The 55,259-nt window shown below is 71.0% G+C and carries 56 protein-coding genes (2 of these 56 only partly in view); 36 read left to right on the top strand and 20 right to left on the bottom strand.

From position 1 onward, the window contains the following. The 3 genes in view from hemC to hemB are tightly spaced (each overlapping or abutting the next) and all read left to right on the top strand, a layout consistent with a single transcriptional unit that may run on beyond the window. Positions 1–577, top strand: the 3' portion of a protein-coding gene (gene hemC, locus ABZ562_RS29075; protein ID WP_361485163.1) for a hydroxymethylbilane synthase. 389 nt of this gene lie to the left of the window's left edge; only the last 577 of its 966 coding nucleotides appear in the window; its start codon lies beyond the left edge, outside the window; it ends in the stop codon at positions 575–577. After that, a complete protein-coding gene (locus tag ABZ562_RS29070) occupies positions 574–2,235 on the top strand; it encodes a bifunctional uroporphyrinogen-III C-methyltransferase/uroporphyrinogen-III synthase (RefSeq protein ID WP_361485161.1) in 1,662 nt (553 codons plus the stop codon). Before hemC ends, ABZ562_RS29070 begins: the two co-directional genes overlap by 4 nt. Next, on the top strand, positions 2,232–3,236 hold the full coding sequence (hemB, locus tag ABZ562_RS29065; protein ID WP_361485159.1) for a porphobilinogen synthase: 1,005 nt from the start codon (positions 2,232–2,234) through the stop codon (positions 3,234–3,236). Before ABZ562_RS29070 ends, hemB begins: the two co-directional genes overlap by 4 nt. Positions 3,237–3,303: 67 nt before the next feature. On the opposite strand, the gene ABZ562_RS29060 is transcribed toward hemB, so the two are convergent. Next, positions 3,304–3,969 (bottom strand): nucleoside/nucleotide kinase family protein, encoded by a 666-nt coding sequence (locus ABZ562_RS29060; RefSeq protein WP_361485157.1) that lies wholly within the window; start codon positions 3,967–3,969, stop codon positions 3,304–3,306. A gap of 115 nt (positions 3,970–4,084) precedes the next feature. Continuing rightward, positions 4,085–4,672, bottom strand: coding sequence for a hypothetical protein (locus ABZ562_RS29055; RefSeq protein WP_361485155.1), 588 nt, complete (start codon positions 4,670–4,672; stop codon positions 4,085–4,087). Between the two features lie 211 nt (positions 4,673–4,883). Between ABZ562_RS29055 and ABZ562_RS29050 the strand changes: the two genes are divergently transcribed. Further along, positions 4,884–6,386, top strand: coding sequence for an alpha/beta fold hydrolase (locus ABZ562_RS29050; protein WP_361485153.1), 1,503 nt, complete (start codon positions 4,884–4,886; stop codon positions 6,384–6,386). Positions 6,387–6,449: 63 nt separating this feature from the next. On the opposite strand, the gene argS is transcribed toward ABZ562_RS29050, so the two are convergent. After that, positions 6,450–8,237 (bottom strand): arginine--tRNA ligase, encoded by a 1,788-nt coding sequence (argS, locus tag ABZ562_RS29045; protein WP_361485151.1) that lies wholly within the window; start codon positions 8,235–8,237, stop codon positions 6,450–6,452. A gap of 167 nt (positions 8,238–8,404) precedes the next feature. On the opposite strand from argS, the gene lysS reads away from it, so the two are divergent. After that, a complete protein-coding gene (gene lysS / locus ABZ562_RS29040; protein WP_055556155.1) occupies positions 8,405–10,156 on the top strand; it encodes a lysine--tRNA ligase in 1,752 nt (583 codons plus the stop codon). A gap of 64 nt (positions 10,157–10,220) precedes the next feature. Here the strand turns inward: lysS and ABZ562_RS29035 are convergent, their stop codons facing one another. The 3 genes from ABZ562_RS29035 to ABZ562_RS29025 form a co-directional block, all read right to left on the bottom strand. Further along, on the bottom strand, positions 10,221–11,627 hold the full coding sequence (locus ABZ562_RS29035) for a DUF2637 domain-containing protein (RefSeq protein WP_361485149.1): 1,407 nt from the start codon (positions 11,625–11,627) through the stop codon (positions 10,221–10,223). A 116-nt stretch (positions 11,628–11,743) separates the two neighbouring features. Beyond that, positions 11,744–12,526, bottom strand: coding sequence for a hypothetical protein (locus ABZ562_RS29030; protein WP_361485147.1), 783 nt, complete (start codon positions 12,524–12,526; stop codon positions 11,744–11,746). A 122-nt stretch (positions 12,527–12,648) separates the two neighbouring features. Continuing rightward, positions 12,649–13,590: a DUF3558 domain-containing protein gene (locus tag ABZ562_RS29025; RefSeq protein WP_361485145.1), complete on the bottom strand. Its 942-nt coding sequence runs from the start codon at positions 13,588–13,590 to the stop codon at positions 12,649–12,651. Between the two features lie 160 nt (positions 13,591–13,750). Here ABZ562_RS29025 and ABZ562_RS29020 point away from each other — a divergent pair, with 160 nt between their 5' ends. Beyond that, positions 13,751–14,944, top strand: a complete 1,194-nt coding sequence (locus ABZ562_RS29020) for an RtcB family protein (protein ID WP_361485143.1) — start codon at positions 13,751–13,753, stop codon at positions 14,942–14,944. Between the two features lie 42 nt (positions 14,945–14,986). Here the strand turns inward: ABZ562_RS29020 and ABZ562_RS29015 are convergent, their stop codons facing one another. Further along, positions 14,987–15,742 carry an SDR family oxidoreductase gene (locus ABZ562_RS29015; RefSeq protein ID WP_361485141.1) on the bottom strand — a complete coding sequence of 252 codons (756 nt, stop codon included), beginning with the start codon at positions 15,740–15,742 and terminating at the stop codon, positions 14,987–14,989. A gap of 208 nt (positions 15,743–15,950) precedes the next feature. On the opposite strand from ABZ562_RS29015, the gene ABZ562_RS29010 reads away from it, so the two are divergent. Further along, on the top strand, positions 15,951–17,285 hold the full coding sequence (locus ABZ562_RS29010; RefSeq protein ID WP_361485139.1) for a hypothetical protein: 1,335 nt from the start codon (positions 15,951–15,953) through the stop codon (positions 17,283–17,285). Here the strand turns inward: ABZ562_RS29010 and ABZ562_RS29005 are convergent. Together ABZ562_RS29005 and ABZ562_RS29000 are read right to left on the bottom strand one after the other, a co-directional pair. After that, positions 17,275–17,607: a YnfA family protein gene (locus tag ABZ562_RS29005; protein ID WP_361485137.1), complete on the bottom strand. Its 333-nt coding sequence runs from the start codon at positions 17,605–17,607 to the stop codon at positions 17,275–17,277. The genes ABZ562_RS29010 and ABZ562_RS29005 overlap by 11 nt on opposite strands. A 25-nt stretch (positions 17,608–17,632) precedes the next feature. Beyond that, the gene (locus ABZ562_RS29000) at positions 17,633–18,181 is read right to left on the bottom strand and encodes a hypothetical protein (RefSeq protein WP_078510346.1); all 549 of its coding nucleotides are present in this window, start codon (positions 18,179–18,181) and stop codon (positions 17,633–17,635) included. A 138-nt stretch (positions 18,182–18,319) separates the two neighbouring features. On the opposite strand from ABZ562_RS29000, the gene hemL reads away from it, so the two are divergent. From hemL to ccsB, 7 genes are all read left to right on the top strand, one after another. Beyond that, on the top strand, positions 18,320–19,636 hold the full coding sequence (hemL, locus tag ABZ562_RS28995) for a glutamate-1-semialdehyde 2,1-aminomutase (protein WP_361485135.1): 1,317 nt from the start codon (positions 18,320–18,322) through the stop codon (positions 19,634–19,636). An 8-nt stretch (positions 19,637–19,644) separates the two neighbouring features. Continuing rightward, complete coding sequence (locus ABZ562_RS28990) at positions 19,645–20,331, top strand: histidine phosphatase family protein (RefSeq protein WP_199831076.1); 687 nt, start codon at positions 19,645–19,647, stop codon at positions 20,329–20,331. A gap of 163 nt (positions 20,332–20,494) precedes the next feature. Then, positions 20,495–21,679 (top strand): hypothetical protein, encoded by a 1,185-nt coding sequence (locus tag ABZ562_RS28985; protein ID WP_361485133.1) that lies wholly within the window; start codon positions 20,495–20,497, stop codon positions 21,677–21,679. 114 nt (positions 21,680–21,793) lie between these two features. Continuing rightward, entirely contained in the window at positions 21,794–22,411 is a 618-nt protein-coding gene (locus tag ABZ562_RS28980; RefSeq protein WP_361485131.1) for a TlpA disulfide reductase family protein, read from the top strand. A 9-nt stretch (positions 22,412–22,420) separates the two neighbouring features. Continuing rightward, positions 22,421–23,179: a cytochrome c biogenesis protein CcdA gene (locus ABZ562_RS28975; RefSeq protein WP_361485129.1), complete on the top strand. Its 759-nt coding sequence runs from the start codon at positions 22,421–22,423 to the stop codon at positions 23,177–23,179. Positions 23,180–23,182: 3 nt separating this feature from the next. Next, on the top strand, positions 23,183–24,979 hold the full coding sequence (locus ABZ562_RS28970) for a cytochrome c biogenesis protein ResB (protein WP_361485127.1): 1,797 nt from the start codon (positions 23,183–23,185) through the stop codon (positions 24,977–24,979). Continuing rightward, positions 24,976–26,070 (top strand): c-type cytochrome biogenesis protein CcsB, encoded by a 1,095-nt coding sequence (gene ccsB, locus ABZ562_RS28965; protein WP_361485125.1) that lies wholly within the window; start codon positions 24,976–24,978, stop codon positions 26,068–26,070. The genes ABZ562_RS28970 and ccsB overlap by 4 nt, the downstream gene beginning before the upstream one ends. A 43-nt stretch (positions 26,071–26,113) precedes the next feature. Here the strand turns inward: ccsB and ABZ562_RS28960 are convergent, their stop codons facing one another. Further along, a complete protein-coding gene (locus tag ABZ562_RS28960; RefSeq protein ID WP_361485123.1) occupies positions 26,114–26,539 on the bottom strand; it encodes a PLD nuclease N-terminal domain-containing protein in 426 nt (141 codons plus the stop codon). Positions 26,540–26,628: 89 nt separating this feature from the next. Between ABZ562_RS28960 and ABZ562_RS28955 the strand changes: the two genes are divergently transcribed. The 3 genes from ABZ562_RS28955 (at position 26,629) to ABZ562_RS28945 (ending at position 29,719) form a co-directional block, all read left to right on the top strand. Then, entirely contained in the window at positions 26,629–28,080 is a 1,452-nt protein-coding gene (locus tag ABZ562_RS28955) for a menaquinone biosynthesis decarboxylase (protein WP_361485121.1), read from the top strand. Continuing rightward, positions 28,077–28,979: a menaquinone biosynthesis prenyltransferase MqnP gene (gene mqnP, locus ABZ562_RS28950; protein ID WP_361485119.1), complete on the top strand. Its 903-nt coding sequence runs from the start codon at positions 28,077–28,079 to the stop codon at positions 28,977–28,979. Before ABZ562_RS28955 ends, mqnP begins: the two co-directional genes overlap by 4 nt. Before the next feature lie 62 nt (positions 28,980–29,041). Next, positions 29,042–29,719 carry a UbiX family flavin prenyltransferase gene (locus tag ABZ562_RS28945; RefSeq protein WP_361485117.1) on the top strand — a complete coding sequence of 226 codons (678 nt, stop codon included), beginning with the start codon at positions 29,042–29,044 and terminating at the stop codon, positions 29,717–29,719. Here the strand turns inward: ABZ562_RS28945 and ABZ562_RS28940 are convergent. Further along, positions 29,716–29,883 (bottom strand): hypothetical protein, encoded by a 168-nt coding sequence (locus tag ABZ562_RS28940; protein ID WP_361485115.1) that lies wholly within the window; start codon positions 29,881–29,883, stop codon positions 29,716–29,718. The genes ABZ562_RS28945 and ABZ562_RS28940 overlap by 4 nt on opposite strands. 126 nt (positions 29,884–30,009) lie before the next feature. On the opposite strand from ABZ562_RS28940, the gene ABZ562_RS28935 reads away from it, so the two are divergent. The 6 genes from ABZ562_RS28935 to ABZ562_RS28910 all read left to right on the top strand — a co-directional run bounded on the left by ABZ562_RS28935 (position 30,010) and on the right by ABZ562_RS28910 (position 35,080). Further along, positions 30,010–30,471 carry an Lrp/AsnC family transcriptional regulator gene (locus ABZ562_RS28935; protein WP_055555933.1) on the top strand — a complete coding sequence of 154 codons (462 nt, stop codon included), beginning with the start codon at positions 30,010–30,012 and terminating at the stop codon, positions 30,469–30,471. Between the two features lie 64 nt (positions 30,472–30,535). After that, positions 30,536–31,717 carry an aminofutalosine synthase MqnE gene (gene mqnE, locus ABZ562_RS28930; RefSeq protein ID WP_361485113.1) on the top strand — a complete coding sequence of 394 codons (1,182 nt, stop codon included), beginning with the start codon at positions 30,536–30,538 and terminating at the stop codon, positions 31,715–31,717. A gap of 42 nt (positions 31,718–31,759) precedes the next feature. Beyond that, on the top strand, positions 31,760–32,410 hold the full coding sequence (locus ABZ562_RS28925; RefSeq protein ID WP_361485111.1) for a UdgX family uracil-DNA binding protein: 651 nt from the start codon (positions 31,760–31,762) through the stop codon (positions 32,408–32,410). Between the two features lie 34 nt (positions 32,411–32,444). Beyond that, positions 32,445–32,969, top strand: coding sequence for a GNAT family N-acetyltransferase (locus ABZ562_RS28920; RefSeq protein ID WP_361485109.1), 525 nt, complete (start codon positions 32,445–32,447; stop codon positions 32,967–32,969). Positions 32,970–33,099: 130 nt separating this feature from the next. Further along, entirely contained in the window at positions 33,100–33,384 is a 285-nt protein-coding gene (locus tag ABZ562_RS28915) for a DUF4229 domain-containing protein (RefSeq protein WP_055556158.1), read from the top strand. Between the two features lie 352 nt (positions 33,385–33,736). Then, complete coding sequence (locus ABZ562_RS28910; RefSeq protein WP_361485107.1) at positions 33,737–35,080, top strand: dicarboxylate/amino acid:cation symporter; 1,344 nt, start codon at positions 33,737–33,739, stop codon at positions 35,078–35,080. 454 nt (positions 35,081–35,534) lie between these two features. On the opposite strand, the gene ABZ562_RS28905 is transcribed toward ABZ562_RS28910, so the two are convergent. Further along, the gene (locus ABZ562_RS28905; RefSeq protein ID WP_361485106.1) at positions 35,535–36,173 is read right to left on the bottom strand and encodes a hypothetical protein; all 639 of its coding nucleotides are present in this window, start codon (positions 36,171–36,173) and stop codon (positions 35,535–35,537) included. A gap of 226 nt (positions 36,174–36,399) precedes the next feature. On the opposite strand from ABZ562_RS28905, the gene ABZ562_RS28900 reads away from it, so the two are divergent. From ABZ562_RS28900 to ABZ562_RS28885, 4 genes are read left to right on the top strand one after another with little or no spacing between them, the layout of a single operon-like run. Next, the gene (locus ABZ562_RS28900; RefSeq protein ID WP_361485104.1) at positions 36,400–36,981 is read left to right on the top strand and encodes a hypothetical protein; all 582 of its coding nucleotides are present in this window, start codon (positions 36,400–36,402) and stop codon (positions 36,979–36,981) included. A gap of 26 nt (positions 36,982–37,007) precedes the next feature. After that, positions 37,008–37,433, top strand: a complete 426-nt coding sequence (locus ABZ562_RS28895; RefSeq protein WP_361485102.1) for a hypothetical protein — start codon at positions 37,008–37,010, stop codon at positions 37,431–37,433. Positions 37,434–37,456: 23 nt separating this feature from the next. Then, positions 37,457–37,897: a hypothetical protein gene (locus tag ABZ562_RS28890; protein ID WP_361485100.1), complete on the top strand. Its 441-nt coding sequence runs from the start codon at positions 37,457–37,459 to the stop codon at positions 37,895–37,897. 25 nt (positions 37,898–37,922) lie between these two features. Next, the gene (locus tag ABZ562_RS28885) at positions 37,923–38,942 is read left to right on the top strand and encodes an ATP-binding protein (RefSeq protein ID WP_361485098.1); all 1,020 of its coding nucleotides are present in this window, start codon (positions 37,923–37,925) and stop codon (positions 38,940–38,942) included. Here ABZ562_RS28885 and ABZ562_RS28880 read toward each other — a convergent pair. Next, positions 38,907–39,902 carry an alpha/beta hydrolase family protein gene (locus ABZ562_RS28880; RefSeq protein ID WP_361485096.1) on the bottom strand — a complete coding sequence of 332 codons (996 nt, stop codon included), beginning with the start codon at positions 39,900–39,902 and terminating at the stop codon, positions 38,907–38,909. The genes ABZ562_RS28885 and ABZ562_RS28880 overlap by 36 nt on opposite strands. A 244-nt stretch (positions 39,903–40,146) precedes the next feature. On the opposite strand from ABZ562_RS28880, the gene ABZ562_RS28875 reads away from it, so the two are divergent. Further along, entirely contained in the window at positions 40,147–40,752 is a 606-nt protein-coding gene (locus ABZ562_RS28875; RefSeq protein WP_361485182.1) for a TetR/AcrR family transcriptional regulator, read from the top strand. Between the two features lie 15 nt (positions 40,753–40,767). Here ABZ562_RS28875 and ABZ562_RS28870 read toward each other — a convergent pair whose 3' ends face one another. From ABZ562_RS28870 to ABZ562_RS28850, 5 genes are all read right to left on the bottom strand, one after another. Next, complete coding sequence (locus tag ABZ562_RS28870) at positions 40,768–41,367, bottom strand: hypothetical protein (RefSeq protein ID WP_361485094.1); 600 nt, start codon at positions 41,365–41,367, stop codon at positions 40,768–40,770. Continuing rightward, the gene (locus ABZ562_RS28865) at positions 41,364–41,864 is read right to left on the bottom strand and encodes a hypothetical protein (RefSeq protein ID WP_361485092.1); all 501 of its coding nucleotides are present in this window, start codon (positions 41,862–41,864) and stop codon (positions 41,364–41,366) included. The genes ABZ562_RS28870 and ABZ562_RS28865 overlap by 4 nt, the downstream gene beginning before the upstream one ends. A gap of 168 nt (positions 41,865–42,032) precedes the next feature. After that, the gene (locus tag ABZ562_RS28860; RefSeq protein WP_361485090.1) at positions 42,033–43,211 is read right to left on the bottom strand and encodes a lipase family protein; all 1,179 of its coding nucleotides are present in this window, start codon (positions 43,209–43,211) and stop codon (positions 42,033–42,035) included. Between the two features lie 102 nt (positions 43,212–43,313). Next, a complete protein-coding gene (locus ABZ562_RS28855) occupies positions 43,314–44,402 on the bottom strand; it encodes an AraC family transcriptional regulator (protein ID WP_361485088.1) in 1,089 nt (362 codons plus the stop codon). 186 nt (positions 44,403–44,588) lie between these two features. Beyond that, a complete protein-coding gene (locus ABZ562_RS28850) occupies positions 44,589–44,792 on the bottom strand; it encodes a cold-shock protein (protein WP_009715975.1) in 204 nt (67 codons plus the stop codon). 373 nt (positions 44,793–45,165) lie between these two features. Between ABZ562_RS28850 and ABZ562_RS28845 the strand changes: the two genes are divergently transcribed. The 6 genes from ABZ562_RS28845 (at position 45,166) to ABZ562_RS28820 (ending at position 52,061) form a co-directional block, all read left to right on the top strand. Further along, complete coding sequence (locus tag ABZ562_RS28845; RefSeq protein WP_361485180.1) at positions 45,166–46,026, top strand: menaquinone biosynthesis protein; 861 nt, start codon at positions 45,166–45,168, stop codon at positions 46,024–46,026. 233 nt (positions 46,027–46,259) lie between these two features. Further along, positions 46,260–47,972: a protein kinase gene (locus tag ABZ562_RS28840; RefSeq protein ID WP_361485085.1), complete on the top strand. Its 1,713-nt coding sequence runs from the start codon at positions 46,260–46,262 to the stop codon at positions 47,970–47,972. A 57-nt stretch (positions 47,973–48,029) separates the two neighbouring features. Further along, a complete protein-coding gene (mqnC, locus tag ABZ562_RS28835; RefSeq protein WP_361485083.1) occupies positions 48,030–49,229 on the top strand; it encodes a cyclic dehypoxanthinyl futalosine synthase in 1,200 nt (399 codons plus the stop codon). Then, on the top strand, positions 49,229–49,684 hold the full coding sequence (locus ABZ562_RS28830; RefSeq protein ID WP_361485081.1) for a hypothetical protein: 456 nt from the start codon (positions 49,229–49,231) through the stop codon (positions 49,682–49,684). The genes mqnC and ABZ562_RS28830 overlap by 1 nt, the downstream gene beginning before the upstream one ends. A 204-nt stretch (positions 49,685–49,888) precedes the next feature. Then, complete coding sequence (locus ABZ562_RS28825; protein ID WP_361485079.1) at positions 49,889–50,581, top strand: demethylmenaquinone methyltransferase; 693 nt, start codon at positions 49,889–49,891, stop codon at positions 50,579–50,581. Positions 50,582–50,789: 208 nt separating this feature from the next. Then, a complete protein-coding gene (locus ABZ562_RS28820; RefSeq protein WP_361485178.1) occupies positions 50,790–52,061 on the top strand; it encodes a geranylgeranyl reductase family protein in 1,272 nt (423 codons plus the stop codon). 13 nt (positions 52,062–52,074) lie between these two features. On the opposite strand, the gene ABZ562_RS28815 is transcribed toward ABZ562_RS28820, so the two are convergent. Next, entirely contained in the window at positions 52,075–52,860 is a 786-nt protein-coding gene (locus tag ABZ562_RS28815) for a VOC family protein (protein WP_361485077.1), read from the bottom strand. Between the two features lie 204 nt (positions 52,861–53,064). On the opposite strand from ABZ562_RS28815, the gene ABZ562_RS28810 reads away from it, so the two are divergent. After that, a complete protein-coding gene (locus ABZ562_RS28810; RefSeq protein ID WP_361485075.1) occupies positions 53,065–53,484 on the top strand; it encodes a CBS domain-containing protein in 420 nt (139 codons plus the stop codon). A 93-nt stretch (positions 53,485–53,577) separates the two neighbouring features. Here ABZ562_RS28810 and ABZ562_RS28805 read toward each other — a convergent pair whose 3' ends face one another. Then, positions 53,578–54,375, bottom strand: coding sequence for a C40 family peptidase (locus tag ABZ562_RS28805; RefSeq protein ID WP_361485073.1), 798 nt, complete (start codon positions 54,373–54,375; stop codon positions 53,578–53,580). 733 nt (positions 54,376–55,108) lie between these two features. On the opposite strand from ABZ562_RS28805, the gene ABZ562_RS28800 reads away from it, so the two are divergent. After that, on the top strand, positions 55,109–55,259 hold the beginning of the coding sequence (locus ABZ562_RS28800) for an NADH-quinone oxidoreductase subunit A (protein WP_055555973.1). It continues 209 nt past the right edge of the window; the window shows 151 of its 360 coding nt (coding positions 1–151); the start codon lies at positions 55,109–55,111; the stop codon falls past the right edge of the window.

Below are 55,259 nucleotides of genomic sequence, written 5' to 3'. Positions count from 1 at the left end.
GCGCCGCGCCGCGCAGCTGAACGCCTGGGCGCGCTCGTTCGGGCTCGATGTCGAGACGGTGCCGATCCGCGGCAACGTCGGCACCCGGATCGGCTACGTCCGCTCCGGTGAACTGGACGCCGTGGTGCTCGCCGCCGCCGGGCTGATCCGCCTCGGGCGGATCGGCGAGGCGACCGAGCTCCTCGACGCCGACCATGTTTTGCCCGCCCCCGGCCAGGGGGCCCTGGCAGTCGAATGTGCCGCGGCCGACGCGGAGATGACTGCCCTGCTCGCCGGACTCGACGACCCGCACACGCGGGCCGCCGTGACCGCCGAGCGTTCCCTGCTCGCCGCCCTGGAGGCCGGCTGCAGCGCACCTGTGGGGGCGCTGGCCGACCTGTTGGGCGACGGTCAGGTTGTCACCGAAATGCGCCTGCGCGGCGTCGTCGGCACGACCGACGGCTCGACGCTGGTGCAGCTGTCCACCACCGGTCCCGTACCCGCGTCGCCCGACAAGGCCGCGGACCTCGGTCGCGAACTCGCCACCGAGATGCTTGCCAAGGGTGCGGCCGGTCTTATGGGGGAGCGAGCACTTTGAACCCCAACGCCCCTAATCACCCCGGCTGCGGGCACGTCACCTTCCTCGGTGCCGGCCCAGGAGATCCGGGCCTACTGACGCTGCGTGCCGTGGAGGCACTGGCCGCCGCGGACGTGCTGATCGCCGACCCGCAGGTGCTCGACGTGGTGCGTACGCACGTCAGGCCGGGCGTGGCCGCGGAGGCTCAAGGCACGCCGGGGCAGGCCCCTGATGCGTCGTCAGGAACCGCCGAGGTCCCGGTACTCCGGGACAGCACCAATCTTGTCATGGCGGCCGCGCGCGGCGGCAAGCGGGTCGTCCGCGCGGTCGCGGGCGATCCCGGCCTCGACGGGAACGCCGCCGACGAGATGCTCGCGTGCGCCGCCGAGGGCATCGTCTTCGAGGTGGTCCCCGGTGTCGCGTCCGCGGTGGGCGTGCCCGCCTACGCGGGTGTGCCGCTGCGGGACTCCCAGGGCGCCGACGTGCGCTTCGTGGACGCCCGCAGCGCCGATGAGCGCTGCTGGAGCGAGGTCGGCTCGTCCGACGCGACGGCCGTCGTCTCCGCCACCCTGGAGACGGTCGCGGCCGCCGCGGGCGAGCTGGTGTCCGCGGGCCGCAAGCCGGACACCCCGCTGACGGTCACCGTCGCCGGTACGACCACCCGGCAGCGCACCTGGACGGCGACGCTCGGCACGATCGCGCAGGTGCTGAAGTCCGCGAAGGTGCTGCCGTCGCCGCAGGGCTCGCAGCCCGTGATAGCGGTCGTCGGCGAGAGCGGCGCGGCCGAGCGGCGCGATCAGCTGTCCTGGTTCGAGTCCAAGCCGCTGTTCGGCTGGAAGGTCCTGGTGCCGCGCACCAAGGAGCAGGCCGCCTCGCTCTCGGACCAGCTGCGCAGCTACGGCGCGGTGCCCAGCGAGGTGCCGACGATCGCCGTCGAGCCGCCGCGTACTCCGCAGCAGATGGAGCGCGCGGTCAAGGGCCTGGTCACCGGTCGCTACGAGTGGATCGCCTTCACCTCGGTCAACGCGGTCAAGGCGGTGCGCGAGAAGTTCGAGGAGTACGGGCTCGACGCCCGCGCGTTCGCCGGGATCAAGGTCGCGGCGGTGGGCGAGCAGACCGCCAAGTCGCTGATCGAATTCGGTGTGAAGCCGGATCTGGTGCCCAGCGGTGAGCAGTCCGCGGCCGGGCTGCTGGAGGACTGGCCGCCGTACGACCCGGTCTTCGACCCGATCGACCGGGTGTTCCTGCCGCGTGCCGACATCGCCACCGAGACCCTGGTCGCCGGGCTGATCGAGCTGGGCTGGGAGGTCGACGACGTCACCGCGTACCGCACCGTGCGCGCCTCGCCGCCGCCGGCCGAGACCCGTGAGGCGATCAAGGGCGGCGGGTTCGACGCGGTGCTGTTCACCTCGTCGTCCACCGTGCGGAACCTCGTCGGCATCGCGGGCAAGCCGCACAACGTCACTGTCATCGCCTGTATCGGCCCGGCCACCGCGAAGACCGCGGAGGAGCACGGCCTGCGGGTGGACGTGCTGTCGCCCGAGCCCTCGGTGCTCAAGCTGGCCGAGGCGCTCGCGGACTTCGGCGCGGCGCGGCGCCAGGCCGCGGTCGAGGCCGGGGACCCGGTCACCCGCCCGAGTGAGCGACGGCCCGGATCGCGAAGGAGGGCACGCTCGTGAGCACGAGGTACGGCAGCTTCCCGGACGCCCGGCCGCGCCGGCTGCGCACCACGCCGGCGATGCGGCGCATGGTCGCCGAGACCCGGCTGCACCCGGCCGAGCTGATCCTGCCCGCGTTCGTGCGGGAGGGCGTGAGCGAGCCGGTGCCGCTGCAGTCGATGCCGGGCGTCCTCCAGCACACCCGGGACTCCCTGCGGAAGGCCGCGGCCGAGGCGGTCGCGGCGGGCATCGGCGGGATCATGCTGTTCGGGGTGCCGGAGGACGCCAAGAAGGACGCCGTCGGCACCCCCGGCACCGACCCGGACGGCATTCTCCAGGTCGCCATCCGGGACGTGCGCGCCGAGGTCGGCGACGACCTGGTGATCATGTCCGACCTGTGCCTGGACGAGCACACCGACCACGGCCACTGCGGCGTCCTGGACGCCGAGGGCCGGATCGACAACGACGCCACCCTGGAGCGCTACGCCGAGATGGCCCGCGCCCAGGCCGACGCGGGCGTCCACACGGTCGGCCCGAGCGGCATGATGGACGGCCAGGTCGGCGTGATCCGCGAGGCCCTGGACGGTGCCGGGTACCAGGACGTGTCGATCCTCGCCTACACCGCCAAGTACGCCTCCGCCTTCTACGGCCCGTTCCGCGAGGCGGTCGGCTCGTCGCTGAAGGGCGACCGCAAGACGTACCAGCAGGACCCGCCGAATGCCCGCGAGTCCCTGCGCGAGCTGGAGCTGGACCTGGCCGAGGGCGCCGACATGGTCATGGTGAAGCCCGCGCTGCCGTACCTGGACATCCTGCGGCGGATCGCGGACGCGGTGGACGTGCCGGTGGCCGCGTACCAGATCTCCGGCGAGTACGCGATGGTCGAGTCGGCCGCCGCCAACGGCTGGATCGACCGCGACCGCGCCATCATGGAGACCCTGACCTCCATCCGCCGCGCGGGCGCGGGGATGATCCTCACCTACTGGGCAACGGAGGTCGCGCAGCGGCTGAACCGCGGCGAGTAGTTCACCGAGCACAGCGGGACGGGCCGGATCCACGCGGATCCGGCCCGTCCGCGTGCGCGCATCCGGCTCATGCCGGTGAGCCCGGCCCGTCCGTGGGGCGCGGGGCGCGGCCTGCGGCGAAGGTGACGACGAGGTCGGCGGTGTCGCGGCCCGGGGTGACGCGGCGGGCGTTGGCCTCGTCGGAGGTGAGGACCCAGCGTTGGGCCTCGGCGGGGGCCTTGCCGAAGCGCTCGTGGCGGTCGATCAGCCGCCGTACCCGCTCCTCGCTGTCCAGCTCGACCCACCAGGTCTCGTCCAACAGGTCGCGGACCGGGCGCCAGGGCGCGTCGTCCAGCAGCAGGTAATTGCCCTCGGTGACGACGAGCGGGACCTCGGGAGCCACCGGGATGGAGCCCGCGATGGGCTGCTCCAGTTCGCGTTCGAAGCCCGGCGCGTACACCGGCTCGCCGGGGCGCGGGTCCGTGAGGCGCCGCAGCAGGGCGGTGTACCCGTACGGGTCGAACGTCTCCGGGGCGCCCTTGCGGTCCAGCAGGCCGAGGCGGCGCAGCTCGACGTCGGCGAGGTGGAAGCCGTCCATCGGGACCAGGACCGCGCGGTCGGGGCCGAGGGCGTCGACCAGGTACGCGGCGAGGGTGGTCTTGCCGGCCCCGGGCGGTCCGGCGATGCCGAGCAGCCGGCGGTGGCCTGAGTCGGCCAGGCGCCGGGCGCGCTCGAGGAGCTGCTCAGGAGTCATGGCGGGCGCTTTCGGGGAGTCCGGTCGGGGCGGGGTCGGTCCGCCGTGTGAGCGTACGCGGCCGTCGGCGGCGGTGGGCGAGCGGCCACCGCCGGACCGGGCTCCCCGCCGCCGCTCAGCGGGCGGCCGTCCAGGAGTGGGCCACGTCCAGGATCACCTTGCCGTCCGACTGGAAGACCCGGAACGGCAGCCGCGCCCGCACCCCGAGGCCGATCTGGGTGTCGCCCTCGAAGCTGGCGGCGTAGCGGGTGTCCCGGAAGGTCCGGTAGCCGGTGACGTCCACGCCCGGCAGCTGCTGCCGGGCCTTGCCCGGGTACGTGCTCCGGCCCGCCTCGTAGTCGTAGCTGGGCGCGCCCACCCGGATGTCGAGGATCGCCCCGCCGTTCACCGGGATCGGCTCCCCGGAGCCGTCCTGGTGCAGCGCGTCGACGTACCGCACGTCGAAGCGCACCCGGTCGGTGGCGGTGGCGCCCTTCACGTCGAAGACCATGCGGTCGAAGCACTCGTGCCGGCCGGTCCTGATGTTCTCCAGCGGCTTGTGGTTGCCGGAGGGCGCCGTCTTCTCGCCGCTGCCCCAGCCGGTCGCGCACGCCGCGGCCGTGCCCGCACCGGTGGCCCGCGCCGCTTCCGCCGTTCCGGCCGTCACCGCCAGTCCGGCGCCTGCCAGCACGAGCGCCGCGAGCGAGGTTCCCCACCGTCGCATGTCCTTACCCCCAAGGGTCTCGATTGACGGATGATGCATGAGGTTTGACGGGCCATGGGGGCCGGGGGTTGTCCCCAATCGGGGAATCTGTCGCAAAGGGGACGGTCGGGGCCTGACATCCCCTACGGGTGGGGATATCCGCAGCGCCCACCGGCCGGGTGACCGGATGGGCACGCGCGTCCCGTTCGGACAGGCTCCTCCCATGCCACTGATGACCGGCAAGACCGCCGCGCTGGCCGTCGCCACCGCCGCCACCGCCTCCGTCCTGGCCACCGTGTCCTCCGCCGACGCGAGCGAGGGCAAGGCCGCGTCGCCGCCCCTCGCCTGGGGGACGTGCGACGGCGAGGACCACGACGCCCGCCAGGAGTGCGCCACGCTCTCCGTGCCGCTGAACTACCACGACCCGGACGGGAAGCGGATCACGCTCGCCGTCTCCCGCGTCCGCAGCGAGCGGCCCGACGCCCGCCGCGGCACGCTGCTGCTGATCCCCGGCGGCCCCGGGGGGTCCGGCCTGAACCGGCCCACCACCTACGGCGAGCGGCTTCCCCAGCCGGTCCGGGACGCCTACGACCTGGTCAGCTTCGATCCGCGCGGATTGGGCGGGTCCACCCACGCGGACTGCGGTCTGGCGGACGAGGACCTGTCCCTGGCCCGCGCCCGCCCCTGGCCCGCGGCCGACGGGGAGATCACGGAGAACGTCGCCACCGCCCGCCGCATCGCCGACGCCTGCGCCCGCAACGGCGGCGATCTGGTGCGCAGCCTCTCCACCGTCAACGAGGCGCGCGACATCGACAGCATCCGCCGGGCGCTCGGCGAGCGGAAACTGTCGGCCTGGGGCACCTCGTACGGGACGTACGTGGGATCCGTGTACGCGCAGCTGTACCCGGAGCGCACCGACCGCTGGGTGCTGGACAGCAACGACGACCCGGACCCGACACGGGTGGAGCGCGGCTGGCTGGCGAACCTCGCGGTCGGGGTCGAGGACAGCTTCCCCGCCTTCGCGACGTTCGCGTCCTCCCTTCCCGAGGCAGAGCGCCTTGCCGACACCCCGGCCGGGGTGCGCCGCGTCGTCCTGGACCTCGCCGCCCGCCTGGACGCCGAGCCGCTGCCCCGGGACGGGGCCGACCAGCCCGCGCTGGACGGCACCATGTTCCGTCAGAGCGTGCTGACAGCCCTGTACTCCCAGAACAACTTCAAGGACCTCGCCCCCTTCATCAAGAGCGTGCGGGACGGCCACGCGCCTGCCGAGACGCCGGGGCGGATGACGCAGGACGCCGCGGCGGTGTCGTACGCGACCCTCTGCAACGACGTGGAGTGGCCGAGGTCGGTCTCGGCTTACGCCCGCGATGTCGCCGCCGGCCGCGCCTCCCACCCGCTCACCGCGGGCATGCCGGTGAACATCACGCCGTGTGCCTTCTGGCCGGACAAGCCCCAGGACAAGCCGGTCCGCATCACCGACCGGGGCCCGTCCAATGTGCTGCTCGTCCAGAACCGCCACGACGTGGCCACCCCCTACAGCGGGGCGCTCAATCTGCGCCGCGCCTTCGGTGACCGGGCGCGGATGGTCGGCGTCGACTCCACGGGGCACGGCGCGGCCTACGTCCCCGCCCCGTACACCAGCTCCTGCGCGGACCGCGCGGTGACGGACTACCTGGTGCGCGGCGAGCGGCCCGCGGGCGATGTGTCCTGTCCGGCGCCGGAGGAAGCGCCGTAAACGGCCGCGCGGCGGTCCCGGTCATGACGACCGGGACCGCCGCGCAGGGCTGTGCGGGGGCACTCAGAGGCGCTCGGGGGTGCGGATGCCCAGCAGGGACATGCCCTGCCGCAGGGTGCGGGCGGTCAGGTCGCACAGGAAGAGCCGGTTCTCGACCTCGGCCGGGCCGCCCTCCGCCTTCAGGACCGGGCACTGGTCGTAGAAGGTGGTGAAGTGCGAGGCCAGCTGGTAGAGATACGCGGCCAGCTTGTGCGGCTCGTACGACGCGGACACCTCGGCCAGCGTCTCCGCGAACTGGTCCGCGTGCAGCCCGAGGGCCCGCTCGGCGGGGGCGAGGGGCAGCTCCGGGTGCGGGACCGGGGCCTGCGTCTCGTCGGCGCGGCGCAGGATGGACTGGATGCGGGCGTACGCGTACTGCAGGTAGACGGAGGTGTCGCCGTTGAGCGAGACCATCTGGTCGAGGTCGAACTTGTAGTCGCGGGAGGCGGAGGTGGACAGGTCGGCGTACTTCACGGCGCCGATGCCCACCTGGCCGCCGCGCTCCAGGATCTCCGCTTCCGTGAGGCCGAGCTTCTCGCTCTTCTCCCGGACCACGGCCGCGGCCCGCTCGGTCGCCTCGTCGAGCAGGTCCTCCAGCCGGACCGTCTCGCCCTCACGGGTCTTGAACGGCTTGCCGTCCTTGCCGAGGACCGTGCCGAAGGCGAGCTGGACGGCGTGCGTCCTCTCGTTGAGCCAGCCGATCCGGCGGGCGGTCTCGAAGACCATCTTGAAGTGCAGCGACTGCCGGGCGTCCACCACGTACAGCAGGGTGTCGGCCTGGAGGTTCTGCACCCGGTCGCGGATCGCGGACAGGTCGGTGGCGGCGTAGCCGAAGCCGCCGTCGGACTTCTGGACGATCAGCGGCACCGGGTTTCCGTCCGGGCCCTTGACGTCGTCGAAGAAGACGCACAGCGCGCCCTCGGAGCGGACCGCGACGCCGGACTCCTCCAGCAGGCGGCAGGTCTCGGCCAGCATGTCGTTGTAACCGGACTCGCCGACCACGTCGGGGTCGTGGATCTCGATGTCGAGCTTGTCGAAGACCGAGTAGAAGTAGATCTTCGACTCGTCCACGAACTTCCGCCACAGGGCGATCGTCTCCTCGTCCCCGGCCTGCAGGTCCACCACCCGCCGCCGGGACCGCTCCTTGAACTCCGGGTCGGAGTCGAAGAGGCCGCGCGCCGCCTTGTAGAGCCGGTTCAGATTGGACATCGCCTCTTCGCCGGAGGCGGCGTCCCGGTGGTCCAGCTCGTGGGGGTGCTCGATCAGGTACTGGATGAGCATGCCGAACTGGGTGCCCCAGTCGCCGATGTGATGGCGCCGGACCACCTTCTCGCCGGTGAACTCCAGGATCCTGACCACCGCGTCGCCGATCACCGCCGAGCGCAGATGGCCGACGTGCATCTCCTTCGCCACGTTCGGCTGGGCGTAGTCGATCACGGTCGTGCCCGCGTCCGCCGCGAACGGGACGCCGAGCCGGTCGTCGGCGGCGCGCGCGGCGAGGGTCGCGGTGATGGCGGAGTCCGCGACGGTGATGTTGAGGAAGCCGGGGCCGGAGACCTTGATGTCGGCGATCACCGGGTCGGGGTCGGCGGAGGACGGGGCGACCGGAAGGCGCTCCACGACCTTGGCGGCCAGCTCGCGCGGATTGCCCTTGAGCTGCTTCGCCAGCGCCAGCAGCCCGTTGGCCTGGAAGTCGGCCCGGTCGCTTCGTCGCAGCAGCGGATCCGCGGAAGCGGCCTCCGGCAGGGCAGCCGTGAGGGCGTTCGCGATGCGCTGGTGGACCGAAGCGGCAAGGGAGGGGACCGAGGCCATGGGTGAGGTGCCGTTCCTATAGAGGGCTGGGTTACCAATCTGGCCACCCCAGTATTTCATGGGCCGTCCAACCCTTTTCCCGAGCTGTGGACAACTTCGCCGTGGATTCCGACAGCCTGTGGGCAGCCCCGAAGGCGCCTCCTCCGTCTGGGACAATGGTCGGTGCCATGACCGCAAGGAAGGAAGTGCCGACCGTGGCTCAGAGCACCGAGACCGACTGGGTCTCCCGTTTCGCGGACGAGGTCATTGCCGAGGCGGAGCGACGCGCGCCCGGCAAACCGATCGTCTGCGCCTCGGGCCTCAGCCCGTCCGGCCCGATCCACCTCGGCAATCTGCGCGAGGTCATGACGCCGCACCTGGTCGCCGACGAGATCCGGCGCCGGGGATACGACTGCGTCCACATCCTGTCCTGGGACGACTACGACCGGTACCGGAAGGTCCCGGCCGGGATCGACCCGTCCTGGTCCGAGCACATCGGCAAGCCACTGACCTCCGTCCCGGCCCCGCCCGGCTCGGCGTACGCGAACTGGGCCGAGCACTTCAAGGCGCCGATGATCGAGGCGCTGCGTGCGATGGGCATCGAGTTCCACGGCATCAGCCAGACCGAGAAGTACACCTCGGGTGCCTACCGCGAGCAGATCCTGCACGCGATGCGCCACCGCGAGCAGATCGACGCCGTGCTCGACCGGTACCGCACGAAGGACAAGCCGGCCCCGAAGAAGCAGCAGCAGAAGCAGCAGAAGCCGGTCGACGAGGCCGAGCTGGAGGCCGCCGAGGGCTCGGGCGCGGCCGCCGAGGACGACGGCAGCGCGGGCGCCGCCGGGTACTACCCGTACAAGCCGTACTGCTCGGTCTGCGAGCGCGATCTGACGACCGTGACCTCGTACGACGACGAGACCACCGAGCTGGCCTACACCTGCGCCTGCGGCCACGGCGAGACCGTCCTGCTCAGCGAGCACGACCGCGGCAAGCTGGTCTGGAAGGTCGACTGGCCGATGCGCTGGGCCTACGAGGGCGTCGTCTTCGAGCCCTCCGGCGTCGACCACTCCTCGCCGGGCTCGTCCTACGTGGTCGGCGGGCAGATCGTGCGCGAGGTCTTCGGCGGCGACCAGCCGATCGGCCCGATGTACGCGTTCGTCGGCATCAGCGGCATGGCCAAGATGTCCTCCTCCAAGGGCGGCGTGCCGACCCCGGCCGACGCGCTGGAGATCATGGAGGCGCCGCTGCTGCGCTGGCTGTACGCGCGCCGCAGGCCGAACCAGTCCTTCAAGATCGCCTTCGATCAGGAGATCCAGCGCACCTACGACGAGTGGGACGCCCTGGAGCGCAAGATCAACGACGGTTCGGCGCAGCCCGCGGACGCCGCCGCGTACAGCCGCGCGACCGGCACCGCCACCGGTGAGCTGCCCCGCACCCCGCGCCCGCTGCCGTACCGGATGCTCGCCTCCGTGGTGGACATCACCACCGGGCACGACGAGCAGACGCTGCGCATCCTCAGCGAGCTGGACCCGGCGAACCCGGTGAAGTCCCTGGACGAGACGCGGCCGCGGCTCGACCGGGCCGAGCGCTGGATCACCACCCAGGTCCCGGCCGAGCAGCGCACCCGGGTCCGGGAGGAGCCGGACACCGAGCTGCTGGCCTCGCTCGGCGAGACCGAGCGCGCGTCGCTGCGGCTGCTGCTCGACGGGCTGGACGAGCACTGGTCGCTCGACGGGCTGACGACGCTGGTGTACGGCGTGCCGAAGCTCCAGGCCGGGCTGTCGGCGGACGCCAAGCCGACGCCGGAGCTGAAGGTCGCGCAGCGGGCGTTCTTCGCGCTGCTCTACCAGCTGCTGGTCGGGCGGGACACCGGGCCGCGGCTGCCCACCCTGCTGCTCGCGGTGGGGGCGGACCGGGTGCGCAAGCTGCTCGCGGCCTGAGCCGGGAGATCCCCGAGCCGGGCGGGCCGCACGCCCGCCCGGCCTCGTCCAGGGAGCGTGGGGCCTACGGGATGTGCTCCGCCTGCATCTCCGTGCGGTAGCGGTCCTTGTAGTCGTTCACGTAGCCGGACAGCTCGGCGTTGCTGAGGTCGGCCACGCCGTACGCCTCCCGCAGCCGCTGCCCGAACTGGTACGCGGAGGGGAAGCGCCCGTTGTCGGCGAGGTACTGGCGGTAGGTCGCGTAGAACACGTCGTCGCGCGGCACGTCGTCCGGCATCGCCGCGGCGGCGGGCGCCTCCGGCTGCTCGTGCTCGACGTACGGCTGCTCCTGGCCGCGCTGCTCCTGGCCGCGCTGCTCCGGGACGTACGCGCCCTGCGCGGTCCCCATGCCCTGCCCGCCGAGCTGGCGGACCCGGCCGGGCCCGACCGGGACGGTGACCTGCGGCTGACCGGGCTGACCGGGCTGCTGTTCCTGCTGCGCCGGATGGTGGGAGGCGGCGGGGTCGTACGGGACGGCGCCCCGGCCGTCGTGGTCCTGCGCCGTCGGCTGCTGGTAGACCGGCAGCGGCAGCGACAGGGGCAGCTCCTGCGGCTGCTGGGGCTGCTGCGGCTGTGCCTGCTGCGGGTGCTGCTGCCCGGGACCGGCGGCGAAGCCGGTGCCGTCGGGCGCGCCGTAGCCGCCCTGCGGCATCCCCGGGTACGCCATGTCCGGCGTCCGCCCGGCCCCGCTCCCCGGGGCGCCCGGCGTGCCCGAGGGCAGCGCGGCCGGGGAGAAGGCGCTCGCTTCCAGCCCGGCCGCCTCGAGGCCCGCCGGGGCGGTGTCGGACAGCGGCACCCCGTAGCGCGCCAGCCGCAGCGGCATCAGCGCCTCCACCGGGGCCTTGCGGCGCCACTGCCGCCCGTAGCGGGCCTGCAGCCGGGTCTGGTAGACCAGCCGGTCCTGCTCCAGCTGGATGACCTCGTCGTAGCTGCGCAGCTCCCACAGCTTCATCCGGCGCCACAGCCGGAAGGTCGGGAGCGGCGCCAGCAGCCAGCGGACGAGGCGGACCGACTCCATGTGCCGGTCGGCGGTGATGTCGGCGATCCGGCCGATCGCGTGCCGGGCGGCCTCGACGGAGACCACGAAGAGCACCGGGATGACGGCGTGCATGCCGACGCCGATCGGGTCCGGCCAGGCGGCGGCGCCGTTGAAGGCGATGGTGGCCGCGGTCAGCATCCACGCCGTCTGGCGCAGCAGGGGGAAGGGGATGCGGATCCAGGTCAGCAGCAGATCCAGGGCCAGCAGGACGCAGATCCCGGCGTCGATCCCGATGGGGAAGACGTTGGAGAAGGCGCCGAAGCCCTTCTTCTCGGCGAGGTCGCGGACCGCGGAGTAGGACCCCGCGAAACCGATCGCGGCGATCACCACCGCCCCGGCGACGACCACGCCGACGAGTATTCGATGCGTTCGTGTCAGTTGCATCGCGGCCACCCGCGATCCCTCCCCGTCCTTGGCGATAAGCCTTGGCATGCAGCGCGCCCAGGGTCGCATACACGTCAAGCGCCCCGGACGGGAAGGGTGCGGCGTGGACGGCTGGGCCCGCCGTCCTAGGAGTCCTTCGAGTCCTTCGAGTCCTTGGAATCCTTGGACGGCTCGGCGGACTTGGAACCGCCGGAAGCCGGGGACTCCTGGCCGCCGCCGGCGCCCTTGGTGCCCTTCTCGACGGAGTCGACGACCTCCTTGGCCGCGGACTTGGCGTCCTCCATCAGCTTGGTGGCGTCCGGCGTCTTCTCGGTCTCGTAGCCGGCGCCGTCGTACTCGATGGTGATCACGACGTTGGCGGTCCGGGCGACGACGGTCTGGTTCCGGAAGTCGTCGCCGTCCTTCTTCTCCTCGGTACGGACGGTGGTCGCCGCGTCACCGACGGCCGCCTGCTCGGTCTTGGGGTTCTTCACCCCGTCCGCGGAGGAGGCCTTGCTCGCCTGCTGGGTGGCGTACTCCTGGGCGCGCTTGTCACCGGCGCCGAGACCCGCGTCGGAGGAGAAGAGCTTCAGGGAGAGGGACAGTGAGCGGTACTTGAAGCCGTCGAGGCCGCTCCACAGACAGGTGGCGGACGTGTTGGTGTCGGACGAGGGGAGGGCCTTGCCCTTCTTGGTCTTCGCCTTGGGCACCAGCTTGTCGATGGTCTTGCCCGACAGGGCCGAGCACACATCGGGGAGCTTGCTGAACTTTGCCGCCGCGACGGACGGCGAGGCACTGGGTGAGGAGGGTCTCGACGAACCCTCCGCGTCCTTTTTGTCCTCGGAGCCGGAGGAGCAGCCGGCGACGAGCATGACCGGCACGGTCGCGCAGGCGAGTATTCGGGCGAGTCGCGGGGCTGAACGGTGCATGGTTCCTTCGCTCAATCTCTGTCGATGGGCGGTGGTACCGCCCGCGTCATTACCGGCACGGTACGCGGCCGATCGCGGGCGGCCCAATCCCCGAGGTCTCCCGCCGGGGGCGGCCCGGTCCGCTATTCGGTGAGACGCCCGGTGAGCTCCTGGGCCAAGTCTTCGGCGTTCGCCTGGAGTTCTTCGCTTTCGGGAATGTCCTTTTTGTTGGTCGACCACTCGTCGTACTCAATGGTGGCGATCACGTTCGAGGAGCGGAAGACGACCGTGATGTCGCGGTGGATTCCGGAGTCCTTGGTGATCAGCTGGTCGTCGAGGAACGCGTCGTCGGCGAGGTCGTCGAGGCGGCGCGGGGCGGTGGCGTCCGGGTTCTCCGACGCGCTTCCGTCGCTTGAGCTGCTCTCATCGTCGCCCGCGCCCGGGCTGCTTGTGCGGCCCTTGTCGCCGGTGTTGCCCTTCTCACTTCCGGCGCCGCTCCTGCCGCCGTCCGGGCTCGCGCCACCCTTGCCGCTCGACCCGCTCGATTCGGCCGACGCGCTCGCCCCGGCGTCGGGGGAGGAGGATGCGTCGTCGTCCGACGCGCCCGCGGAGGGCGAGGCCGGGGCGTCCGGAATATCCGCGGCGGCCGCCTTCTTCTCGTACAGCTCCAGCGCCCGGTCGTCGTCGCTCACGGACGGGTCGTACGAGACGACGCGCTCGAAGTCCAGCGTCAGATAGCGGGTGCCGCTCGGCGTCGCGAGCTTCCAGCGGCAGCCGTCGCGCCGGTCTATGTCGTACGTCACGGTCGCCTGGCCGTCGTACGCCTTGTCGTCCTGGGTGCCGCCGGGCAACAGCTTGCGCAGGGTCTTGGCGCTCACGGCACCGCACGCCTCGGGGAGGGAGTTGTACCGGCCGGGCTCGGCCGAGACCGACGTACCGGAGTCGTCGGAGGCGCTGTCGTCGCCCCCGGGCTTGGAGCCGGAGCCGGTGCACCCGCTGAGTCCCGCGGCGGCGAGCACGGCGATGAGCAGGGCGGCGGCCGGGGTGGCGCGCCGTCCACGGGCCGTTCGCTGCGCTGGCTGCACTATCCGTGTCCCTTCGAGCGAAAACTGCTTGCCGTCCGTAGGCGATGACTGAAGACAATGTGTACCGCACGGCCCGCCGCATCTGCCGGTCGGCCGTCGCGAATGGGGCCGTGGGCCCGGTTTTTGCGTTTTCAGTCTTTCGCGGGGGAATGAGTAAAACATGTCGTATGCAGAGGTGCCCGGGGCGAAAGTCCCGATCCGGATGTGGGCGGACCCCGCGACGGTCGAGGGCGTGGCCATGCAGCAGCTGCGGAACGTGGCCACGCTGCCGTGGATCAAGGGCCTGGCCGTGATGCCGGACGTGCACTACGGAAAGGGCGCCACCGTCGGCTCGGTGATCGCGATGCAGGGGGCCGTGTGCCCGGCCGCGGTCGGCGTGGACATCGGCTGCGGGATGTCGGCGGTCAAGTCGTCGCTCACCGCGGACGATCTGCCGGGCGATCTGTCGCGGCTGCGGTCCAGGATCGAGCAGGCGATTCCGGTGGGCCGGGGGATGCACGACGACCCGGTCGACCCGGGGCGGCTGCACGGGTTCGGGACCGCCGGGTGGGACGACTTCTGGGGGCGGTTCGGGGGAGTGGCCGAGGCGGTCAAGTTCCGTCAGGAGCGGGCCACGAAGCAGATGGGGTCGCTCGGTTCGGGCAACCACTTCATCGAGTTCTGTCTCGATGACGAGGGTTCGGTCTGGCTGATGCTGCACTCCGGTTCCCGGAACATCGGCAAGGAACTGGCCGAGTACCACATCGGCCAGGCCCGCGGACTGCCGCACAACCAGGATCTGGTCGACCGCGACCTGGCCGTCTTCATCGCCGGCACCCCGCAGATGGCCGCCTACCGGCACGATCTGTTCTGGGCGCAGGAGTACGCCAAGTACAACCGCGCGATCATGATGTCGCTCTTCCAGGACGTCGTGCGCAAGGAATTCGCCAAGGCCCGGCCGGTCTTCGAGACGGTCATCTCCTGTCACCACAACTACGTGGCCGAGGAGCGGTACGAGGACATGGACCTGCTGGTGACCCGCAAGGGCGCCATCCGCGCGGGCAGCGGGGACTACGGGATCATCCCCGGTTCCATGGGCACCGGTTCGTACATCGTCCGCGGCCTGGGCAACGAGGCGTCGTTCAACTCTGCCTCGCACGGCGCCGGCCGGAAGATGAGCCGGAATGCGGCGAAGAAGCGTTTCTCGACGCGGGACCTGGAGGAGCAGACGCGAGGCGTGGAGTGCCGTAAGGACTCCGGCGTCGTGGACGAGATCCCGGGGGCGTACAAGCCCATCGAGAAGGTCATCGACCAGCAGCGGGACCTCGTCGAGGTGGTGGCCCGGCTCAAGCAGGTCGTCTGCGTCAAGGGGTGATGCGCGCGGGGCCGGGGTCGTGCGTGACCGGCGGCCCCGGCCTCAGCGCTCCCGGTGGACCTTGTGCTGGGCGGCCTGGGCGCGGGGGCGGATCACCATCAGGTCGACGTTGACGTGGGAGGGCCGGGTGACGGTCCAGGCGACGGTGTCGGCGACGTCGTCCGCGGTCAGCGGCTCGGCCACGCCCTCGTAGACGGCGGCTGCCTTGCCCTCGTCTCCGCGGAACCGGTTCACCGCGAACTCGTCCGTCATGACCATGCCCGGCGCGATCTCGATCACCCGCACCGGCTCGCCGCACAGCTCCAGCCGCAGCGTGCCCGCGATCGCGTGCGCGCCGTGCTTGGCGGCCACGTAGCCGCCGCCGCCCTCGTACTGGATGTGGCCCGCCGTGGAGGACAGCACCACGATCGTGCCGTCGCCGGACGCGATGAGGGCGGGCAGCAGGGCCTGCGTCACATGGAGCACGCCCATCACGTTGACCTCGTACATCGCACGCCAGTCGGCCGGGTCGGAGGTCGCGACGCTCTCGGCCCCGATGGCCCCGCCCGCGTTGTTGACCAGCACGTCACAGCGGTCGAAGTGATCGGCGAAGGTGGCGACGGCATCCCGGTCGGTGACGTCCAGGACGTACGGCACGGCCTCGTGCCCCGCCTCCGCCAGCTCCGCCGCCAGCGCCTCGATGCGGTCCTTGCGGCGCGCGGCGAGGACGACGCGGAATCCGGCCGCGGCGAGCCTGCGGGCGGTGGCCGCCCCGATCCCACTGCTGGCCCCGGTGATGACTGCGGTACGGGTGGTCATCGGCCCTCCTGTGGCGACGTGGCGTGCGTGATCGCGGTACGGAAATCGCACGGTGATCCATACGCAGGATATGACCTTCTGATTTGCGGCCGATCGGGGGACTGAAGATCGCAAACCGCTATCCGGCCCTGGCCCCGGGGAAGGGTGCACTGCGTCCGGCGCGCCGCCGGTCTCGGAGTGACCCATGCCCAAGGAGTGAATTCAGGTCATGACCCATCAGAACAGAACGCTGTACCGGTCCCGTCGGTCCTTCCGCCGCTGGGGCGTCGCCTCCGCCGGAGCCCTCGCGGCGGCGGCGCTGGTGGCCGGCGCGCCGTCGGTCGCATGGGCCGCGGGCACTACGCCGAACTCGTCGTCGGCCTCCGTATGCCCCCAGGACCACGAGCGGCACGGGGACCGCGACCATGGGGATGGCCAGCAGCACGGCAACAACCACCAGCAGCACGACAACGGCCAGCACAACAACGGGCAGCAGCAGCAGGGCCACGGGCAGCAGCAGGGCAATGGCCAGCAGCAGCACAACAATGGCCAGCAGCAGGGCCACGGCCAGCAACACAACAACGGCCAGCAGCACGACAACGGCCAGCACAACAACGGGCAGCAGCAGCAGGGCCACGGGCAGCAGCAGGGCAATGGCCAGCAGCAGCACAACAACGGCCAGCAGCAGGGCCACGGGCAGCAGCAGGGCAATGGCCAGCAGCAGGGCAACGGGCAGCAGCAGGGCCATGGGCAGCAGCAGGGCAATGGCCAGCAGCAGGGCAACGGGCAGCAGCAGGGCCATGGGCAGCAGCAGGGCAATGGCCAGCAGCAGGGCCACGGCCAGGCGGCCCATGGCCAGCACGGCAACGGCCAGATGACCAACAGCCAGATGACCAACGGCCAGATGACCAACACCCAAGCGGCCAACGGCCAGGCCGCCCAGAACGGCCGCCAGGACGGCCGTCCGCAGCGCTGGCAGCGCGAGAACAGCGCCCCGCAGGGCCACGGCTACCAGCAGCGCGCCATGGGCCAGTACGGCGAGTCGGCCCAGACCGAGATGGCCCCGCAGGACCGGTTCGGCGCCCCGTCCGCCCACGGTGACCACCAGGACGACCACGCCCGCCAGGACCACCAGGCCCAGCAGAACCACCAGTCCGGCACCAACAACGCGCAGAGCACGAGCGGGCCGGTGACGCTGGAGCGGGCCGTGGAGATCGCCGAGTGCGAGGTCGGCGGCCACGCCATCAGCGCCGAGCTGGTGGACGACTGCCCCGAGGACGACCCGCAGCAGAACAACCACCGCAAGGACGACCACCGCAAGGACCAGCAGCACCGGGACTCGCGCCACAACGACGAGCAGCGCGGCGAGAAGCGGCACGGCGACCACAAGCAGCAGGAGCCGCGCCACAAGGACGACGACCACAAGGTGTGGGCCGTGGACGTCGAGTGCGGCGACACCGTCACCCGGGTGCTGATCGACCCGGACACCGGCTGCGTCCTCAGCTCAACTCAGCAGGAGGAGGACGAGGAGCACGGGCACCACGGGCGTCCGCTCACCTTCTAGGCGCGTACATGATCACGGCGACACCGGCCAGGCAGATGAGCGCACCGAGAACATCGAATCGGTCGGGCCGGTAGCCGTCGGCGACCATGCCCCAGGCGAGTGATCCGGCGACGAAGACGCCGCCGTACGCCGCGAGGATGCGGCCGAAGTTCGCGTCCGGCTGGAGCGTGGCGACGAAACCGTAGGCGCCGAGGGCGACGACCCCGGCGCCGATCCAGGCCCATCCCCTGTGCTCGCGCACACCCTGCCAGACCAGCCAGGCGCCTCCGATCTCCAGGAGGGCGGCCAGGACGAACAGGCTGACGGAGCGTGCGATGAGCATGGGGGAAGGCTAGATCACGGCCCGCTCAGGGCCAGACCAGGCAGTACGGCTGGTGGCCCGCCTCGTGCAGCCGGTGGCTGAAGTCCTGCCACTCGTGGAGCAGTTGGTAGACCAGGAACGCGTCGCGCGGACCGCCGCGGTCCGGGACCGTGGACCAGATGAAGGCGGCGGCTCCCACCGCCTCCTCACCGACGCCGCGCAGCGGGTCGACGGCGGTCATCGGCAGCTTGACGACGGCGTAGTCCGGGTGCAGGACGACCAGTTCGAGCGGGGGCACCTTGTGCAGGGGGACGCCCTCGATGCCGGTGAGGACCATCGCGGCCACCGTCTCCGGCTTGATCTTGGTGAACATGCCGTGGCCCAGCTCGTCGCCGCCGAGTTCCTCGGGGCGCATGGAAATGGGGACCCGGGCCGCGGTGGCCCCGTCGGGCGCGCCGAAGTACTTGTAGGTCACCCCCATGCGGCCCCCGCTCCTGCTTGCCCTGCCCGCGTCTTCTCGCCGATGGCGTCCGGGGCGGGCACGCTCGGGGCCTCGATCGTCAGTCCCTTCACCCAGTTCGCCACCGCGATGCATATCTCCACCCGACCACTCGCGGCCGCCGCCGCGCAACCCGAACATTGCGACTGATCAAACTGATCAATATGACTGAGACCTCCCCCGCGTCGGCGTTGTGAAACTCCCGGCGGCAGGACTCCGTCACCCTCTGACAACATGGCTTGCGTGAGCTATCCGTACGCAGCCCCAGTTTCGCAGACGCTTTTCGATCGTGCGGCCGTCGTGACGCCCGGCGGCGTGAACTCTCCGGTCCGGGCTTTCCGCGCCGTCGGAGGTACGCCCCGCTTTATGGTCTCCGGTGACGGTCCGTACCTCACCGATGCCGACGGCCGCGAGTACGTCGACCTCGTGTGTTCGTGGGGACCGATGATCCTCGGCCATTCGCACCCCGAGGTGATCGCGGCCGTGCAGGCCGCCGTCGCACGTGGTACGTCGTTCGGTACGCCGGGTGAGGGCGAGGTCGAACTCGCCGAGGAGATCGTGGCCCGGGTCGGCCCCGTCGAGCAGGTGCGCCTGGTGTCGTCCGGCACCGAGGCGACGATGTCGGCGATCCGGCTGGCCCGCGGGTTCACCGGCCGCCCCAAGGTGATCAAGTTCGCCGGTTGCTACCACGGCCATGTGGACGCCCTGCTGGCCGCGGCCGGGTCCGGGGTGGCGACCTTCGGGCTGCCGGACACCCCCGGGGTGACGGGCGCGCAGGCGGGGGAGACCCTCGTGCTGCCGTACAACGACCTGGAGGCGGTGCGGGCGGCGTTCGCCGCGCACCCGGGCGAGATCGCCTGTGTGATCACCGAGGCGGCGCCGGGCAACATGGGCGTGGTGCCGCCGCTGCCGGGGTTCAACGCGGGCCTGAAGCAGCTGTGCTCCGACAACGGCGCGCTCTACATCTCCGACGAGGTCATGACCGGCTTCCGGGTCTCCAGGGCCGGCTGGTTCGGGCTCGACGGGGTCGTACCCGATCTGATGACCTTCGGGAAGGTCATGGGCGGCGGCTTCCCGGCCGCGGCCTTCGGCGGGCGCAGCGACGTGATGGCGCAGCTCGCCCCGGCGGGCCCGGTCTACCAGGCGGGCACGCTGTCCGGGAATCCGGTCGCGACGGCGGCCGGTGTGGCGCAGCTGCGGCTGCTGGACGACGCGGCGTACGGACGAGTCGACGCGGCCTCCGCGCAGCTGCGGGCGCTGGCGACCGAGGCGCTGGAGAAGGCGGGCGTCGCGCACAGGGTGCAGAACGCGGGCAGCATGTTCACCGTCTTCTTCACCGACGAGGACGTCACGGACTACGCCAAGGCGAAGGCGCAGCAGGCGTTCCGCTTCACCCCCTTCTTCCACTCGATGCTGTCCCAGGGCGTCTATCTGCCGCCGTCGGCCTTCGAGTCGTGGTTCGTCTCGACGGCCCATGACGAGCGGGCGCTGGAGCGGGTGGCGGAGGCGTTGCCGGGGGCGGCGCGGGCCGCCGCCGAGGCGGCTGAATGATGGGTGACATGACACAGAGCGAGAACGACATCACCGTCGTCCATGTGATGCGCCACGGCGAGGTGGAGAACCCGGAGGGCGTGCTGTACGGGCGCCTGCCGGGCTACCACCTGTCCGAGCTGGGCCGCCGCATGGCCGACCGGGTCGCCGAGCACCTCGCTGAGCGCGACATCACCCATGTGGTCGCCTCCCCGCTGGAGCGGGCCCAGGAGACGGCCGCGCCGATCGGCAAGGCGCACGGTCTGGACGTGGCCGTCGACCAGCGGCTGATCGAGGCGGCGAACGCCTTCCAGGGGAAGACCTTCGGAGTCGGCGACGGGGCGCTGCGCAGGCCGTCCAACTGGCGTCATCTCACCAACCCCTTCCGTCCCTCCTGGGGCGAGCCGTACATCGACCAGGTGGTGCGGATGATGGGGGCGCTGGGCGCGGCGCGCGACGCCGCCCGTGGGCACGAGGCGGTCTGCGTCAGTCATCAGCTGCCGATCTGGATCGTGCGCAGCTTCGTGGAGCGGCGGCGGCTGTGGCACGACCCGCGCAAGCGGCAGTGCACCCTGGCCAGCCTCACCAGCTTCACGTACCGCGGCGACAAGATCGTGTCCGTCGGGTACAGCGAACCGGCCCGTGACCTGGTCCCGGCTCATCTCCTCGCGGGAGCGAAAAAGGTGAAGGGTGCCTCCAAGGGGGTCGGCGCGTGATCAGCACGCTGTAGGCGCCTCATCGCAGGGGGTCATCGATCCCGGGCTATTGTGCCGGGACTGTAATTGAGCGCGTCCGTTCGGAACCCCGCTATTCGTCTCGCCATCTCAAAGGTCGTCCGTGCCCGGACAACCAGTACGGCGAGTGCGAATTGAGGACGCTATGCGTGAGGTCAGCCGGAGGGGGATCCTCGGTCTCGGTATGGGGGCGGTCGCGTCGCTGACCGCTGTCGGCTGCTCGTCATCGGGGTCGGGCAAGGCGGCGCCGAAGAGGACGGCGCAGGCAAAGCCGATAGGTGATGGTTCCACTTCCCGTGGGGTGAGCCGGCCGAAGGATCCCGAGCCGGAGCGTCTTGAGCGGGGGCAGAAGCCGCCGCAGTTCGTGGTGTTCTCCTGGGACGGCGCGGGAGAGGTCGGCAACGGCCTCTTCCCGCGTTTCCGGAAGCTCGCCAAGGATCACGGCGCGACCATGACGTTCTTCCTCTCCGGCCTTTACTGCCTGCCGGAGTCGAAGAAGTCGCTCTACAAGCCGCCGAACAACCCGGTGGGCGCCTCCGACATCGGCTATCTCTCCGACGACCACATCAAGGCGACGCTGCGGAACGTGCGTCTGGCCTGGTTGGAGGGGCATGAGATAGGGACCCACTTCAACGGTCACTTCTGCTCCGGCCGCGGCACCGTCGCCGACTGGACGTCCGCCCAGTGGGAGTCCGAGGTCGAGCAGGCCGTGTCGTTCGTCACGCGGTGGCGTACGAACACCGGATTCACGGATGTCGATCCGCTGCCCTTCGATTACCGCGAGGAACTGGTCGGTGGGCGCACTCCCTGTCTGCTGGGGCAGCAGAATCTGCTGCCGACCGCCCGCAAGCTCGGCTGGCGCTATGACGCCAGTTCGCCCGGCGGCCGCCAGGTGTGGCCGTCGAAGAAGCAGGGGCTGTGGGACTATCCGCTGCAGCAGATTCCCTTCCCCGGGCATTCCTTCGAAGTGCTGTCGATGGATTACAACATCCTGGCCAATCAGTCGCGGAATTCCACGAACGCGCCGCCCGCCAACTACCCGGGCTGGCGCAAGCAGGCCACCGATGCCTACATCGCCGGTTTCCAGCGGGCCTATGAGACCAATCGCGCCCCGTTCTTCATCGGCAACCACTTCGAGAAGTGGAACGGCGGCATCTATATGGACGCCGTCGAGGAAGCGCTCAAGCACATGGCCGACGAGAAGCACAAGGACGTGCGGCTGGTGTCCTTCAAACAGCTCACGGACTGGATGGACGCGCAGGACCCGGCGGTCCTCGCGGAGCTTCAGGGGTTCGACGTGGGCGAGGCATGGCGCGTGAGCGGCCGCTGACCGCCCCGCCCCGGGCCGGCGGGGCCCGCGGCGCAGGGACTTGTGATGCCCGGGCCGGGGAGGCGCCGAGGGGGGTGGGGAAGATCCCCAAAAGGGCCATGCGAAACTTTTCACATGAGTGCCTGCCGCGCCCCTCGGCGCCTCGCGACCTTCCGTCGCGCAACCGTGCTGGCCACCGGGGCCGCGGTTGCCGCGCTGTCCCTCTCCGCCTGTGGTAGCGGCGGCACCTCGGGCGGCTCGGCCGATACCAAGTTCGTGCAGGGCAAGGGCGGTGTCGACACCGTGCCCAAGAAGGACCGCCAGGAGGCCCCCGAGCTGTCCGGCAAGACCCTCGAGGGCAAGCCGCTCGACGTGGCCGACTACAAGGGCAAGATCGTCGTCCTGAACGTATGGGGTTCGTGGTGCGCGCCCTGCCGGGCCGAGGCCCCGAACCTCGCGAAGGTCGCCAAGGACACCAAGGCCAAGGGCGTCCAGTTCATCGGGATCAACACGCGCGACGGCAATCGGGCCCCCGCGCTCAGGTTCGAGAAGGCGTTCAAGGTCGACTACCCGAGCCTGTACGACCCGATCGGCAAGCTGATGCTGCGCTTCCCCAAGGGAAGCCTCAACCCGCAGGCCATCCCGTCGACCATCGTGCTGGACCGGGACGGCAAGATCGCGGCCCGCGCGCTCACCCCGCTCAGCGAGGACAGCATGCGCAAGATGGTCGACCCGCTCATCGCGGAGAAGTGACCTCTTGTGATGACGCTCGCCGCCACAGGCGCGAATGAGACGGTGATGACCGGCGCGCTGCTGCTCGCGCTGCCGATCGCCGTCCTCGGCGGACTGGTCTCCTTCTTCTCCCCCTGCGTGCTGCCCCTGGTGCCGGGCTACATGTCGTACGTCACGGGGATCACCGGTACGGATCTGGCGGAGGCCAGACGCGGCCGGATGGTCGCGGGCGCCTCGCTCTTCGTGCTCGGCTTCACCGCCGTCTTCGTCTCCGGCGGAGCCCTCTTCGGCCACTTCGGCTGGACCCTCCAGGAGCACAAGGAGACCCTCTCCAAGATCCTCGGGGCCGTCACGATCCTGATGGGCCTGGCCTTCATGGGGCTGCTGAAGGGCTTCGGCCAGCGGGAGTTCCGCTTCCACATCACGCCCACGATGGGGCTGGCGGGCGCACCCGTGCTGGGCGCCCTGTTCGGCGTGGGCTGGACGCCGTGCCTGGGGCCCACCCTCACCGCCGTCCAGGCGCTGGCGTTCAATGAGGGGAGCGCCGGTCGCGGCGCTCTGCTGACCGTCGCGTACTGCGTCGGGCTCGGGCTGCCGTTCGTCGCCGTCGCGGTGGCCTACCGGCGCGCGCTGGGCGCCTTCGCTTGGGTCAAGCAGCACTACGTGTGGGTGATGCGGACCGGCGGCGGTCTGCTCATCGCACTGGGGGTGCTGCTGCTCACGGGCGTCTGGGACAGCATCATGAGCGACACGCAGAGCTGGGCTCAGGGCTTCAACGTTGGGATCTGATCCATGTCCACCACCGATACCGACTCCGCGGCCGGGAAGGCGGCCGAGAACGCGGCCGAGCAGACGGCCGACGGCGGCGCGGGCGCCGAGGAACGCGAGCTGGGCGCCGCGGGCTCGCAGCTTTCCACCGCCCCCGCCGAGGAGATCAGCGTCCCCTCGCTGGGGCCGCTCGGCTGGGCCAGGTGGTTCTGGCGGCAGCTGACCTCGATGCGGGTCGCGCTGCTGCTGCTCTTCCTGCTCTCGCTGGGCTCGATCCCGGGCTCGCTGATCCCGCAGACCAGCATCGACCAGCTCAAGGTCCAGGACTTCAAGGACAAGCACCCGACGCTCACCCCGGTCTACGAGAAGCTCCAGCTCTTCCACGTCTACAGCTCGGTGTGGTTCTCGGCGATCTACATCCTGCTGTTCATCTCGCTCATCGGCTGCATCGTGCCGCGCACCTGGCAGTTCGTGGGCCAGCTGCGCGGCCGCCCGCCGGCCGCCCCGCGCCGGCTCACCCGGCTTCCCGCGTACACCACCTGGCGCAGCGACGCCGAGCCGGAGAAGGTGCTGGAGGCCGCGCAGCGGATCATGAAGCGGAGGCGCTTCCGCAGCCGGATCACCGGGAACGCGGTCGCCGCCGAGAAGGGCTACCTGCGCGAGGTCGGCAATCTGCTGTTCCACACCGCGCTGATCGTGCTGCTGGTCTCCTTCGCCGCGGGCCAGCTGTGGAAGACCGAGGGCAGCAGCCTGATCACCGAGGGCGGCGGCTTCTCCAACAGCCTGACCCAGTACGACGACATCAAGACCGGGCAGCTGTTCAAGAGCGAGGACCTGGCGCCCTTCAGCTTCCAGCTGGACCGCTTCCACGCGACCTACGAGCGCAGCGGCCCCCAGATGCGCACGCCGCGCACCTTCCGCGCCGATGTCACCTACTGGGACGGGGCGGACGGGCCCGCCCGCAAGACCTCGATCAAGGTGAACGAGCCGCTGGAGATCCAGAACTACAAGGTCTTCCTCCTGAACCACGGCTACTCGCCGGTCGTCACGGTCCGGGACGGCCAGGGCAACGTGGTCCACAAGGGGCCGGTGGTCGGGCTGCCGATCGACGGGGCCAACCTCACCGAGAGCATGGTGATCAAGCTCGGTGACTACCGCGACAAGAACGGCAAGCGTGACCAGGTCGCGTACCAGGGGCAGTTCCTGCCGACCTGGGTGCGCAGCAAGGGCATGTTCTCCCAGTTCCCGGCGCTGGACAATCCGGCGCTGGTGCTGACGGCCTACCACGGCAGCCTCGGCATCGACGGCGGCACTCCGCAGAGCGTGTACCAGCTCGACAAGTCGCGGATGAAGCAGTACCGGGAGGCCGACGGGAAGACCAAGTTCGCCCGGGCGCTCGCGCCCGGCGACACGATGAAGCTGCCGGGCGGCGAGGGCTCGCTGACCTTCGACGGCGTCAAGAGCTGGGCCAGCTTCCAGATCTCGCACAAGCCGGGCGACCAGACCGCCCTGCTGGGCGCCGTGGGCGCCCTGGTGGGCCTGGTCGGCTCGCTGTTCATCCAGCGCCGCCGGATCTGGATCCGGGCGGTGAAGGGCTCGGACGGCGCGACCGTCGTCGAGATGGCCGGGCTCGGCCGCAGCGAATACGCCAAGCTCCCCGAGGAGCTGGGTGATCTGGCCGTCCGGCTGCAGACGGACGCGCCCCCCACAGCAGAACCGGAAGACGGCCCTGACGAGGACGGCCCGAAGGCCGCGTCGACCCCCGGAGACACCGAAGAGCCTGCACACCCCGCAGATCCCGCAGAAGGAGCGAGCGCGTGAACCTCGCGGCCGCAGTCAACGAGAATCTCGCCCATTACAGCAATGTGCTGATCTACACGGCGATGGCGATCTACACCCTCGCCTTCCTCGCCCATATCGCCGAGTGGGTCTTCGGCAGCCGCAGCGCCGTGGGCCGCACCGCCGCCGCGCTCACCACCGAGACCGGGGCCGCCAACCGCGCCTCGGTCACGGTGCGGACCGCCGAGAAGGGCGGCGGCACCGCCGTGCTGGAGCGCCCGAAGGTCATCACCCGGTCCGCCGCGGGCAGCCGCGACGTCCCGGACGGGCCGGGCGCCGCGGGCGGCACCGAGCAGGGCGATGTCTACGGCCGGATCGCGGTGGGCCTCACCGTGCTGGCGTTCCTCACTCATGCCGGTGGTGTCCTCACCCGCGCGCTGTCCGTGGAGCGCGCGCCCTGGGGCAACATGTACGAGTTCTCCACGACCTTCGCCATGGTCGCGGTCGCCACGTACCTCGTGCTGCTCGCGCTGAAGAAGAACGTGCGCTGGATCGGTCTGCCCCTGGTCACCACGGTCCTCCTCGACCTCGGACTCGCTGTCTCTGTCTTGTACACCGACAGCGACCAATTGGTTCCGGCCCTGCACTCGTACTGGCTGTGGATCCACGTCAGCTGCGCGATCATCTCCGGCGCCGCGCTGTACATGGGAGCCGTCTCCACGCTGCTCTACCTCTTCCGCGACCGGTACGAGGCGCAGCTGGAGAACCCGGAGGGCAAGCAGTTCCGCCAGGGCGTCAAGTCCGTGCTGGCGCGGGTGCCGTCGGCGGCGTCGCTGGACAAGTTCGCGTACCGCATCAACGCCACGGTCTTCCCGCTGTGGACCTTCACGATCATCGCGGGCGCGATCTGGGCCGAGGCGGCCTGGGGCCGTTACTGGGGCTGGGACCCCAAGGAGGTCTGGTCGTTCATCACCTGGGTCGCCTACGCCTGCTACCTGCACGCCCGGGCGACCGCGGGCTGGAAGGGCCGCAAGGCCGCGTACCTCGCGCTGATCGCCTTCGCCTGCTACCTGTTCAACTACTACGGCGTCAACATCTTCATCACCGGCAAGCACTCCTACGCCGGAGTCTGACCCCGGCGTATCGCCCCCGACGCCCGCGCCGCCCGCGCCGTCTTCAGGACGCCGCGGGCGGCGTGCTGTCGTCCGGGCCGCCCTCGCCGCCCTTGCGGCGCAGCTCCTCCTCGCGGCGGCGCAGATCCGCCTCCCAGCTCTTGAGCAGCTCCTCGTCGCGGCCCTCGGGCGCCTCCGCGCCGCGCGCCTCCGGCGCGTCCTCCGGGGACTTCGGCGCGTCCCCCAGGGACTTCAGGAACTCCGGGTTGTCGTCCGGGGCGACCCACTCGCGCCGCGCCGCGGCCGTCGTGGCCCGCTTGCCTCCCACCAGCAGCCAGGAGATCGAGCCCACCACCGGGAACAGCAGGACGAGGATCGCCCAGAGCGGCTTGGGGATATAGCGGACGTCCTGCTCTTCGGTGGTGATGCAGTCGATGAACGCGTAGATGCTGAGTGCCAGCGGCACCAGGATCATCAGCACCCGGAGCATGAGGCGATCCCCCTGCGTGTGGTGTTCGGGGCGGTTCCGGCGGGCCCCAGTTACGGGACCAGGGTAGTGCGTACCGGATACTGGGACGCATGGCTTATGACGATCTTCGTTCCTTTCTGCGGGCGCTCGACAGGGAAGGCGACCTCAAGCGCGTCAAGGCCGAAGTCGATCCGTATCTGGAGATCGGCGAGATCGTCGACCGCGTGAACAAGGCGGGCGGTCCCGCGCTGCTCTTCGAGAACGTCAAGGGCGCGGCGATGCCGCTGGCCATGAACGTGTTCGGCACGGATCGCCGGCTCCTCAAGGCCCTGGGTCTGCGCTCGTACGACGAGATCAGCGAGAAGATCGGCGGGCTGGTCAAGCCCGAGCTGCCGCAGGGCTTCGGCGGGCTGCGCGAGGCGTTCGGCAAGCTCGGCTCCATGGCGCACGTACCGCCGAAGAAGGTGAAGGAGGCGCCGGTCCAGGAGACCGTGCTGACCGGCGACGACGTCGATCTCGACGCGCTTCCGGCGCTGTTCACCTGGCCCGAGGACGGCGGCTCGTTCTTCAACCTCGGCCTCACCCACACCAAGCATCCGGAGACCGGGGTGCGCAACCTCGGCCTCTACCGCCTCCAGCGCCATGACCGCCGCACCATCGGCATGCACTGGCAGATCCACAAGGACAGCCGCAACCACTACCAGGTCGCGGCCCGGCGCGGGGAGAGGCTGCCGGTCGCGATCGCCTTCGGCGCGCCGCCCGCCGTGACGTACGCGTCGACCGCCCCGCTCCCCGGTGACATCGACGAGTACCTGTTCGCGGGGTTCGTGCAGGGCCGGCGGATCGAGATGGTCGACTGCAAGACGGTGCCGCTCCAGGTCCCGGCCGCCGCCGAGGTCGTCATCGAGGGCTGGCTGGAGCCCGGGGAGATGCTGCCGGAGGGGCCGTTCGGCGACCACACCGGCTTCTACACGCCCCAGGAGCCGTTCCCGGCGCTGACCATCGACTGTGTGACGATGCGGTCCCGTCCGCTGCTCCAGTCGATCGTGGTGGGCCGTCCGCCGACCGAGGACGGGCCGCTGGGGCGGGCGACCGAGCGGTTCTTCCTCCCGCTCCTTAAGATCATCATCCCGGACATCGTGGACTACCACCTGCCCGAGTCGGGCGGCTTCCACAACTGTGCGATCGTCTCGATCGACAAGAAGTACCCCAAGCACGCGCAGAAGGTCATGCACGCCATCTGGGGCGCCCACATGATGTCGCTGACCAAGCTGATCGTCGTCGTCGACGCGGACTGTGACGTACACGATCTGCACGAGGTGTCCTGGCGCGCGCTGGGGAACACCGACTACGCCCGCGATCTGACCGTGGTCGAGGGCCCGGTCGACCATCTCGACCACGCCTCGTACCAGCAGTTCTGGGGCGGCAAGGCGGGCATCGACGCGACCGCCAAGTGGCCCGAGGAGGGCTACACCCGCGACGGCGGCTGGCCGCACATGGTCGAGTCCGATCCGGAGGTGGCCGATCGGGTGACCCGACGCTGGAAGGAATTCGGACTGTGACCTCCGCCGCGGCCGCCGTGCCCCAACCCGGCCGGACCAGGTCGTTCCTGCGCCTGGTGATGATCGAGCATTCCGTCTTCGCGCTGCCCTTCGCGTACACCGCCGCGCTGACCGCGATGCAGCTGTGGGACGGCGGCGTCCACTGGATCAAGCTGCTGCTGATCACGGTCGCGATGGTGGGCCTGCGCACCTTCGCGATGGCCGCCAACCGGATCATCGACCGCGAGATCGACGCGCGGAACCCCCGGACCGCCTCCCGCGAGCTGGTCACCGGCGCGGTCTCGGTGCGCACCGCCTGGACCGGGGCGCTGGTCGCGCTCGTCGTCTTCCTGGGCGCCGCCGCGCTGCTCAACCCGCTGTGCCTGGCGCTGGCGCCGGTCGCGGTCGTCCCGATGGTGGTCTATCCGTACGGCAAGCGGTTCACCGACTTCCCGCACGCCATCCTGGGCCTCGCCCAGGCCATGGGCCCGATCGGGGCCTGGATCGGGGTCACCGGGGAGTGGTCGTGGGACGCGGTGATCCTCGGCCTCGCGATCGGCATCTGGATCGGCGGGTTCGACCTGATCTACGCCTGCCAGGACGTGGCCGCCGACCGGGCGCACGGGGTGCGGTCGGTACCGGCGCGTTTCGGCATCGCTGGGGCGCTCCACGGGGCGCGCGCCTGCCATGTGATCACCACGCTGCTGCTGGTCTGGTACGCGCTGGCCACCGGCGCCGGGGTCTTCTTCTGGCTGGGGCTGGTGATCGTGGCGGCGGCGTTCGCGTATGAGCACACGATCGTGCGCCCGGACGATCTCTCCCGCCTGAACCGCGCCTTCTTCACGGTGAACGGCTTCATCGGAATCGCCCTGTTCTGCTGCGCTCTGCTCGACCTGGTGGTGCGGGGCCTCGGCCCGTGAGAGCCGCCGGATAGGCTCGGTGTGTGGAGCCGCCGCACAGGCCGAACAGGCCGCACGAAGAAGTGAGCAGACGCCGGCCCTGGGTGGTCGGCGTGTCCGGCGCGTCCGGGACGCCGTACGCCGCCTCGGTGCTGCGCGCGCTGCTGCACGCGGGGGAGGCCGTCGACCTCGTCGTCAGCCGCTCCTCGCGGCTGACGCTGCTGGACGAGACGGGGATCGGCTTCCGGGACGCGCGCTGGCGGGAGGATCTGCGCCGCTGGCTGGCGCGCGGCGCGGACGGTACGCCCGACGCCTTCGACGTACCCGTGGACGCGGCGGATGTGCGGCACTGGGCGGCCGGGGACCTGGCCGCCGGGCCGTCATCGGGCAGTTACGCCGTCAAGGGGATGCTGATCGTCCCCGCGAGCACCGCGTGTGTGGCCGGGGTCGCGCTGGGGCTGTCGAAGGATCTGCTGCAGCGGGCCGCGAGCGTGACGCTCAAGGAGCGGCGCCCGCTCGTGGTGTCGGTGCGGGAGACCCCGCTGAACGGGCAGACCCTGCGGCATCTGGTGACGCTGGACGAGGCGGGCGCCGTGGTGCTGCCCGCCTCGCCGGCGTTCTACGCGGGGGCGACGCACATCCAGGACCTGGTGGACTTCGTCGCGGGGCGGGTGCTGGACGCGGCGGGGGTGCCGCACAAGCTGTACCGCCGGTGGGAGGGGGAGCTCGGTGGAGACCGGGGACCGGATGAGGCCCCCTAGCGCGTCCAGCGCTTCCTGGCGCGGGCGGCGCGGGCCGCGACGACGGCCGCGCGGCGGGCCGTGCGGGAGACGGGACGGTCGGGGGTGCGGATCACGGCACGCGAGCGGCCGGCCAGTTCCCGCAGCTCCAGCATGCGGGCTTCAAGACCTTCGATCGTGTACACGGTGAGTTCTCATCTCCTGAGGTAACAGGCCGAACGCCTAGAGGATTTGCAGGACTTGTGGTCCTGATGCCTTAGATTCTACATGTAATGACGCTCTAACCCTGAATAATGGAAGGCGCACGGCATATGGACGCGGTGGACAGGCAGCTCATCCAGGCCCTGCGGGAGAACGGCAGGGCCTCGTACGCGGAGCTGGGCAGGCTCGTCGGCCTCTCCGGGCCCAGCGTCACGGACCGGATCAACCGCCTGGAGGCGGCCGGGGTGATCACCGGCTATCGCGCGACCGTGGACGCGGCCTCCCTCGGGCTCGGCGTCACCGCCCTCATCGGCATCCAGCTCTCCGACGCCACCGACCACGAGGAGTTGGCGCACCGGCTGCGCGACCTCTCCGAGATCGAGGACTGCTGGTTCATCGCGGGCGACGACTCGTACATGCTCAAGGTGCGCGCCTCGGACGTGGACGGTCTGGAGCGCACGATCCGCAGACTGTCCGGCACCAAGGGCGTCTCCCGGACGCGTAGCACGATCGTGCTGTCCACGAAGTGGGAGAACCGGGTCGGCGAACTTCCCGAGGACACCGAGGCGTAGTCTCGGCTTCAGGCCGACACCGGCACGACGACGTAGGGCCAGACGTATGGGAGGCGGCCGTCGCATGAGCGCAGCGACACACGACGCGGGTTTCAAGCGCGAGTTGGAGCAGAAGGTTCTCGCGGGGGAGCGGCTCACCCGTGAGGACGGCCTCGCCCTGTACGAGTCCGACGACCTGGCCTGGCTGGGCGGGCTCGCCCACGAGGTGCGCACCCGCAAGAACGGCGACGTCGTCCACTTCAACGTCAACCGTCATCTCAACATGACGAACGTGTGCACCGCGTCCTGCGCCTACTGCTCCTTCCAGCGCAAGCCGGGGGAGAAGGACGCGTACACGATGCGCATCGAGGAGGCCGTCCGCCTCGCCAAGGCGATGGAGAACGACAAGCTCACCGAGCTGCACATCGTCAACGGGCTGCACCCCACCCTGCCGTGGCGCTACTACCCGCGGTCGCTGAAGGCGCTCAAGGAGGCGCTGCCCGCGGAGGTGTCGCTGAAGGCCTTCACCGCCACCGAGATCCACCACTTCGAGAAGATCTCCGGGATGTCCGCGTCCGAGATCCTGGACGAGCTGATCGACGCCGGTCTGGAGTCGCTGACCGGCGGCGGCGCGGAGATCTTCGACTGGGAGGTCCGGCAGCACATCGTCGACCACGACACCCACTGGGAGGACTGGTCGCGCATCCACCGGCTGGCGCACGAGAAGGGCCTCAAGACCCCGTGCACCATGCTGTACGGGCACATCGAGGAGCCCCGGCACCGGGTGGACCACGTGCTGCGGCTGCGTGAGCTGCAGGACGAGACCGGCGGCTTCCAGGTCTTCATCCCGCTGCGCTACCAGCACGACTTCGTGGACATGCAGGACGGCAAGATCCGCAACCGGCTGCAGGCGCGCACCTCCATGGCGACCGGCGCGGAGGCGCTGAAGACCTTCGCGGTCTCCCGGCTGCTGTTCGACAACGTCCCGCACGTCAAGGTCTTCTGGGTGATGCACGGGGTGCAGACCGCGCAGCTCGCCCTCAACCACGGCGCGGACGACATGGACGGCTCGGTCGTCGAGTACAAGATCACGCACGACGCGGACAACTACGGCACGCCGAACAAGCTGACCCGCGACGATCTGCTGGACCTGATCCGGGACGCGGGCTTCCGCCCGGTGGAGCGCAACACCCGGTACGAGACCATCCGCGAGTACGAGGGCCCGGACCCGGCCCGGCGCGAGTCGCCGCAGCCGATGCGGGTGTGAGGCCCACCGTCTGAGGGGCGGCGCGGCGGGTACCCGGGGGCCATGAGCGCCCGTACCGCCCCGGAGGACGCGTACACCGCCGAGCCCTTCGTGCCCGGCGGCGCCGGTCTGGACGCGCTCCGGGAGGCGGCCGCCGGATGCCACGGCTGTCCGCTGCACCGCGAGGCCACCCAGACCGTGTTCGGCGCGGGCGCCCCGGACGCCCGCGTCCTCCTCGTCGGCGAGCAGCCCGGCGACCAGGAGGACCGGCAGGGCAAGCCGTTCGTCGGGCCGGCGGGCAGGGTGCTGACCCGGGCGCTGGACGAGGCCGGGGTGGACCCGGACGAGACGTACATCACGAACGCCGTCAAGCACTTCAAGTTCACGGTCGTCCCCGAGCGCGGCAAGCGGCGCATCCACAAACCGCCCAGCCTGCGCGAGATGACCGCCTGCCGTCCCTGGCTGGTCGCGGAGGTGGCGGCGATCGACCCCGAGATGATCGTGGCGCTCGGCGCGACCGCAGGGAAGGCGCTGCTGGGGTCGTCGTTCCGGGTGACCGAGCAGCGCGGGATGCTGCTGCCGTGCCCGGCGCTGGACGACCACGAGATGGTCGCCACGATCCACCCGTCCGCCGTGCTGCGGGCCGACGACCGCGAGGCGGTCTACCAGGGGCTGGTGTCGGACCTGCTGGTCGTGGCCGAGGCACTGGGCTGAGGACTCCGACACCTGCTCGGATATCGTCGTCCGCATGCCGCTGACGTTCGACCTCGATCCCGAGACCACCCCTGAGCTGCTCGACTCGATCCGTACGCTCTGGGCCGACGTCTCGAACGCGGGCGGGGCGGTCGGCTTCGTACCCCCGGTGACCACGGAGGACGTACGGCCCGAGCTGATCAAGCACCTGACCGCGATGGCCGAGGGGCGCACCCGGCTGCTCGTCGGCCGGGACGAGACCGGCGCGGCGGCCGCGACCGCCTTCTTCACCCTCAACACCCACCGGCTGATGCGGCACTGGTGCTGGCTCTACAGCGTGATGGTGCACCCCTCCCACCAGGGCAAGGGCTACGGCCGCGACCTGATGGCCGCCGTCGAGGAGGCCGCGCGCGGGATGGACGGCATCCGGGGGATACGGCTCACCTGCCGGGGCGGCACCGGGGTGGACCGGTTCTACGCCGGGTGCGGCTACAAGGAGGTCGGCCGGGTGCCGGGGGCGATCAAGGTCGCGGACGACGACTTCCGCGACGACATCACCATGTGGCTGCCGCTGACCTGAGCGCCGCCGAACCGGCTACCGCTGAATTGATCAGAAACCGGACGTGATTCACTGGGAGGGCAGGAACTTCCAGCAGAAAGAGGACCCCGCCGTGTCCCTCAAGCCGAGCGCCACGTTCCGCTACACCAGCATGCGCCTGGGGATCTTCGCCGGTTGCTTTCTGATCATGTGGGGCCTGGTCTACTTCCGCGTGGTCCCCGCCGGCCTCGGCGCCTCCAACCTGTTCTGGGTCGTCCTGCTCGCGCTGGTCGTGTCCGCCCCGCTCAGCTTCGTCCTGCTGCGCAAGCAGCGCGAGGCCATGGCGGTGCAGGTCGCCGAGCGCGTGGACCGGGCCAAGGAGCGGCTGGCGGCGAGCCAGAGCCAGGAGGACGGCGCGCAGGACGGCGCACAGGCCGGCGCGCGCAACAGCGCGTAGGACGGCGTGTAAGGCTCCTCACACCCCGCACACGTTTCCGGCGCCCCCTGGGCCAGCAGCCGCTGGCTCAGGGGGCGTTGAGCTGTTTCCGGCCACCTCGGCGGGCCCCTGGCCCGTCCGATACGTCAAAGATTTTCTTTGGGTTCCCCAAAGACGCGGTGTTAATGTACTTGTCATGAAGACAGCAGCCGCGCCCCGTAACGCAGCGAGCGTTCCGCTCGTGGCGCGCCTGCACATCGATCTTTGCCGCTGCCGGTCCGCGGCCTGTCAACGCCGCTGACCCCTCTCGTACAGCGGCCGGAGATCCCGTACGGACTCCTGGCTTTCTCTCGCCCTTCTTACCTCCCCCGGAGTGTGTCCGTTGTCGTCCCTCCCCGAGACGTCCGGCCGGACGTCGTCCTTCCGCCTGCCCAAGGTGCCGTTCTGGGCGCAGATCCTGCTGGGTCTCGTCCTCGGCGTGGTGCTCGGCTGGGTCGCCCGCAGCGGCGACGTCGGCTGGCTGGTCACCACGCTCGACAAGATCGGCTCGATCTTCGTCCAGCTGCTGAAGCTCGCCGTCGCCCCGCTGGTCTTCTTCGCGATCCTGATATCGATCACGAACCTGCGGAACGTCAGCAACGCCGCCCGGCTGGCCACCCGCACGCTGCTGTGGTTCATGGCCACCTCGCTCATCGCGGTCGCCATCGGCCTGGCCATCGGCCTGCTCACCAACCCGGGCGCGGGCACCGGCCTGACCGCGAAGGACGGCGCCAAGCCGGACCACGCCGGGTCCTGGCTGGACTTCCTCACGGGCATCGTGCCGACGGACGTCATCACGCCGTTCACCGATCTGCAGGTGTTGCAGATCGTCTTCATGGCCGCCGTCGCGGGCGTCGCCGCCCTGCAGCTCGGCGAGAAGGCGCAGCCGATCCTCACCCTGAGCCAGTCGGTGCTGGAGCTGCTGCAGAAGGCCCTGTGGTGGGTCATCCGCCTCGCCCCGCTGGGCAGCCTGGGGCTCATCGGCTCCGCCATCGCCGAGTACGGCTGGAACCTCATCAGCAAGTACGCGACCTTCACCGCCGACGTCTACATCGGCTGCGCACTGGTGATGTTCGGCGTCTACCCGCTGCTGCTGGCGACCGTCGCGAAGGTCAACCCGCTGAGCTTCTTCAAGGGCGCCTGGCCCGCGATCCAGCTGGCCTTCGTCTCCCGCTCCTCGGTCGGCACCATGCCGCTCACCCAGAAGGTCACCGAACGCCTGGGCGTGCCCAAGGAGTACGCGTCCTTCGCGGTGCCCTTCGGCTCGACCACCAAGATGGACGGCTGCGCCTCCATCTACCCGGCCCTCGCGGCGATCTTCATCGCCGAGATCTTCGGTGTGCACCTCGGGGTCGGTGACTACCTGCTGATCGCCTTCGTCTCGGTCATCGGCTCCGCCGCCACGGCCGGTCTCACGGGCGCGACGGTCATGCTCACCCTGACCCTCTCCACCCTCGGCCTCCCGCTGGAGGGCGTCGGCCTGCTGATGGCGATCGACCCGGTCCTGGACATGATGCGGACGGCCACCAACGTCGCCGGACAGGCCCTGGTGCCGGTCGTGGTCTCGGCCCGCGAGAAGATCCTCGACCACGACGCCTACACCCACGCCACCTCCTCGCCCCTGGACAACCGCGACGAGGCGGCCGCCGAGCCGGAGCGCCAGCTGGCCACCGCGTAGCGATCGCCCCGTACTGCCTCGACATCGCCCCCGCTCTCGGCAGAGAGCGGGGGCGATGTGCCGCGGGTGGGCTGATCGTCCGTGGTGAGCCTCGGTGCCGGCCAGCCTCACCTCGGGGCAAGCATCATCGCTGCCCGCGCCGAGAACGAAGACGCGGTGAAGACCCACCTCGCAGAGGCCAAGGTTTACGCGGGTCGGGTGGGTGAGGCCACGGACGTGCACTGCGGCTGCACGCAGCCCTGTGCTACGCGCTCGGCGACGAGCCTGCACCGGCAAAGGCGCCGGAGGGTCGACAGCTGGTCCGTTATACCCGGGCGGGCGATAGCCCGTACGGCGGTCGGCGGCCCGACAGCCCGGCGCGTCGCAAGGCGCGCCTTTGGGCGTGAACCTCCGCTGCTCCAGCTCACGGCACTCGCCCGAGCCTCCCGGGCCACTGCGCTGTGCGGCCGGCCGTTCAGGAGTCGAGGCCGAGCTTCATGTAGATCGTTTCGTAGCCGTCGGCGAAGCTCAGCTCGGAGTTGAGGAACGCGGTGCGGGGCGGGACGTTGACGCGCACCGTGGCCTCCATGCGCTCGTCGTCGGCGAGGCGGTCGGGCAGGGCTCCGGGCTTCATGTCGTCGACCTTCCAGGTGCCGTACACGATGGAGCCATCGGGCAGGGACTGGCCTTCGTAGAGGCTTTCGTGGAGGTCGCTGCCGACGAGGTCGAGGACCTTGCCGCTGCCGTTGACGATCAAGAGGGTGTATGTGTACGTGAGGTCACCGGGCTGGTGGGTGTCGTCACCCGGGACCGGGCGGACTCGCCGAGGCGTGCCGAAGGTCACGTCCACCCCGTTCTCGTACGGCTGCAGAATCCCGTCACGCTCCGGGTTTTCGCCGGTGACATCGATGCTGCCGTCGTGGGCCTCGATGTCACGCTCCACCGACCAGCTCAGGTAGAGGACCGCGCACACGCCGCACAGGACCAGGACGAGCAGCACGACCAGGACCGATGTGACCGCGCCGCGAGCGCTGGCGACCTCGGATTCGGGCGTCGGGCCCAGCTCCGGCTGCGATGGGCCGGGCCGGGGGGCGTGCTGGCGGGATGTGGGCATGACCGGAAGCTATGGCGCCGGACCGGGCCGCCACATCCGTGCGGAGACGGAGGGCGCCTGAGTAGGGAGGCTCAGGTGACGTCCGGGTGCCTCAGTGATAGGAGAGGGTCCCCCTTCGATCAAAGGGTGCTGTATTTCTGTCAGTTCCTTTCACGGTATGTGTTATCCGGTGTTACGGCGCTAATATGTGCTTCGTGTACATGCGGTCGTAACGGGGGGAACACGCATGCCTGACACCACGGCGGGGAAATCCCTGCGCTCCGCACGCGACTTGATCGAAAAAGCGCTCAGGGAGATGGCGGACAAGGCCGTCCTGCCGAAACCGGGTGCCGATCGGGGCGTGGTCGGCAAAATCGCGCTCCGCCACATCCTGAAGATGATCGATGTCGTGATCGCGGCCCTGGAGGCCCCGCCGGAATCCGACTCGATCGTCGTGTACGGGATCCTCGCCGAGGAGTGCGAGCCCGTTCTGGGGCTGCCGTCGAGTGATGTCTTCAGCGCGCTGGTGGAGCTGTGCGGCGAGCCGCACGGGGCGGCCGTCCGGCCGGAACTGCCCCGGGCGAAGCGGTCGGTGATCGAGACGATCCGCCGGGAGATCGTCGCGGTGACCGTCGAATACCGGGCCCGGCCCGGGGACACGGGGGTGCGGATCATCGAGATGCTGTACGGCGCCGACCGGCGGAAGGTGCGGCGCAAGCGCATCAAGCAGGAGATCGACTGGGGCGACATTCCCGAGGAAGTGCGCGCGCGGATCATTCGTGACGGCGATGAGGGCGTCACCCTGAGCCTTCCGCTGGGGAGGGCCTGATGGCCTTCTTCATTCCGCTGATCATCATGGCCATCGGGCTGGCCATGTGGAACCGGATCATGGTCTGGGCCCGGGATCAGCTTTTTCCCTGGGTGGCCGAGCACATTCCCTGGATGTCCGACACGGTGAAGCTCGCGTTCACCGCGCTGGACAAGTACGCCACCGCGATGCGCGGAAATGTGAAGGCGGCCTGGAAACAGCTGCGGTCCTATCTGCTCGAACAGGTCATCGAGTTCGAGAAGGGGATGGCCCCGAACACCTATGTCCGGCGCATGACCGCGCTGATGAAGAACCAGCTGCGCGGTGACGCGCCGGTCAAGCGAATCGTGGTCGAGGAGGACGTCGCCTGGGACGACCTTCCCGAGAAATACCGTCAGTCGCTGCTGGCGGGCGACGGGCGCGGTTATCGCATGGACGTGACCAGGATGCGCGACCAGGAACTCGAAGAATGATCCGCACAGGAAGAAACAGGCAGATGTCGCTGTGGTGGTGGACGGGCGTCGGCGTCGTGGTGGTGGGTGCGGCCCTGGTCGTGTCGCGGCGGTGGCCGCGGCCCGCCGGGCGGGCGCGGGGCGGCCGGCTCACCGCCGTCGTGCTGGACGCCCTGGCCGAGGAGTGGGCGGCGCGCATGGACGCGCGCCCGGATGACATCCGGGCCGCCGTTCTCGGCGCCGGATCCGCCGGGCTGTACGCCCGGCTCGTATCGGAAGTGCGCGGGGTGGAGGTCGTGTTCATCAGGCCCGCGACCGGGCGGTCGGTCGCGCACACCATCGTCCGCTGCGCCTTCGGCAATCCCCAAAGCGCCCTGGTGACCGAGACCGTCACCGATTGGGACGACATTCCCGACGGTGTCCGCGCGGAGTTCATCCGCCAGGAAGTCGACGAGGTCAGCCGCCGCTGGACCGTGGCGGGCTGACATCCACTGATACGGGGGGCAGTGAATGGACGAGGGACGCAACTCGGTGCCGCCGCGCTGGACGTTCACCGATGTGCGTGGCGGCGCGGCCACGACGACGGCTGCGACGGTGACCGCGAAAGCCGGACCCGCCGAACGCGGCGGGGAATCGCCGGAGGCCGTCGAATTCCGGGTGGAACAGCCCGTGCGGACCTTCGGCGATCTCGTTCTCGCCGAGGTGGTGCGCCGGCGCGTCGACACCGCGCTGAACCTGGTCGCGCACCGGGACGTGCTGTTCAGGGAATGGAATCTGGCCGCGATCTCCCCGCACCGGGGCGGCGCGGTGGTGAGCCTGTACGGCCCGCCCGGTACGGGGAAGTCCGCGTGCGCGGAGGCCATCGCGCACCGGCTCGGCCGTCCGTATCTCAGGGTCGGCTACGCCCAGATCGAATCCCGGTACGTCGGGGAGACGCCGAAGAACATCGTGCGCTGTTTCGCCGAGGCCCGCCGGAGCGATGCCGTGCTCATCTTCGACGAGGCGGACTCCATTCTCGGGCGGCGGCTGAGCCGGGTCACCCAGAGCGCCGACCACAGCGTCAATGTGTCCCGCTCGGTGATGCTCACCGAACTGGACCATTTCGACGGTGTCGTGGTCTTCACGACGAACTTCCCCGAAAACTACGATGTGGCGTTCGTCCGGCGGATCCTGGCGCACATCCGGCTGGAACTCCCCGACCTCGCCGCACGGCGCGATCTGTGGACCAAACTCCTCCCGAAGGAACTCCCGCTGCACCCCGAGGTCACCGCCGACATCCTGGCGGCGGAATCCGAGGGCATGGCCGGCGGCGACATCGTCAACGTCGTCATGGCCGCCGCCGCGGCGGCCGTCGCCCGGCGCGGCGAGCGGCGCGTGGTCGAACTCGCCGATCTGCGCGGCGAACTGGCCGCCACGGCCCGGGCGCGGCGCGAGGTCGGGAACCCGCCCGCGTCGCCGCGCCTGGTGGCCTGGGAGGACGTGCCCCCATCCGGCTCAGGGGCGGGCGAGGGCGGTGGCCAGCAGGGGTAGCGCACGGCCCAGTTCGCGCTCCCAGTACGGCCAGGTGTGGGTGCCGGGGCCGTAGAGGCGGGCGGTGAGGGCCAGGCCGTGGGCCCGGGCGCGGCGTACGTAGTCCTGGGCCATCAGCCCGAGGCCCTGCTCGAGGGTGTCGACGGGACGGTCGGCGGGGTCCAGCGGCCCGGGGTTGCCGTCGCCGCAGGAGACGTACACCGGGTAGCCGCGCGGGAGCCGGGTGAGCTGGGTGTACGGGTCGTGGGCCGCCCACAGGGCGGACTGGGCCGTGGGGTCGCCCCACAGGTCGGTGGGGTCGGCCCCGTACCGCTGGACGATGCCCTGGACGCCGGCCGGGTCCCGCAGCGGGTGGACGACGCCGCTGAACGACGCGGCGGCGCGGAAGAGGCGGGGGTGGCGGGCCGCGTAGGACAGGGCACCGAAGCCGCCCATGGACAGGCCCGCGATCGCCCGGCGGCCGTTGCCGCGCAGCGCGCGCTCCAGCAGTGGGCGCAGCTCGGCGAGGTGGAAGGTCTCCCAGGCGGGCGGGCCGTAGGCACCGTCGTTCCACCAGTTCGAGTAGAACCCGGCGGGGCCGCCCTCCGGGGACACCACCAGGGCGGGGAGGGACGCGGTCAGACCCTCGACGTCGGTGTTGAGGGTCCAGGCCTGCCAGCCCGGGCCGGGGTCGCAGCAGCCGTGCAGGAGGTACAGGACCGGCCAGCGGTGGTGCGGCCTGCGGTCGTAGTCGCGGGGCAGCAGGACGCGGGCGTGGCCGTCGCGGGCGAGGGCGGGGGAGTCGATCGTCAGGTCGAGGACGCGCTCGCTGACGCGCTCGGCGGCGGTGATGCGCGCGCGGTCGGCGGCGGCGCCACGGGCGCGGTCGCCGGGCCGGGAGCGGGCCTCGGCGGGGGTGGGGAGCAGGGGCGCGGCGGCCAGTGCGGCGAGAGCGGCGGCGGCGCGGCGGCGGGAGGGCATCGTCCGTATCTCCTTCGCTTCGGTGCGTGCGGAGCTGAACGGGGCGTTGCGCAGGTGTTGTTGACACTGTGAAGGGACCGGCGTGCCGTGACAAGAGTGGGGCGCCGACCACGTGATCTTCGTCCCGGTCCGCCGTAGGCTGATGGTCGTAAGAGTGTGCGGGGGCACTGTCGTAAGGGGGGCGGTCCGCGTGGGCGGGGCGACGAGGAGCAAGCGCGTACCGCGGGTGGTGCGGGAGCAGCAGATGCTGGACGCGGCGGTGCGGGCCTTCGCGCGGCGCGGTTACAGCCACGCCTCGATGGACGACATCGCCGAGCTGGCCGGGGTGTCGAAGCCGCTGGTCTATCTGTACCTCAACTCCAAGGAAGAGCTGTTCGCCGCGTGTGTACGGCGCGAGGCGGCGGCGCTGGTGGCCGCGGTGCGGGGCGCGGTCGAGCGGGGTGCCCCGGCGGACCGTCAGCTGTGGAGCGGGCTGAGCGGCTTCTTCGCGCACACCGCCCGCCACCCCGACGGATGGGCGCTGCTGCACGTCCAGGCGCGGACGCACGGGCACCCTTACGCGCACGAAGTGTCGGCGATGCGGGCGGAGATCGTGACGTTCGTGACCCAGCTGATCGCGGCGGCGGCGCGGAAGGGCGCCCGGGAGCGGCGGCTGGCGGCCGCCGAGGTGTCCGGGCTCGCGCACGCGCTGGTCGGGGCGGCCGAGTCGCTGGCGGACTGGGCGGGCGAGGCGGCGGACCGGGACGGCCCCTCGGCCCAGGAGGCGGCGGCCACCCTCATGAACTTCGCCTGGGCCGGGCTCGGGAACCTGCTGCGCGGTCAGGGCTGGTCGCCCGCCCAGCGGCTCTGACGGCCCCGGCGCGGATCAGCCGATCCGCGCCCGCTCGTACAGCGCCGCCGGGTCCGCCGCGCGGGACACCGCCGAGGGGTGCAGATCCCGCTGGGACGATGGATGCCGGACGCCCTCACGCCAGGCCGCGGACGGGTCGGTTCCGCTGTCCGAGCCCGCCTTGTCCGGCGCCAGGTCCAGCGGCAGGAAGTTGGACGGGGCGGTGTGCCAGCCGTCCGGCGCCACCCGGGTGGCCAGCAGGTACGTCCGCCCGGGCAGCAGCGCCGGGGCGTCGCCCACGACGACCCGTTGCCGCCGCAGCGGGTCGTCGCCGCCCTCCTGGGCGACCCGTACGTTTCCGGACACCTTCCCCTTGAGGGTGGACTGGACCTCGACCCGGTACGTGGTCCACAGCAGCCGGTCGCCGTCGGTGTGCCGCACCCCCTCGCGGGCGGTGACCTTGCCGACGAAGACGTCGTCCGCCCAGCCCGCGGCCAGCCCCGGCGTGTCCAGCCGGACGGCGTAGGTGGGGTGGTAGTGCGTACTGCCGTAGGGGATCTCGAACCAGGCCAGTGCGGCGCCGCCCACCGCCGCCAGGGCCGTGGTCAGCGCGATCGTCCCGGTTCGGCGGCTCATGAGCCCCACACGGCCCGGTACGCGGCGATGTCGGCGGCGGCGGGGGCGAAGGCGGTGCGGGTGTCGCTGCAGTACATGACCGCGCCGCGGGCCGAGCGGTGGCCCAGCCGGAGGGCGTGGCCCAGCTCATGGGTGACGATGCCGCGCTTGACGTCGGCCGGGTACGAGCCGAGGAAGTGGTCGTTGAGGACGATGTCGTCGGAGCCCAGCTCATGGGATTCCCACAGCCCCGACCAGCCGATGTCGGCGCGGTCGACGTCGGTCGCGTCGACGTCCGCGTAGGCCGCTCCGGTGTGCGGCTTGATGTCGACCTTGCCCAGGGCGTTCCAGCTCTCCCGGGCCCGCGCCCACTCCGCGGTGTACTTGGTGTGCAGGCTGTACGTCAGCTCCGAACCGTCCACCGATCCGATCGTGTTCGGGTCGTCGGGGCAGGCGGCGGCGAGCGCCGGTGGCGCGGGCAGCCCCGCGAACAGCCCGGCGGTCAGGGACGCGCTCACCGCGACGCGTATACACCGCCGGGCGAAACGGGCGCCATGACATCGACCCACGTCCGCAAACCCCTCGTTCGTGTGAGGCCCGAGAGCTTCAACGTACGAGGGGCCGCGGGGCGCCGCATGCGCACGGGGGCCTCCCGGGGGATGCGGAGGCCCCGGGGCGCCGGTGGCTCAGGTGCCGCAGTTGCCGCCGGCCGGCTCGTCGGCGAGCCGCGCGCCGAGCCAGGCCAGGGCCGGGGGGATCCCGCTGATCGCGGTCGTCACGTGGTCGGTCGGATAGCTCTTCCACTCCACCGGCGTGCCCCGCTCGCACCACCGGGTGCGCAGGTCCGCACCGACCTGGTGCGGGATCAGCTCGTCCGTGAGGCCGTGGTAGAGGTAGACCGGATGGTCGGGGGCGTCGTCGCCCAGCTTGGAGGTGCGCAGCGCGAGCTGCCAGAGCGGCGAGGCCAGCGGATCGCGGACGGTCACGTCCGACAGGTTCTGGAAGAGCCCGGCGATGGTGCTGATCGAGACGCAGTTGTTCCGCATGAAGGCGACATCGTCCTTGCCCTTCTGGTTGAGGTAGGAGTCGAGCGCCAGTTCGGGGAAGGCGGCGTCCTGCCCGGCGAGCGCCATCAGGGCCAGCCCGGCGCCCACGCCGCCGTCGTTGTACTCCAAGGTGGCGGGCAGATCGGCGGGCACGCCCCCGGCGACCGTGCCCTTCACGCGCAGCTCGGGCGCGTACGAGGAGCGCAGCTGGGCGGCCCAGCCGGCCGCCTGGCCGCCCTGCGAGTACCCCATGATCCCGACCGGGCCGTCCGGTGAGAGGCCCGCCTCGGGGAGCCGCTGCGCGGCGCGCGCCGCGTCCAGCAGGGCGTGCCCCTCGGACCGGCCGACGGTGTAGGTGTGGTCCTCCGGGGTGCCCAGGCCCTCGTAGTCGGAGACGGCGACGGCCCAGCCGCGGCGCAGGGCCAGGTCGATCAGCTGGCCCTCGGAGCTGGTGCCCTGCGGGAAGCGGCCGGAGGCGGCGCAGTCGTCGGCGAGGCCGACGGCGCCCATGCCCCAGGTGACGAGCGGACGGGGGCCGGTCTTGCCGTCGTCGGGGACGATGACGGTGCCGGAGACGACGTTGCCCTCGCCCCGGGCGGTGGTCGAGCGGTAGGTGATGTGCCAGGAGCGGGTGGTGACCGGTGCGCCGGGCACGGCGCGGAACGAGGTGGGGGACGTGGTGACGAGGTCGCCGGGCCTGCCCTGGGTGGCGGCGGTCCGGTTGGTGTCGGTCGTGGCCATGGCCGGTGGTGCGGTGGGCAGCGCGGCCGCCAGGGTCAGGGCGGCGAGGGTGGCGAGCACGGTGGTGCGGGTGCGCATACGGCTCTCCCAACGGTGCGGATGGTGCTGCGGTGCTGTGTGGGGGACCGTAGAGACGTGTGGTTTGTCTGTTGCTGACCGGAGCGCTCAGATTCGCTGGCCTTATCTCTCACCCGGCCTCTCTCCTTCGCCGGTGCGGCCGTACGCCAGCCGGTAGGCGCCCGGTGTCATCCCCGTCCAGCGCCGGAACGCCCGGTGGAACGCGGCGCCTTCGGAGAAGCCCAGCCGCACCGCCAGCTCCTCGATCGGCTCACCGGTGGCGCGCAGGCTGCCGAGCGCCGCGTCCCGCCGCACCTGGTCCTTGAGCCGCTGGAAGGAGGTGCCCTCCTCGTCCAGCCGCCGGCGCAGCGTCGCGGGGCTGACCGCGAGCCGGGCCGCGACCTCCCGCAGGTCCGGCAGCCGCCCGGGGCGGTGCCCGCCCGGCCCGCCGCCGGTCCGCAGGCCCCCGGCGAGCGCGTGGCGCACCTGCTGGGCGACGGTCGTGCCGTACTCGGAGCGGCCGAGAAGCCCGTCGGGCGCGCGGCGCAGCAGCGCCTGGAGGGACGCCTCGTCCTGGATCACGGGCGCGGACAGCCAGCGGGGTTCGAATCCGGCCGCCGTGCGGTCCCCGCCGAAGTACGGCGTGCAGTCGAACAGTTGCTCGTACTCGTCCGCGTGCGGGGGCGCCGGGTGGGCGAACTGGGTCCACAGCAGCGGGATGCGGCGTCCGATCAGCCAGCCCGCGAACCGGTGCCAGATGAGCATCAGCCACTCGGCGGCGATCTGGCTCTCCTGGCGGGTGCGTAACCGCCCGTGGATGCCGAACACCGCCTCCTCTTCCCCGCCGCGCTCCAGGGCCAGGCGCGGCCCGCCGGGGAAGAGCCGGTAGAAGCGCGCGCCGCGCTCCAGGGCGGTGCCGAGGTCGGGGCAGCCGAGTGAGGCGTAGCACATCATGGCGAACGTGCCCGGTCTGCTGCGCGCGGATCCGAGCCCCAGGAACTCGTCCCCGGTGGCCCGGTGCAGGGCGCGCACCAGCCGGGCGAACTGCTCGGGGGAGAAGCGCGCGCGGTCGTCGCCGAGCAGCAGCGGCGGTATCCGGGCCCGCTGGAGCAGCGGTGCGGTGTCGACGCCGAGCCGCTGCGCGCCGTGCACCGCGGCTCGTACGTGGTGCACCGTGACCGTTCGCCGGCCCCGGCCCTTGGTCCTCCCCATGGTCGAAACGGTAGCCCGACCAGGTGTGCGATGTCGACGGTGCGTCGCTGCATCCTTACGCAGCGTGAGGCTTGGGGTTTCGCTTTCGAAAGAAAATGAACGGCCCGTGAATAGAAAATTCCGGAAAGGCAGGAGCCCTGCTCCCCCGCCGGTGCGGGGGAGCAGGGCTCCTTGGGTACTGCTAGATCAGACCGCGCTGACGTTCTCGGCCTGCGGGCCCTTCGGGCCCTGCGTGACGTCGAAGGTCACGGCCTGGTTCTCCTCCAGGGAGCGGAAGCCAGACGCGTTGATCGCGGAGTAGTGAACGAAGACATCGGGACCGCCGCCGTCCTGGGCGATGAAGCCGAAGCCCTTCTCGGCGTTGAACCACTTGACGGTTCCGGTAGCCATAAAGCCCTCCTTGGGCCAAAGGGTTGCCCTGCTCCAGAACCTGCAAGAAGTCTGAAAACTACAAAAGCCCGCGGTCACATGCTCCGCAGGCTCTGTACTGCAAGGGAAACCAAACTGCAACTTGCGGTGAGCTTAGCACGCTCCGTGTGCACGAGGAAAGAGCCGAAGATCACGGAAACGAGGGGTTTCCGGGGCGCGCGAGATGGATAGGACCGCAGGTCGAGCCCGCGTCGGCCGGTAATGGCGGGCCAAACGGCGCCACCCCGCCTCCGTTCTCCCCGAAGAGCGGCGCTAGCCTCCGGTTGTGGACAATTCACCGAGTTCCCCCTCGCGGAGTACACCGGACGCCGCCGAAAGCGTCATCCCCAGGTCCCTGGGCCGCCGCGACAGACCGAGGGTCGGCCACATCCAGTACCTCAATTGCGTACCGCTGTATTGGGGTCTCGCCAGGACCGGCTCGCTGCTCGACTTCGAGCTGACCAAGGCCTCCCCCGACACGCTCAACGACCTGCTGGTCGAGGGCGGCCTCGACATCGGCCCGATCAGCCTCGTCGAGTACCTGCGCAACGCCGACGACCTGGTGGCGCTGCCCGACATCGCGGTGGGCTGTGACGGGCCCGTCATGTCGTGCGTGATCGTCTCCAAGGTGCCGCTGGAGCAACTGGACGGGGCGCGCGTCGCGCTCGGCTCGGCCTCGCGCACCTCCGTACGCCTGGCCCAGCTGCTGCTCACCGAGCGGTACGGGATCGAGCCCGACTACTACACCTGCCCGCCCGACCTCAGCCTGATGATGCAGGAGGCCGACGCGGGGGTGCTGATCGGCGACGCCGCGCTGCGGGCCAACCTCCACCACGCCCCGAAGCTGGGCCTCCAGGTCCATGACCTGGGGCAGATGTGGAAGGAGTGGACCGGGCTGCCCTTCGTCTTCGCGGTCTGGGCCGCCCGCCGCGATTACCTGGAGCGCGAACCGGAGATCGTGCGCGAGGTGCACCGGGCGTTCCTGGAGTCCCGGAACCTGTCCCTGGAGGAGGCGGGCAAGGTCGCCGAGCACGCCGCGCGCTGGGAGGACCTGGACGGCGCGGTGCTGGAGCGCTACTTCACCACCCTCGACTTCTCCCTGGGCGCGAAGCAGCTGGCGGGCATCGCCGAGTTCGCCCGCCTGACCGGCCCGACGACCGGCTTCCCGGCGGACGTCCGGGTCGATCTGCTGGACACCCCCGCCGCGAACGGTTAGCCGACCGGGCTGGGCCGCCGCTGTCATGCCCGACTAGGTCCTGCCCGGCGGATCTTCGTGGATCAGGCCGCGGCGTCTGGTGCCGTGCATCGCAAGGCGGAGGATCGTCCTCGTACTGGGCGTACTCGGACGACTCCGACAACGCAGCGAGGTGCGGTGCCGGGCGTCGCGGCCCCGCGAAGATCCGCTGGGCAGGGCCTAAGCTGGTCCGGCGCAGGCGATGGGGGAGGCACATGCAGCCGCTGGGAGCGGAGGACCCGCAGGTCATCGGGGCGTACCGGCTGCTCGGACGGCTCGGCTCCGGCGGCATGGGCGTGGTGTACCTGGGCCGCAGCGCGGGCGGGCGCACGGTCGCGGTGAAGGTGGTGCACGCGCACTTCGCGCTCGACGAGGAGTTCCGCGCGCGCTTCCGGCGCGAGGTCGACGCCGCGCGCCGGGTCGGCGGCTCCTGGACCGCCCCGGTCCTCGACGCCGACCCGGAGGCGCGTGTTCCGTGGGTGGCCACCGGGTATGTGGCGGGCCCTTCGCTCAGCCAGGCTGTCAACGACGAGGGCCCGCTGCCCGAGTCCTCGGTACGGGCCCTGGGCGCGGGGCTGGCGGAGGCGCTGGGCGCCGTGCACGGGCTGGGCCTGGTCCACCGCGACGTCAAGCCGTCCAATGTGCTGCTCGCCCTCGACGGCCCACGGCTGATCGACTTCGGTATCGCCCGGGCCACCGAGGGCACCGTCTCCCTGACCTCCACCGGCGCCTCCATCGGCTCGCCCGGCTACATGTCGCCCGAGCAGATCCTCGGCCTGCCCGTGAGCGGTCCGGCCGACATCTTCTCGCTGGGCGCCGTGCTGACGTACGCGGCCACCGGCGAGCAGCCCTTCCCGGGCGACAGCTCGGCCTCGCTGCTCTACAAGGTGGTCCACGAGGAGCCGCAGCTCGGCCCGGAGCTGTCCGAGGAGCTGCGCGACCTGGTCGCCGCGTGCCTGGCCAAGGACCCGGCCGACCGCCCCACCCCCGAGCAGATCACGCGCCGCCTGGCCCCGGCGGACGGCGCCTCGGGGCTCGTACGGTCCGGCTGGCTGCCGGCGGCGCTGATCGAGCGGGTGAGCCGCCAGGCGGTCGAACTGCTCGACCTGGAGGCGGACACGGTCGCTCCGCCGCCGTCCGCGAGCCCGCACGCCGTGGCCGCCACGCCCGCGACCCCCGCGTCCGGCACGCCGGTGCCCGGCACCCCCGCGTCCGGCACGCCCGTACCCGGCACCCCCGCTCCGGCCGCACCCGTGCTGGGCGCGTTCGGCCCGCCGGACCCGTCGTACGCGAGCCGGCCGGGCCACCGGACCGGCGACCCCGCGACCCCGCCCCCCGGCCGGCCGCCCGAGGGCGGCCGCAGCTTCGCGCTCTCCGCCGCTCTCGGCGGCAAGAAGCGCCCCAAGGGCCTGAGCTGCTCCCTGGTGCTGTCCGTCGCGGGCGCGCTCGCGGTCGCCACGACCGCCGTGGTCCTCGTCCAGAACATGTCCGGGGGCTCGGGCGGTGACCCGGCGGCCGACGGCGGCGCCCAGACCGGTCCGGCCGCCCCGGGGGCGTCGGCCCCGACCGGCGGATCGGACGTGCCCAAGGCGTTCCTCGGCACCTGGCAGGGCGATCTGACCTCCCGGAACGGCATCCCCGTCGGCACCATGACCATCACCTTCCAGCGCGGCTCCACCGGTGAGCAGGTCGCGAGCGGCCGGGTGAAACTGTCGGTGGTGCGCTGCGACTTCACCTGGAAGCTGGTCTCCGCCACGGCCAAGGAGCTGCACCTCGACGCCCGCTTCCGGGGGGACGGGCCCCAGGCGGGGTGCAGCGACAGCTCGACGGACGAGCAGTACACCCTCGCCTCCGACGGCACGCTGAAGTACCGGGCGAAGGACCGGCAGGCGGGCGATCCGACCGGTACCCTGCGCCGCTTGCGCTGACGGGCGGGGGCGTACGCTGGGTCGGTCCGTCCGTAGAACTCCGAAAGGGACGCCCCGGTGACCGCACACGCCACGCTGCAGGCAGTCCTCGACCGCGCCGCCGCCGGGGGGCGCATCACCCCGGAGGAGGCGCTGGACCTCTACCGGTCCGCGCCGCTGCACGCCCTGGGGGCCGCCGCCGACGCCGTACGCCGCCGTCGCTACGCGGGCACCGAGCACATCGCGACGTACATCATCGAGCGGAACATCAACTACACCAACGTGTGCGTGACGGCCTGCCGGTTCTGCGCCTTCTACGCCGCGCCCAAGGACACCGCCAAGGGCTGGACCCGCGACCTCGACGACATCCTGCGGCGCTGCGCCGAGACCGTCGAACTGGGCGGCACCCAGATCATGTTCCAGGGCGGCCACCACCCGGACTACGGCGTCGAGTACTACGAGAAGCACTTCGCGGCCATCAAGGAGGCGTTCCCCCAGCTGGTGATCCACTCGCTGGGCGCCTCCGAGGTCGAGCACATGGCGCGCATCTCGGGCGTATCGGTGGAGGAGGCGATCCGCCGGATCCACGCCGCGGGTCTGGACTCGTTCGCGGGCGCGGGCGCCGAGCTGCTGCCCGAGCGGCCGCGCAAGGCCATCGCCCCGCTGAAGGAGTCCGGCGAGCGGTGGCTGGAGATCATGGAGATCGCCCACAACCTCGGGGTCGAGTCCACCTCCACGATGCTCATGGGCACCGGTGAGACCAACGCGGAGCGGATCGAGCACCTCCGCATGATCCGCGACGTACAGGACCGGACGGGCGGCTTCCGCGCCTTCATCCCGTACACCTACCAGCCCGAGAACAATCACCTGAAGGGTCAGACGCAGGCCACCGTCTTCGAGTACCTGCGGATGATCGCGATCGCCCGGCTCTTCCTCGACAACGTGGCCCACATCCAGGGCTCCTGGCTGACCGTCGGCAAGGAGGCCGGACAGCTCTCGCTGCACTACGGGGCGGACGACCTCGGCTCGGTGATGCTGGAGGAGAACGTGGTCTCCTCGGCCGGCGCCCGCCACCGGTCCAACCGGATGGAGCTGCTCCACCTCATCCGCACGGCCGGGCGGGTGCCCGCGCAGCGCGCGACCACGTACGAGCACCTGGTGGTGCACGACGACCCGGCGAACGACCCGGTCGACGATCACGTCGTGTCGCACCTGTCCTCGACGGCGATCGAATCCGGCACGGCCCACCCCGAGCTGAAGCTGATCGACGCCTCCTGATGCGCACGCTCCACGCCGCGCCGGTGGTCCGGTGCGCCCTCGGCGAGGGTCCGGTCCTGCACGACGGCGCGGTCCTGGTCGACGGCGGCCGCGTCGCCGCCATCGGCCCGCTGGAGGAGCTGCGGGCCGCGCATCCGCGGGCCCGGGTACGGGAGTGGCCCGGCACCCTCGGCCCGGCCCTCGTCCACGACGGGCCGGTGCCGGACGCGCCGACGCCCCGGGAGCGGATCCACGCCCTGCTGCGGCTGGGCGCGACGGCGGTCCTGGCGGAGCACGTCGCCGACCCCGGGCTGCGCGCCGCCGCCGAGCGCAACGAGGTCATCGTCCTGGACGAGGCCCGGCCGCGCCCGGCAGCGCTGACCGAGTCCGGACGCGCCGATCTGGCGGTCTTCGGCGCGGACGGGGCCTGCCTGGTCACCGTGCTCGCCGGGCGCCTGGTGCACCGCCGCCGCTGACCCTAGGGGGTATCTTGCCGATCATGCCGGGCTCCCGGCGCCCGGCACTGCACCTCGCGGCCCCGCGCTCGTCGCACGCAGCGCCGCTGCGCTCTCCTCACGCGGGTTGCGAGCTACCGCACCAGACGCCGCTCGCTGATCCGGCCTGATCGACAAGACACCCCCTGGCACGGTGCGGCGCGGGATGAGGTGAACAATGGGCGGGTGACCCGAGCATCCCTGGACAAGCAGCCGCATGAAGTCGCCGCCATGTTCGACGACGTGGCGGCCAACTACGACCTGACCAACGACGTGCTGTCGCTCGGCCAGGCCCGGCTGTGGCGCAAGGCGGTCGCCCGCGCCACAGGCGCCCGCCCCGGGGACCGGGTGCTCGACCTCGCCGCCGGTACGGGCACCTCCTCGCTGCCGTACGCGGCGGCCGGTGCGTACGTGGTGCCGTGCGACTTCTCGCTCGGCATGCTCCGCGAGGGCAAGCGCCGCCACCCGCGGCTGCCGCTGACCGCGGGCGACGCGACCCGGCTGCCCTTCGCCGACGGGGTCTTCGACGCCGTCACGATCTCCTTCGGGCTGCGCAACGTGCGGGACACCGACGGCGCGCTGCGCGAGATGCTGCGGGTGACCCGGCCGGGCGGGCGGCTGGTGGTCTGCGAGTTCAGCCACCCCACCTGGGCCCCGTTCCGCACGGTCTACACCGAGTACCTGATGCGCGCGCTGCCGCCGATCGCGACGGCGGTCAGCAGCAGCCCGGACGCGTACGTGTACCTGGCCGAGTCCATCCGCGCCTGGCCCGACCAGCCCGCCCTGGCCGCCCGTCTCCGCGAGGCCGGCTGGGCCCGCCCGGCCTGGCGCAACCTCACCGGCGGCATCGTGGCCCTGCACCGCGCCACCCGCCCCTGACGCCTGCGGCCGCGCGGCCGCAGGCGGCCGTATCACAGGCTGAGTCACGGTCAGGGGGGCTGCCCTTCGCGGGCGCCCGGGCACGCCCCCATAGACTGCACACGTCCAGTGCCCGGCGCGACCGGCACGCTGTTACCCAGGCCACGGGAGACCCTGCGTGAGCGAGACCGCACCCACCGCGAGCGCCACCGAGAGCGCATCCTCCGGGATCTCGGAGCGCAGCGCCGATGTGATCGTCGTCGGCGCCGGACCGGCCGGTTCCACTACGGCGTACCACCTGGCCAAGTCGGGACTCGACGTCCTGCTGCTGGAGAAGACGGCGTTCCCGCGCGAGAAGGTGTGCGGCGACGGGCTGACCCCGCGCGCGACCAAGCAGCTCGTCGCGATGGGCATCGACATCTCCGAGGAGGCGGGCTGGCTGCGCAACCGGGGCCTGCGGATCATGGCCGGCGGCCTGCGGCTGGAGCTGGACTGGCCGGACCTGGCCGCGTACCCCGACTACGGCCTGGTGCGTAAGCGCGACGACTTCGACGACCAGCTGGCGCGGCAGGCCCAGAAGGCCGGGGCGCGGCTGTACGAGCGCTGCAACGTGGGCGCCCCGATCGTCGACGACCGCACCGGCCGCATCACCGGCGTCGAGGCGAAGCTGGGCGAGGAGAAGACGCCCGTCACCTTCCACGCGCCGCTGGTCGTCGCCGCCGACGGCAACTCCACCCGGCTCTCCCTCGCCATGGGCCTGCACCGGCGTGAGGACCGCCCGATGGGCGTGGCGGTGCGCACGTACTTCACCTCGCCCCGGCACGAGGACGACTACCTCGAATCCTGGCTGGAGTTGTGGGACCGGCGCGGCGCGGAGGACCGGCTGCTGCCCGGCTACGGCTGGATCTTCGGCATGGGCGACGGCACGAGCAACGTCGGCCTCGGCGTGCTCAACACCTCGTCCTCCTTCAAGGAGCTGGACTGGCGCGAGATCCTCAAGGCGTGGTGCGCGTCCATGCCGGAGGAGTGGGGCTACACCCCGGACAACATGACCGGCCCGATCCGCGGCGCGGCCCTCCCCATGGCCTTCAACCGGCAGCCGCACTACACCCGCGGGCTGCTGCTGGTCGGTGACGCGGGCGGCATGGTCAACCCGTTCAACGGCGAGGGCATCGCCTATGCGATGGAATCCGGTCAGATCGCGGCGGACGTGATCGTCCAGGCCCAGTCCCGCGCCACGCCCGCCCAGCGGGAAATGGCCCTGCGGCGCTATCCGCAGGTCCTCAAGGACGTGTACGGCGGCTACTACACGCTGGGCCGCGCGTTCGTGAAGCTGATCGGCAACCCGAAGGTGATGAAGCTGGCGACGGAGCGCGGGCTCACGCATCCGATGCTGATGCGCTTCACGCTGAAGCTGCTGGCCAACCTGACGGATCCGACGGGCGGCGACGCCATGGACCGCATCATCAACGCCCTGACGAAGGTGGCACCGCGCGCCTGACGGCCCGCCGTCCTCAGGCGGCGTCGGGGCTCGCGCTGGTGATGACGCCGAACGGGGCGCCCGCCACGTCCGTCAGCCACGCCATCCGCCCGATGCCCTCCGACGTCATGGCGGGCATCAGCACGGACCCGCCCAGCTCCTGACCCTTCGCGACCACTCGGTCACAGTCCGCCACTTCGAAGTACGGCAGCCACTGCGGCGGCGTCGAATGCCCCTCCTGGAGCTGCGCGACGCCGCCGAAGGTGCCGTCCTTACCGCCGCCGCCCGTCGACAGGACGGTGTAGGACCCGCCGGGGAAGGACATCTCCTCGAAGTCCCAGCCGAAGACGGTGCGGTAGAAGGCGCGGGCCGCGGCCGGGTCGGGGGAGTGCAGCTCGGTCCAGCACAGCGAACCGGGCTCGGTGACCACCTCGAGGCCGGGGGTCTTGCCGGGCTGCCAGACCGCGAACCGGGCCCCGCCGGGGTCGGTGAACTGCCCCATCCGCCCCTCGTCGAAGACGTCGAACGGCGCGGTGCGCACATGGCCGCCCGCCTGCTCGACGGAGCGCGCGGTGGCGTCGGCGTCCACGGTCTGGAAGTACGGGGTCCAGGCGGACCGGGCCCCGGCGTCGGTGAGCGGGCCGAGGGCGGCGACGGTCTTGCGGCCGTGGGTGAAGAAGCCGTATCCGCCCGCTTCGGGACCGGCCGACTCGAAGGCCCAGCCCAGCAGTCCGCCGTAGAAGGCCCGGGCCGCCTCGGTGTCGGGGGCGCCGAGATCCAGCCAGTTGGGCGCGCCGGGGACGAAATCGGTGGTGAGCATGGCTGCTCCTTCAACGATCGTGCGCAAGGGGCTCATGTGGTGCTCTGACGACAGTTCTCAGTCTGGCACCGGGCGGTCGCGCGGGCCCGCCGACGGTGGTGACAATGAAGTGAGGGGGCGCCGTGCGCGTCCGCGGCGGCGACGCCGGATCGATCGGGCCCGCGGGCCGGTTCTTCCGCCGGTGGGCCTTTCAGGAGGTACGCCATGACGAAGGCCGCAGACATCATGCACCCGGGGGCCCAGTGGATCCCGGCGACGGAGAACCTGGAGCGCGCCGCGCAGTTGATGCGCGATCTGGACGTGGGCGCCCTGCCCATCAGCGACAGCCAGGAGCGGCTGTGCGGCATTCTCACCGACCGGGACGTCGTCGTCGGCTGTGTGTCCCAGGGCCGCGATCCGTCCCGGATGACGGCGGGGGACCTCGCCAAGGGCACGCCGCGCTGGATCAGCGCGGACGCCGACGTCTCCGAGGTGCTGCGGGAGATGGAGGACCACCGGATCCGCAGGCTGCCGGTGATCGACAAGAACAAGCGGCTGGTCGGGATGATCAGCGAAGCGGACCTCGCCCATCACCTCTCCGACGACCAGATCGGCGAGTTCGTGGAGAAGGTGTACGCCGCGTAGACAGGCGTGAGGCCGCCGTTCCCCTATGAGCGGCGAGGAACGGCGGCCCCATGGCCGAAAACAGCCTGCTACGACCCAGCTGCCCGAGGCGGCTCAGAGGACGCGGACGGCCCCGGTCGGCTGGTCGTAGTCCAGCGGACGCTCGACGATGCCCGTGCTGGGGTTCTGGGCGCCGATGAACTTGCCGCCGCCGATGTAGACGCCGACGTGGTACGCGCTGCCCGAGCCGCCCCAGTAGAGCAGGTCGCCCGGCTGGAGGTTGTCCAGCGACACCTGGGTACCGGTGGCCGACTGGTCCTGGGAGACCCGCGGCAGGTCGATGCCGACCTGCTTGAACGCGGCCTGGGTCAGGCTGGAGCAGTCGTAGGAGGACGGACCGCTGGAACCGAGCACATACGCCTTGCCCAGCTGCGCCTTGAGGAAGCTGATCACCGCGGCGGCGTTGCCGGTGGCGTTCGAGACGGAGGTGGTGGAGAGGGTGGCGCGCTCGGCGGAGCGCGACGCCTTCTCGGCCCGGGCCTCGGCGGCCTTCTTGGCGGCGGCGCGGCGCGCCTCGGCCTCGCGCTCCTTCTTGTCGGCCTCCGCCTTGGCCTTCTTGGCGGCGGTCTTCGCCTGGGAGGCCGCCTGGTCCTGCTGGGCCTGGAGCTCGTAGCCGGAGGCCGCCTGCTGGGTGGCGGCGGCCGTCTGGGCGGCCGTGTTCGCCAGCGTGTCGCTGACGGTCGGCATTTCGACCGTCGCCTCGTGGGCGGGCTCGGCGGCGGAGGCGGGCACCGCGGCGCCGGCCACCGCGAGGGTGAGGAAGCCACCGGTCATCCCGGCGCGGAGTGCACGCGTGGAAGCGGCGGCGCGGCGGGGCTTCCGGTGGCTGGGTATGTGTGCGATCGGGGACATAGGTCACTGGGTACCAGGGCCCAAAGGCCCGGATCAACAAAAGTGGGCTGCGCCACATTGGGCGTGTTCATGCCCAAAATCCGGACCAAATGATCTTCATCGCGGGCGCCGGGGCCATGTCCGACTTCCTCGATCATGTGTGTACGCATGGCATTTGGCGTCACGCGGTAACGGCGGGCGGCCTATCACTGATGCGGCCCGCATACCAATGGTTCCCGTCAAATCGAGATCCACAACTCTTCGCGAGGTGGGATACCTCACTCACTCGTGTCCATTTTGTGACGCTCGTGAACGGAGGCGCGAAGCGGTGGTCGAAGGGTGCTCGGATCGGGCTCGGGTGACGGATCGAGGGGAGCCGAGGGGGAGGGTCACTCGCGCGGATGGCGACCCCATACCAGCTGACGCTGCCCCACTCAAATTTGCATGTATGTACCATATCTTGGTAGGGGCGCAACGCGCTCACCTGTGATGACATCTTCGATTGTCACCTCTCGTGACTGAATGGATGCTTCACGTACAAGATCACCGCTCATCCGACTTCATGATCCTTCGTCAGGTGGTGGAGATCACAAAGACGTTGGCGTACCCCGTGTCGCAGATCACAGACCGACGGGCATAAGATGCAGGCGAAACGGGCTTGTGAACTGCCTCACATGAGCACGATCTTCGTGAGGCGACGGCACGTCCGTGCGGTCCGCCAGCCAGTCATCGTCGACTGAAGGGAGCGAGGACGGTGAACGCATACGCGCCCATCCTCGTACTGGGAGCCCTCGGGGCAGCTTTTGCGATCTTCTCGGTGTTCATGGCCGCGATCATCGGCCCCAAGCGCTACAACCGGGCCAAGCTCGAGGCCTACGAGTGCGGGATCGAGCCGACTCCACATC

Source organism: Streptomyces sp. NPDC019937 (genome assembly GCF_040631655.1).
Classification (GTDB): domain Bacteria; phylum Actinomycetota; class Actinomycetes; order Streptomycetales; family Streptomycetaceae; genus Streptomyces.
Note: the sequence above shows the minus strand (reverse complement) of the source record. Positions and strands in the feature narration are given on the sequence as shown.

Bases quoted from the DNA above. Each gene is read 5' to 3' on its own strand.
- ABZ562_RS29060 (WP_361485157.1), bottom strand. From the start codon at position 3,969: ATGACTCCTGAGCAGCTCCTCGAGCGCGCCCGGCGCCTGGCCGACTCA.
- ABZ562_RS29055 (WP_361485155.1), bottom strand. From the start codon at position 4,672: ATGCGACGGTGGGGAACCTCGCTCGCGGCGCTCGTGCTGGCAGGCGCC.
- ABZ562_RS29050 (WP_361485153.1), top strand. From the start codon at position 4,884: ATGACCGGCAAGACCGCCGCGCTGGCCGTCGCCACCGCCGCCACCGCC.
- argS (WP_361485151.1), bottom strand. From the start codon at position 8,237: ATGGCCTCGGTCCCCTCCCTTGCCGCTTCGGTCCACCAGCGCATCGCG.
- lysS (WP_055556155.1), top strand. From the start codon at position 8,405: ATGACCGCAAGGAAGGAAGTGCCGACCGTGGCTCAGAGCACCGAGACC.
- ABZ562_RS29030 (WP_361485147.1), bottom strand. From the start codon at position 12,526: ATGCACCGTTCAGCCCCGCGACTCGCCCGAATACTCGCCTGCGCGACC.
- ABZ562_RS29020 (WP_361485143.1), top strand. From the start codon at position 13,751: ATGTCGTATGCAGAGGTGCCCGGGGCGAAAGTCCCGATCCGGATGTGG.
- ABZ562_RS29015 (WP_361485141.1), bottom strand. From the start codon at position 15,742: ATGACCACCCGTACCGCAGTCATCACCGGGGCCAGCAGTGGGATCGGG.
- ABZ562_RS29010 (WP_361485139.1), top strand. From the start codon at position 15,951: ATGACCCATCAGAACAGAACGCTGTACCGGTCCCGTCGGTCCTTCCGC.
- ABZ562_RS29005 (WP_361485137.1), bottom strand. From the start codon at position 17,607: ATGCTCATCGCACGCTCCGTCAGCCTGTTCGTCCTGGCCGCCCTCCTG.
- ABZ562_RS29000 (WP_078510346.1), bottom strand. From the start codon at position 18,181: ATGCATCGCGGTGGCGAACTGGGTGAAGGGACTGACGATCGAGGCCCC.
- hemL (WP_361485135.1), top strand. From the start codon at position 18,320: ATGGCTTGCGTGAGCTATCCGTACGCAGCCCCAGTTTCGCAGACGCTT.
- ABZ562_RS28990 (WP_199831076.1), top strand. From the start codon at position 19,645: ATGACACAGAGCGAGAACGACATCACCGTCGTCCATGTGATGCGCCAC.
- ABZ562_RS28985 (WP_361485133.1), top strand. From the start codon at position 20,495: ATGCGTGAGGTCAGCCGGAGGGGGATCCTCGGTCTCGGTATGGGGGCG.
- ABZ562_RS28980 (WP_361485131.1), top strand. From the start codon at position 21,794: ATGAGTGCCTGCCGCGCCCCTCGGCGCCTCGCGACCTTCCGTCGCGCA.
- ABZ562_RS28975 (WP_361485129.1), top strand. From the start codon at position 22,421: ATGACGCTCGCCGCCACAGGCGCGAATGAGACGGTGATGACCGGCGCG.
- ABZ562_RS28970 (WP_361485127.1), top strand. From the start codon at position 23,183: ATGTCCACCACCGATACCGACTCCGCGGCCGGGAAGGCGGCCGAGAAC.
- ABZ562_RS28960 (WP_361485123.1), bottom strand. From the start codon at position 26,539: ATGCTCCGGGTGCTGATGATCCTGGTGCCGCTGGCACTCAGCATCTAC.
- ABZ562_RS28955 (WP_361485121.1), top strand. From the start codon at position 26,629: ATGGCTTATGACGATCTTCGTTCCTTTCTGCGGGCGCTCGACAGGGAA.
- ABZ562_RS28935 (WP_055555933.1), top strand. From the start codon at position 30,010: ATGGACGCGGTGGACAGGCAGCTCATCCAGGCCCTGCGGGAGAACGGC.
- mqnE (WP_361485113.1), top strand. From the start codon at position 30,536: ATGAGCGCAGCGACACACGACGCGGGTTTCAAGCGCGAGTTGGAGCAG.
- ABZ562_RS28925 (WP_361485111.1), top strand. From the start codon at position 31,760: ATGAGCGCCCGTACCGCCCCGGAGGACGCGTACACCGCCGAGCCCTTC.
- ABZ562_RS28920 (WP_361485109.1), top strand. From the start codon at position 32,445: ATGCCGCTGACGTTCGACCTCGATCCCGAGACCACCCCTGAGCTGCTC.
- ABZ562_RS28915 (WP_055556158.1), top strand. From the start codon at position 33,100: ATGCGCCTGGGGATCTTCGCCGGTTGCTTTCTGATCATGTGGGGCCTG.
- ABZ562_RS28905 (WP_361485106.1), bottom strand. From the start codon at position 36,173: ATGCCCACATCCCGCCAGCACGCCCCCCGGCCCGGCCCATCGCAGCCG.
- ABZ562_RS28900 (WP_361485104.1), top strand. From the start codon at position 36,400: ATGCCTGACACCACGGCGGGGAAATCCCTGCGCTCCGCACGCGACTTG.
- ABZ562_RS28895 (WP_361485102.1), top strand. From the start codon at position 37,008: ATGGCCATCGGGCTGGCCATGTGGAACCGGATCATGGTCTGGGCCCGG.
- ABZ562_RS28890 (WP_361485100.1), top strand. From the start codon at position 37,457: ATGTCGCTGTGGTGGTGGACGGGCGTCGGCGTCGTGGTGGTGGGTGCG.
- ABZ562_RS28885 (WP_361485098.1), top strand. From the start codon at position 37,923: ATGGACGAGGGACGCAACTCGGTGCCGCCGCGCTGGACGTTCACCGAT.
- ABZ562_RS28880 (WP_361485096.1), bottom strand. From the start codon at position 39,902: ATGCCCTCCCGCCGCCGCGCCGCCGCCGCTCTCGCCGCACTGGCCGCC.
- ABZ562_RS28875 (WP_361485182.1), top strand. From the start codon at position 40,147: ATGCTGGACGCGGCGGTGCGGGCCTTCGCGCGGCGCGGTTACAGCCAC.
- ABZ562_RS28870 (WP_361485094.1), bottom strand. From the start codon at position 41,367: ATGAGCCGCCGAACCGGGACGATCGCGCTGACCACGGCCCTGGCGGCG.
- ABZ562_RS28860 (WP_361485090.1), bottom strand. From the start codon at position 43,211: ATGCGCACCCGCACCACCGTGCTCGCCACCCTCGCCGCCCTGACCCTG.
- ABZ562_RS28855 (WP_361485088.1), bottom strand. From the start codon at position 44,402: ATGGGGAGGACCAAGGGCCGGGGCCGGCGAACGGTCACGGTGCACCAC.
- ABZ562_RS28850 (WP_009715975.1), bottom strand. From the start codon at position 44,792: ATGGCTACCGGAACCGTCAAGTGGTTCAACGCCGAGAAGGGCTTCGGC.
- ABZ562_RS28840 (WP_361485085.1), top strand. From the start codon at position 46,260: ATGCAGCCGCTGGGAGCGGAGGACCCGCAGGTCATCGGGGCGTACCGG.
- ABZ562_RS28830 (WP_361485081.1), top strand. From the start codon at position 49,229: ATGCGCACGCTCCACGCCGCGCCGGTGGTCCGGTGCGCCCTCGGCGAG.
- ABZ562_RS28815 (WP_361485077.1), bottom strand. From the start codon at position 52,860: ATGCTCACCACCGATTTCGTCCCCGGCGCGCCCAACTGGCTGGATCTC.
- ABZ562_RS28810 (WP_361485075.1), top strand. From the start codon at position 53,065: ATGACGAAGGCCGCAGACATCATGCACCCGGGGGCCCAGTGGATCCCG.
- ABZ562_RS28805 (WP_361485073.1), bottom strand. From the start codon at position 54,375: ATGTCCCCGATCGCACACATACCCAGCCACCGGAAGCCCCGCCGCGCC.